We start from the raw sequence: 56,615 nt of genomic DNA, 5'->3' as shown, positions 1-56,615 counted from the left end.
TTCGGCTTTTGCCAGCGCCATGCCGTGCGCCGCGGCATCGTCGTAGGAATCGCCGTGCAGCACCGCGCGCGCGCCCAGCGCTTCGACCGTGTCGGACTTGATGCGCGGCGTGGTGGCCGGCATCACGATCACCGCGTCGATGCCGAGTTTGCGCGCGCCCAGCGCCACGCCCTGCGCATGGTTGCCGGCGGACACCGCCAGCACGCCGCGCGCGCGTTCCTCGGGCGTGAGCCGCGCCAGGCGGGTGTAGGCACCGCGCAGCTTGAAGGAGAACACCGGCTGTTCGTCCTCGCGCTTGAGCAGCACGGTGTTGTTGAGGCGCGCGGAAAGGCGGCGCGCGAGGTCGAGCGGCGTGCGCTCGGCCACGTCGTAGACCGGCGCGGTGAGGATGGCGCGCAGCCAGGCGGTGTCGTCGTCGGAAGCGGGGTGCGGACGGTTCATGGGGTGGTGCTCATGCAGCTTCGCGCACGCGTGCTGCGACGTATTCGCCGGCCTGCGAGGTGGATACCGCGCCTTCGGCGGTGAGATCGCGCGTGAGCACACCGGCATCGAGCGCCTGCGACACCGCGCTTTCCACCGCGCGCGCTTCGGCGTCCAGTCCGAGCGAATGGCGCAGCAGCAGCGCGACCGAGAGCAGCGTCGCGTAGGGATTGGCGATGCCCTGCCCGGCGATGTCCGGGGCCGAGCCGTGGATCGGTTCGTACAGTCCCGCCCTGCCATCGCCGATCGAGGCGCTGGGCAAGAGGCCCATGGAACCGGCCAGCACCGAGGCTTCGTCGGTGAGGATGTCGCCGAACAGGTTTTCGGTGAGGATCACGTCGAAGCTGGCGGGGCGGTGCAGCAGGTGCATGGTCATCGCATCGACCAGCACGTGCTCGAATTCGATGTCCGGGAACTCGTCGCCGAACACGCGCGTGACCACGCTGCGCCACAGGCGCGAGGTTTCCAGCACGTTGGCCTTGTCGACGTGGGTGATCTTCTTGCGACGCCCGCGCGCGAGTTGTGCGGCGCGGCGGGTGACGCGCTCGATTTCCTCCACCGAATAGCGCGCCACGTCGAAGGCCACGCGGCCGTTGTCCTCGCGGCCCTTTTCGCCGAAGTAGGCGCCGCCCGTAAGCTCGCGCACGAACAGCAGGTCCACGCCCTCCAGCAGCTCCGGCTTGAGCGGCGCGAATTTGGCCGCCGCCGGATGCGGTGCGACCGGACGCAGGTTGGCATAGACGCCGAGGGTGGCGCGCAGTTTCAGCAAACCTTGTTCGGGACGCACGGGAGCGTTGGGATCGGACCACTTCGGCCCGCCGACCGCACCCAGCAGCACAGCATCAGCGCGCTCGCACAGCGCGACGGTTTCCGGCGGCAGCGGATCGCCGGTTTCATCGATGGCAATGCCGCCGATCAGGCCTTCCTCAATAGTGAAGGTGTGGCCGAAGCGGGCGGCGATGGCGTCGAGGAGGATGCGCGCCTGGGCAACGACTTCGGGGCCGATGCCGTCACCGGGGAGGAGGGCGATGGTTGCTTTCATGAGTGCGTCTTGTATGGAAGAAGGGTCAGTGGTTGGACGGCGGATCGACAAAATCCTGCAGCGACTTCGGCACACACGCCAGCAGGCTTTCGCGGGCGTCGTTGATCAAATCGAGGATGGGATTGTCGTAATCGCTGTAATAGGAAATGGAATGGCGTTGGCCGCTGTTGCCACGCACCTGCAAGCGGTAGGTGTTGCCGTGCAGGGTGATGCGATCCAGTTCTGCGGCATGGCCTTTGCCGACCGGGATGCTCAGTTGCTCCACGGCATTGGCGACATCGGCAATGGCCGGGCAATCGTCAACCGTCAGCTCCCATCGACAAGCGCGCGTGGGGCGTACCAGTTCGATGGTGGCGGTGCTGCGCTTTGCGATGGTGGCGACGAAGTTGCCGGGCGTGCGGGCGGAATCCGGCAGCACTTCCAGGCGGAATGCGCTGTAGGGCAGTTCGGCGTTGGTGTCTTCCCAGACAGGCCTGAACTCGGTGGTCTGGCACGCGGCATCCACGACCGAATCCGCCTGCGCAGGCGTACTGGCCGCGAAGCCGGCAGCGAGAAGGATGCGCAGCGTGTTGGAGACGTTTTCCATGGGAAGCCCCGCAGGTCGTGGGAGAGCCATGCAACGCACCGCGCCGTGAGGCGGGGTTACGCCGCCCGTGCTTGCTCGAACGCGCTGATTGCACCCTCTTGCAGCAACAGATACCCGAGCTGGTCCACACCCTTGAGCAGGCACTCGCGGGCAAAGGCTTCGATTTCGAAGGCGATGGTGGAGCCATCGGGCAGTTCGATGCACAGGGCCTCCAGATCGACAACGATCTTGCGGCCTTCGAAGCCGGCGATGCGCTGCCAGTCGGCGTCGGAGACGACGATGGGCAGCACGCCGTTTTTCAGCGCGTTGTTGCGGAAGATGTCGGCGATGCGGGTGGAGATCACCGCGCGGATGCCGTAGTCGTACAGCGCCCAGGGCGCGTGCTCGCGCGAGGAGCCGCAGCCGAAGTTGCGGCCGGCGGCGAGGATGCCGGCGCCGCGCAGTTCGGGGCGGTGCAGCGGGAAATCCGGGCGCTCGTTGCCGTCGGCATCGAAGCGCCAGTCGGCGAAGCAGCCCTGGCCGATGCCGGCGCGCTGCGTGGTGGTGAGGAAACGCGCCGGGATGATCTGGTCGGTGTCGATGTTTTCCTGCGGCAGCACGGCAACCACGGATTCGAAGCGGGTGAAGGGTTCCATCAGGCGGCCTCCTCGACAAGCGGCGGGTACTGGCGCGGATCGGCGATGACGCCGGCGACGGCGCAGGCGGCGGCGGTGGCGGGGCTCGCCAGCACGGTGCGCGCGCCCTTGCCCTGGCGGCCCTCGAAGTTGCGATTGGAGGTGGAGACGCAGAGTTCGCCTGCGCCGACCTCGTCGCCGTTCATCGCCAGACACATCGAGCAGCCTGGCTCGCGCCACTGCGCGCCAGCGGCGAGGATGACCGTGTGGATGCCTTCGGCCTCGGCCTGGCGCTTGACCGCTTCGGAGCCGGGCACCACCAGCATGCGCACGTGGCTGGCGACCTTGCGACCGCGCAGCACGCCGGCGACGGCGCGCAGGTCTTCGATGCGGCCGTTGGTGCAGGAGCCCACGAACACCACGTCCACCTTGCGCCCGAGCAGCGGCGCGTCGCCGTCGAATCCCATGTAGGACAGGCTGCGCGCGGCGGCGGCGGTGCGCTGCGCGGGAACGTGCTGGTCCACCGCGATCACCTGGCCGGGATTGGTGCCCCAGGTGACGGTGGGGCGCACGTCGGCGGCGTCGATCACGACCTCGCGGTCATAGCGTGCGTCGGGATCGCTGACGAGCTGCTTCCAGCACGCCACCGCGGCGTCGAAATCGGCGCCCTGCGGCGCGTTCGGGCGGCCGCGCAGGTAGGCGAAGGTGACCTCGTCGGGCGCGATCAGGCCGGCGCGCGCGCCGGCTTCGATGCTCATGTTGCACACCGTCATGCGCCCTTCCATCGAGAGCGCACGGATTGCCTCGCCGCGATACTCGATGACGTGGCCGGTGCCGCCGTCCATGCCCAGCACGCCGATGATGTGCAGGATCAGATCCTTGGCCGTGGCCTCCGGCGGCAAGGTGCCGTTGACCGTGACCGCGAGGGTTTTCGGGCGGCGCTGCAGCAGGCATTGGGTCGCCAGCACGTGGCCCACTTCCGTGGTGCCGATGCCGAACGCGAGCGCGCCGAACGCGCCGTGGGTGGCGGTGTGCGAGTCGCCGCAGACAATCGTCATGCCCGGCTGGGTCGCGCCCAGCTCCGGCCCCATCACGTGCACGATGCCGCGCTGGCCCGAATCGAAGCCGTGCAGGGTGATGCCGAACTCGCGGCAGTTGGCCAGCATGGTGTCGACCTGGTTCCTCGTGGCCGCGTCCTTGTACGGCAGCGTGCCGTCCGGATTGGCCGGCAGGGTGGGCGTCGAATGATCGAGCGTGGCCAGGGTGCGCTCCGGGCGGCGCACCGCGAGCCCGCGCGCGCGCAGCTCATCGAAGGCCTGCGGCGTGGTGACCTCATGGACCAGGTGCAGGTCCACGTAGAGCACCGCCGGCGCGTCGTCGGATTCCGGGCGCACACAGTGCGCGTCCCAGATTTTGTCGATGATGGTTTTCATTGGCGGGAATCGGAATCGGAATCGGGAATCGGGATTGAGGACCGGCGGCTGTGTGCTCCCTCTCTCCGATCCCATCGGGGGAGAGGGCTGGGGTGAGGGGGGCTTCCGGTCTGGAAAAGCAGAAGCACTCGCGCCTGCGGCGCTCGCCTCCTCACCCTGCCCCCTCTCCCCCGCAAGCGGGGGAGAGGGAACCGAAAATCAGGCCGCCTCGCTCTGCGCGACCAGCGCGCGCCGCCGCTCGAAGCGGTTGACCACTTCCAGATAGGCCAGGGCGCTGGCTTCGAGCACGTCGGTGGAGACGGCGCGGCCGTGGTAGTCGCGGCCGTCGGCGTGGACGGTGACGCGCGCCTCGCCCTGGGCGTCCTCGCCCACGGACAGCGAGCGCACCTGGTAGTCCTTGAGCCCGTAGTGGAAGCCGGTGGCGAATTCGATGGCCGAGAACATCGCATGCACCGGCCCATCGCCGAGCGCAGCCTGGCGCAGCTTGCGGCCATCGGCGTGCTCCAGCTCGATCAGCGCCTCGGGATTGCCACCCTGCCCGATGCGGCCGGCGATCTGCAGGCGCGTGAGGCACCACGGGCCGGTCTCTTCGCCGCTGGAACCCAGCGCGATGGCTTCCAGATCCGCGTCGAACACTTCTTTCTTGCGGTCCGCCAGTGCCTTGAACGCGGCGAAGGCGCGGTTCAGCGCCTCTTCGTCCAGGCTATGGCCCAGCGCCTTGAAGCGGTCGGCCAGCGCGGCGCGACCCGAGTGCTTGCCCAGCACCAGCGAGGACCGCGGCACGCCGACGTCTTCGGGCGACATGATTTCGTAGGTGGCGCGGTTGCGCAGCATGCCATGCTGGTGGATGCCCGATTCGTGCGCGAAGGCGTTCTCGCCGACGATGGCCTTGTTGCGCGCGATCTGCGAGCCGGTGAGCGAAACCAGCTGGCGCGAAACCGCGTACAGGCGCGGCGTGTTGATGCGTGTTTCCAGGCCGTAATACGGCTTGCGGGTGCGCAGCGCCATCACGATCTCTTCCATCGCGGCATTGCCGGCGCGTTCGCCGATGCCGTTGATGGTGCACTCGATCTGGCGCGCGCCGTTCTCGACGGCGGCCAGCGAGTTGGCGACAGCCAGGCCGAGATCGTCGTGGCAGTGCGAGGAAAAGACGACCTGATCGGCACCGCGCACGTTCGCCCGCAGCCAGGCGAACAGCTCGCCGTACTCCGCCGGCACCGCGTAGCCCACGGTGTCGGGAATGTTGAGCGTGGTGGCTCCCGCATCGATTGCCACCTCCAGCGCGCGGGCGAGGAACTGGCGATCCGAGCGCGAGCCGTCCTCGGCCGAAAACTCCACGTCCGCACAGTACGAGCGCGCCAGCGCGACGTGGGTGGCGATGGACTCGAGCACTTCCTCGCGGCGCATCCGCAGCTTGTGCTCCATGTGCAGGTCCGAGGTGGCGATGAAGACATGGATGCGTGACTTTTCCGCCGGCTCCACCGCCGCCGCCGCGCGCTCGATGTCCTCGCGCTGGCAGCGTGCCAGTGCGGCCACGGTGCTGCCTCTGACCAGCTTGGCGATGGACTTCACCGCGTTGAAGTCATCCGGACTGGCCGCCGCGAAGCCGGCCTCGATGATGTCCACCCCGAGGTCCGCGAGCTGCTGCGCAAGGAGAAGTTTCTGAGGCGTGGTCATGGAGCAGCCGGGCGACTGCTCGCCGTCGCGCAGGGTGGTATCGAAGATGCGTACGTGATCGCTCATGGCGTGCCTCGTTGCGGTGGTTCGGGAAACGCGGTGTTTCGGGGATTCCTGAAAAGCCCGGGAAACCCCTCGATCCGTCATCCCGGCGAAGGCTGGGATGACGTGGTTTGGGGGCTTCGCAAACACAGGCGAAGCCTCCGGTTACCTGGATCAGGCAGCAGCCTTCTTCGCCGATGCCGAATCCTTCAGCCAGCTCATCGAGGCGCGCAGCCGGCGGCCCACCTCCTCGATCGGGTGGTCCAGATCCTTCTGCTTGAGGGCCTGGTAGTTGGCGCGGCCGGCCTTGTGCTCGGCGATCCACTCGCGTGCGAAGGTGCCGTCCCGGATTTCCTTGAGCACCTGGCGCATCTGCGTGCGCGCGTGCTCGTCGACCACGCGCGGGCCGCGCGTGAGGTCGCCGTACTGCGCGGTTTCGGAGATGAACTGGTGCATGCGCGCCAATCCGCCCTCGTTGAGCAGGTCGACGATCAGCTTCAACTCGTGCAGTACTTCGTAATAGGCGATCTCGGGCTGGTAGCCGGCTTCCACCAGGGTCTCGAAACCCATCACCACCAGCTCGGTCGCGCCACCGCACAGCACCGCCTGCTCGCCGAACAGATCGGTTTCGGTTTCCTCCGGGAAGGTCGTCTCGATGACGCCGCCGCGGGTGCCGCCGATGCCGTCGGCGTAGGCCAGCGAGAGCTCCCTGGCCTTGCCGGTGGCGTCCTGATGGATCGCGAACAGCGAGGGCACGCCGCGGCCTTCCTCGTACTGGCTGCGCACCAGCGCGCCGGGGCCCTTGGGCGCGACCAGGATCACGTCCAGATCCTGGCGCGGGGTGATGGCACCGAAATGCACGTTGAAGCCGTGCGCGAACAGCAGCGCCGCGCCCGGTTTGGCGAGCGGCGCAACGATCTGTTCATACAGTTCGGCCTGCACCATGTCGGGCGTCAGCAGCGCGATCAGGTCGGCCTTCGGAATCGCGTTCTCCGGCGTATCCACCGCCAGACCATCCTCCTGCGCCTGCTTGAAACTGGCACCATCGGGGCGTGCGGCCACCAGCACGTTGAACCCCGAATCACGCAGGTTGCGCGCATGCGCCCTGCCCTGGCTGCCGTAGCCGTAGATGACGGTGAGCTTGTCGCGCAGCGCGGCGGGATTGGCGTCGGCGGTGGTGTAGGTTTTCATGAGGCAACTCCGTTGCGGGAAGGGTGAATGGAGAATGGAGAATGGTTAGAAGCGGGGATTCGTGGGCTGTGGGTTGGCGGTACAGGTGGGGATGGAGCGGAAGTTCGGGGTTGCGATGAGCCCTCCCCCGATTCCCCGTTCCCCATTCCCTATTCCCGCCTGGGCGGAAACGCCGTCACGGCACCCTCCGACGCCGGAGAAACCAGCGCCGCAAACTTGGCCAGCGCGCCGGATTCTTCGACCCGGTGCGGCTGCCAGGACACCGGGCGGGCATCGAGGTCGGCGTCGGTGGAGATGGTGCGGGCATCGACATCGATCACGATGCGGTCGCCGTCGACGAGCCTGCCGATGGGGCCGCCGAGCGCGGCTTCCGGGCAGATGTGGCCGACCATGAAGCCGTAGGTCGCGCCGGAGAACCGCCCGTCGGTGATGAGCGCGACTTCGCCGCCCAGGCCCTGGCCGATCAGTGCGGCGGTGACGGCCAGCATCTCGCGCATGCCGGGGCCGCCGACCGGGCCTTCGCCGCGGATCACGACCACGTCGCCGGCGACGATCCGGCGGTGCTGCACGGCCCGGAAGGCGGCGTCTTCGCCGTCGAACACGCGCGCCGTGCCTTCGAAGCGCAGCGCCTCGTGTCCGGCGAGCTTCACCACGCAGCCGTCGGGCGCGATGTTGCCGTAAACGATGCCGTAGCCGCCGCGCGCCTTGACCGGCTTCTCGATGGTCAGCAGCACTTCCTGGCCCGGGGTTTCCTGCGCGCTGGCGAATTCCTCGAACAGGGTCTTGCCGCTGACCGTGGGCTGGTCGGTGATCAGGCCCGCTTCCATCAGACGCTGGCCCAGCAGGCGCGAGCCGCCCGCGGCGTGCATGTCGGGAGCCATGAAGCGACCGCCGGGTTTCAGATCGGCGATGACCGGGGTGCGGCGGGAGATTTCGTCGAAGGCGTCCAGCTCGAAGTGAAACCCGGCCTCGCGCGCGATGGCCAGCATGTGCAGCACGGTGTTGGTCGAGCCTGCGGTGGCATTGGCGGCCACGGTGGCGTTGCGCACCGATTCGGGGGTGACGAAAGAGCGCGCGGAAATACCTTGGCGCACCAGCTCCATCACCCGCAGGCCGCAGGCGTGGGCGGCGGCGTGCTTGGCCGGATCGGGCGCGGGGATGTCGTTGAAGCCCACCGGCGCGAGCCCCAGGAAGGTGGTCGCCAGCGCCATGGTATTGGCGGTGAACTGGCCGCCGCAGGCACCGGCACCGGGGCAGGCCTCGCCTTCGATTTCCTCCAGCTCCCTGTCGTCGATGGTGCCGGCCGCGTGCGCGCCGACCGCCTCGAACACGTCCTGGATGGTGATCGCCTGGTCCTTGTGGCAGCCGGGCATGATGCTGCCGCCGTAAAGCATCAGGCCGGGAAGATCGAGGCGCGCCAGCGCCATCGCCGCGGCCGGAATGGTCTTGTCGCAGCCGCACAGCACCACCACGCCGTCCAGGCAGTGGCCGCGCACCGCCAGCTCGATGGAATCGGCAATGACCTCGCGCGAAGGCAGGGACGCGCACATGCCCGGACTGCCCATCGCGATGCCGTCGGTGACGGCAATGGTGTTGAACTCGAACGGGGTGCCGCCGGCTTCGATCACCCCGCGCTTCACGTCCTGCGCCAGGTCGCGCAGGTTGAGATTGCAGGGCGACACGTCCGTCCAAGTGTGAACCACCGCGATCAGCGGCTTTCTGATGTCCTCGCCGCTCAATCCGGTGGCGCGCAGCATGGCGCGCGCGGCGGCGTGGTCGGGTCCGGTCTTGATGGCGTCGCTGTGCATGGCGGGTTCCGTTGCTTTTCGTCAGGCCCAGAAACAGGAAACCCCGCATCCGGCGGCCGGTGCGGGGTTTCGGTATCTTGGGAGGTTCTGCTTCGTCAGGCCCAAGCCGCCGTTCCGCACGGGTATCGGCTAATGAGTCCAAGACCAAGAAGGAGCGCACCGTGGGCGGGCTGCGGCTTCCGGGACGACTCGCGTTGGGACTGGCTGGAAGACATGGCCCGATGCTGTACCGCAACATCCGGCCTTGTCAAGCCCTGAACGAAAAATCAAGCTGCAGTGCAGCGAAAACCGCGCACCGATGCGCAAAACCGCACGACGATGCCGGTTCGGCCTCACGCCGGGGAACGGGCGGAGGCGAAAAAGTGAACCGGGGTTCAGAGCGAGGACGGCGGACAGGCCGGCTACAATGCACGTTTCCGGCGGCGACTTTCGGGGCTGGACACGAACTCGGCGCGCCGCAGCCCGCCGACCGGGTGCATCGGACCCGGGCCGGCTGCCGCGATCGGTTCCATGCCGCGCCGCCGGAAAGCCCACTGGCCGATGCCGTGCAATCGGCTTCACGAGGATGACACCATGACCCAACCACGCTCCGCCGGTGCTGCCTTCCGCGCCGCCCTTGCCGCCGAATCGCCGCTGCAGGTGATCGGTGCCATCAACGCCAACCACGCCCTGCTGGCCAGGCGCGCCGGCTTCAAGGCGATCTATCTCTCCGGCGGCGGCGTGGCCGCAGGCTCGCTGGGCCTGCCGGACCTGGGCATCAACACGCTGGAAGACGTGCTGATCGACGTGCGCCGCATCACCGACGTGTGCGACCTGCCGCTGCTGGTGGACATCGACACGGGCTTTGGCCCCAGCGCCTTCAACATCGCGCGCACGGTCAAGAGCCTGATCAAGGCCGGCGCCGCCGCCTGCCACATCGAGGACCAGGTCGGGGCCAAGCGCTGCGGTCATCGGCCCGGCAAGGAAATCGTCCCGCAGGGCGAGATGGCGGATCGCGTGAAGGCCGCCGCCGATGCCAGGACCGATCCGGATTTCTTCCTGATCGCGCGCACCGATGCGATCCAGGTCGACGGCGTGGACGCCGCGATCGAGCGCGCCATCGCCTGCGTCGAGGCCGGTGCCGACGGCATCTTCGCCGAGGCGGCGTACGACCTTGCCACCTATCGCCGCTTCGTCGATGCGGTGAAGGTGCCGGTGCTGGCCAACATCACCGAGTTCGGTGCCACCCCGCTGTTCTCGCGTGACGAACTGGCGTCGGCGGGCGTGGCGATCCAGCTGTTCCCGCTGTCGGCCTTCCGCGCCATGAACAAGGCCGCGGAAAACGTCTACACCGCGGTGCGCCGCGACGGCCACCAGCGCAGCGTGGTCGACACCATGCAGACCCGCGAGGAACTGTACGACCGGATCGGCTACCACGCCTTCGAACAACAGCTCGACGCACTGTTTGCGGCGAAGAAATGATCCCGCAGGTCGAGGCTGCGCCTCCGACGTGCCGGGTTGAATCCGATCAGAAGCCGTCGGGGATGCAACCCCGACCCACCTTGGAGAAACCCCATGAGCGAATCCACCACCGTCCCCGGCTTCAAGCCCAAGAAATCCGTCGCCCTGTCCGGCACAGCCGCCGGCAACACCGCGCTGTGCACCGTGGGCCGCTCCGGCAACGACCTGCACTACCGCGGCTATGACATCCTCGACCTGGCGCAGACCTGCGAATTCGAGGAAATCGCGCACCTGCTGGTGCACGGCAAGCTGCCCAACCGCGCCGAACTGGCCGCCTACAAGGCCAAGCTGCGCGCGCTGCGCGGCATTCCCGCCGCGGTGAAGTCGGCGCTGGAAGAACTGCCGCCCTCGGCGCATCCGATGGACGTGATGCGCACCGGCGTCTCGGTGCTCGGCTGCGTGCTGCCGGAGAAGGACGACCACAACCATCCCGGCGCGCGCGACATCGCCGACAAGCTGATGGCCAGTTTCGGCTCGATGCTGCTGTACTGGTACCACTACAGCCACAACGGCCGGATCATCGACGTGGAGACCGACGACGACTCCATCGGCGGCCACTTCCTGCACCTTTTGCACGGTGAGAAGCCGCGCGACTCCTGGGTGCGCGCCATGCACACCTCGCTGATCCTCTACGCCGAGCACGAGTTCAACGCCAGCACCTTCACCTGCCGCGTCATCGCCGGCACCGGAAGCGACATGCATTCGTGCATCACCGGCGGCATCGGCGCGCTGCGCGGGCCCAAGCACGGCGGTGCCAACGAGGTCGCGTTCGAGATCCAGAAGCGCTACGAGAATCCAGATGACGCCGAGGCCGACATCCGCGCCCGCGTGGAGAAGAAGGAAGTCATCATCGGCTTCGGGCATCCGGTCTATACCGTTTCCGATCCGCGCAACAAGGTCATCAAGGAGGTCGCGCGCGAGCTTTCCGCCGAGCAGGACAACATGAAGATGTACGACATCGCCGAGCGGCTGGAATCGGTGATGTGGGACATCAAGAAGATGTTCCCCAACCTCGACTGGTTCAGCGCGGTGAGCTACCACATGATGGGCGTGCCCACGGCGATGTTCACCCCGCTGTTCGTGCTGGCACGCACCGCCGGCTGGAGCGCCCATGTGATCGAACAGCGCATCGACGGCAAGATCATCCGCCCCAGCGCCAATTACACCGGGCCGGAAGATCGCACGTTCGTGCCGCTGGCCGAGCGCGCCTGATCCGCTTTGAGCCCCTCTCCCGCCGGGAGAGGGGTTGGACTGTAGGAGCGGCCTTGGCCGCGATACACCTCGTGGCGAAGCGTGTGCGCTGTAGGAGCGAGCTTGCTCGCGACCCTGGCGCCGAGGCAGCGCGGAACGCCTCGGTTCTCCCGAGGCCCGATCGCGGCCAAGGCCGCTCCTACAGACGCGCGCGGCGCCAGCCCTTCAAATCCCGAATCCCCAATCCCGAATCCCGGTCCAAGCCATGAACTCCCAGCACCGCAAACCCCTTCCCGGCACTTCCCTCGACTACTTCGACGCCCGCGCGGCGGTGGACGCGATCCGGCCCGGGGCCTGGGCGGGGCTGCCGTACACGGCGCGGGTGCACGCCGAGAACCTCGTGCGCATGGCCGATCCGGCGCATGTTCCCGCGTATCTGGGCCAGCTGATCGAGCGCCGGCGCGATCTCGATTTCCCGTGGTTCCCCACCCGCGTGGTCACGCACGACATCCTCGGCCTCACCGCGCTGGTGGATCTCGCCGGCCTGCGCGAGGCGATCGCCAGGGAAGGCGGCGATCCGGCACAGGTGAACCCGGTGGTGCCGGTACAACTCATCGTGGACCACTCGCTGGCGGTGGAAGCGCCGGGTTTCGATCCGGACGCCTTCGCCAAAAACCGCGCCATCGAGGACCGCCGCAACGCCGACCGCTTCCACTTCATCGAGTGGTGCAAGGGCGCGTTCGACAACGTCGACGTGATCCCGGCGGGCAACGGGATCATGCACCAGATCAACCTGGAGAAGATGTCGCCGGTGGTCTACGTGAAGGACGGCGTGGCCTTCCCCGACACCTGCGTGGGCACCGATTCGCACACCCCGCACGTCGATTCGCTGGGTGTGATCGCGGTGGGCGTCGGCGGGCTGGAGGCCGAAAGCGTGATGCTCGGGCGCGCTTCGATGATGCGCCTGCCCGACATCGTGGCGGTGGAGCTTGCCGGCCGCCCCGGCCCCGGCATCACCGCCACCGACGTGGTGCTGGCGCTGACCGAGTTCCTGCGCAAGGAGCGCGTGGTCGGTGCCTACCTGGAGTTCCGCGGCCCCGGTGCGGCGGCGTTGACCATCGGCGATCGCGCCACGATTTCCAACATGGCACCCGAGTACGGGGCCACGGCGGCGATGTTCTTCATCGACGACAACACCATCGATTACCTGAAGCTCACCGGCCGCAGCGACGCGCAGGTGGCGCTGGTGGAAACCTATGCCAAGCACTGCGGCTTCTGGGCCGACGCGCTGGCCGAAGCGCAGTACGAGCGCAGCCTGCATTTCAATCTTTCCAACGTCACCCGCACCCTCGCCGGCCCCAGCAATCCGCACCGCCGCCTGCCGGTGAGCGATCTTTCCGAGCGCGGCATCGCGGACGAGTCCAAGCTCGCCGCGGCGCGCCGCGACGAAGCCGAGGGGCGGATCCCGGACGGCGCGGTGATCATCGCCGCCATCACCTCGTGCACCAACACCTCCAACCCGCGCAACGTGATCGCCGCGGGACTTCTGGCGCGCAACGCCAACGCCCGCGGCCTCAGCCGCAAACCCTGGGTCAAAAGTTCGCTCGCGCCCGGCTCGAAGGCGGTGCAGCTGTACCTGGAGGAATCCGGCCTCCTGCCCGAGCTGGAGCAGTTGGGCTTCGGCATCGTCGGCTTCGCCTGCACCACCTGCAACGGCATGAGCGGCGCGCTCGATCCCGCGATCCAGAAGGAAGTGCTGGAGCGCGACCTCTACGTGACCGCGGTGCTGTCGGGCAACCGCAACTTCGACGGGCGCATCCACCCCTACGCCAAGCAAGCCTTCCTCGCCTCGCCGCCGCTGGTGATCGCCTACGCGCTCGCCGGCACGGTGCGCTTCGACATCGAGAAGGACGCGCTGGGCACCGATGCCGACGGCAGGCCCGTCACGCTCAAGGACCTCTGGCCTTCCGATGCGGAGATCGACGCGGTCGTGAAGGCGCACGTGAAGCCCGAGCAGTTCCGCCGCATCTACGAGCCGATGTTCGCGCGCCGCGCCGCCGGGACGGCGTCACACGATCCGCTCTACCCGTGGCGCGAGATGAGCACCTACGTGCGCTGCCCGCCCTACTGGGACGGCGCGCTGGCGGGTGCACGCAGCCTCACCGGCATGCGCCCGCTCGCGGTGCTGCCCGACAACATCACGACCGACCACATTTCACCCTCCAACGCCATCCTCGCGTCCAGCGCGGCGGGCGAATACCTGGCGAAAATGGGCCTGCCGGAGGAGGACTTCAATTCCTACGCCACCCACCGCGGCGACCATCTCACCGCACAGCGCGCCACCTTCGCCAACCCCAAGCTGGTCAACGAAATGGCGGTGGTGGACGGCGAAGTGAAGCAGGGCTCGCTGGCCCGCGTTGAACCCGACGGCACGGTAATGCGCATGTGGGAGGCGATCGAAACCTACATGCAGCGCAAGCAGCCGCTGATCATCATCGCCGGTGCCGACTACGGCCAGGGTTCGAGCCGCGACTGGGCCGCCAAGGGCGTGCGCCTGGCCGGCGTGGAGGCCATCGCCGCCGAAGGCTTCGAGCGCATCCACCGCACCAATCTCGTCGGCATGGGCGTGCTGCCGCTGCAGTTCCAGCCCGGCACCACCCGCAAGACGCTCGCCATCGACGGCACCGAAACCTATGACGTGCGCGGCGACATCGCCCCCGGCGCAACGCTCACCCTCGTCATTCGCCGCAGGAGCGGCGAAACCGCGGACGTTCCCGTCACCTGCCGCCTCGACTCGGACGAAGACGTGCACATCTACCGCGCCGGCGGCGTCCTGCAGCGCTTCGCCCAGGACTTCATCGAAGCCAACCGCGGAACGGCGTCGGCCACGTAGAGCCTGCCCCGGACATGATCCGGGGCCGGTCTGCGGCAGCGCGGCTCCGAACGGACCGCACGGCGTTTTCCGGACCGATGCCGCACGGCAGGCGGACGCACCCGGGAACAACGCGCCGAACCAGGCATCCGGAGACAAAAAGCACGCCGGGAGCAGCGTTTCGGCACCGGATGACCGGCGGGGCGAGGCGCGGGAGTAGAATTGCGGGACTGAACGCGAATAAGGATCAGTCGCAATGAGCAGTTTCAACGACAACACCCGGCCGGACTGGGATGAGGTGCTGGTGCGCATCGCCGACTATGTGCGCGACTTCCGGCCCGAATCGGCGCTGGCCTGGACCACGGCGCGGCACATCCTGATCGACTCGCTCGGCTGCGCCTTCGAGGCGCTCGACTATCCGGCCTGCACCAAGCTGCTGGGGCCGGTGGTGCCGGGCGCGACGCTGGCCAACGGGGCGCGGGTGCCGGGCACGGCGCACCAGCTCGATCCGGTGAAGGCAGCGTTCGACATCGGCGCGACGATCCGCTGGCTGGACTACAACGACACCTGGCTCGCGGCCGAGTGGGGGCACCCTTCCGACAACCTCGGCGCGATCCTGGCGCTGGCCGACTGGCGCAGCCGCAGCGGCGATCCGGTGACGATGCGCGAGGTGCTCGAGTGCGTGATCAAGGCGCATGAAGTGCAGGGCGTGATGGCGCTGAAGAACTCCTTCAACCAGGTCGGCCTCGACCACGTGGCGCTGGTGAAGCTGGCCTCGACCGCGGTGGCGTGCCGGCTGCTGGGGCTGGATCGCGAGCAATCCCTGGCCGCCCTGTCGCAGGTGTTCGTGGACGGGCAGAGCCTGCGCACCTACCGCCACGCGCCCAATACCGGCTCGCGCAAGAGCTGGGCGGCGGGCGATGCGACCAGCCGCGCGGTGCGCCTGGCGCTGATTTCACAGCGCGGGGAAATGGGCTATCCGGGCGCGCTGACCGCGCCGGCCTGGGGGTTCTACGACGTCTCTTTCCAGGGCCGGGAATTCCGCTTCGAGCGCGATTTCGGCAGCTATGTGGCCGAGAACGTGCTGTTCAAGATCAGCTATCCGGCCGAGTTCCACGCCCAGAGCGCGGTGGAGGCGGCGATGATCCTGCACCAGAAGCTGAAGGCGACCGGCCGCCGCGTCGAGGACATCGACAAGATCGTGATCCGGACCCAGGCCGCCTGCGTGCGCATCATCGACAAGCAGGGCCCGCTCGACAATCCCGCCGACCGCGACCACTGCATCCAGTACATGGTGGCGGTGCCGCTGATCTTCGGGCGGCTGACCGCGGCCGACTACGAGGATGCCGTCGCCGCCGATCCGCGCATCGACACGCTGCGCGCGAAGATCCGCTGCGTGGAAGACCCGCAGTTCACCGCCGACTACCACGATCCGGAGAAGCGCTCGATCGCCAACGGACTGTCCGTGAGCTTCACCGACGGCACGGTGATGGACGAGGTGCTGGTCGAATACCCGATCGGCCATCGCCGCCGCCGCGCCGAGGGCATTCCCCTGCTGGAAGCCAAGTTCCGACGCAACCTGGCGCGACGCTTTTCGCCGGCGCGACAGGCGCAGATCCTGGCGGTGGCGCTGGATCAGGCGGCGCTGGAGAAGATGCCGGTGCGCGAGTTCATGGATCTACTCGTGCCAGGCTGATCGCGGCAGCGCCGATCGCGCTGCCGCTCTAGATCGCCCGGCTCGCGCGCCTCGCCAGAAGCTCCTCCGGCACCGCGAAGCGATCGGGCGTGGCCTCGGTCCAGAAGCGCTGGAACACCGCGTGTCCGGGCGTGCCGGAAAGAAGTTCGCCGGGCTTGAGCCAGGCGTGCAGCGCGGCGAGCGAGCGCACTTCGCTGCCCGAAACGCGACGCATGATGTGCTCGGGTCCCAGCTGATCGGGATGGGTGAGGCCGGCCGCCGCCAGCAGATCGCCCAGCGCGCGCAGCGTGGCCTTGTGGAAGCGCGCCACGCGCTCGGACTTGTCGGGTACATCCAGCGCCCGCTGCCGCTTCGGGTCCTGGGTGGTGATCCCGGTCGGGCACTGGCCGGTGTGGCATTTGAGCGCCTGGATGCAGCCGAGCGCGAACATGAAGCCGCGCGCCGCATTGCCCCAGTCCGCGCCCAGCGCCAGCACGCAGGCCAGATCGAACCCGGTGGTGATCTTGCCGGCCGCACCGATGCGGATCCGGTCGCGCAGGTCGAGGCCGACCAGGGTGTTGTGCACCAGCATGAGCCCCTCGCGCATCGGCACGCCGACGTGGTCGATGAACTCCAGCGGCGCCGCGCCCGTGCCGCCTTCGCCGCCGTCCACCACGATGAAATCGGGCAGGATGCCGGTGGCACGCATCGCCTTGGCGATCTCGAACCATTCCCAGGGATGGCCGATGGCGAGCTTGAATCCCACCGGCTTGCCGCCGCTGGCCTCGCGCAGGGTCTGGAGGAATTCCAGCAGCCCGGTCGGCCCTTCGAACGCGCTGTGGCGCGCCGGCGACAGGCAGTCCTCACCCATCGGCACGCCGCGCGCCTCGGCGATCTCGGCTGAAACCTTCGGCGCAGGCAGGATGCCGCCCTGCCCCGGCTTGGCCCCCTGGCTGAGCTTGATCTCGATCATCTTCACCTGCGGGTCGATCGCGTTGGCGCGGAAGCGTTCCAGGTCGAAGCGCCCCTGCGCATCGCGACAGCCGAAGTAGCCCGAGCCGATTTCCCAGACCAGATCCCCGCCGTTCTTGCGGTGCCAGCGCGAAATCGAACCTTCGCCGGTGTCGTGATAGAAGCCGCCGCGGCGGGCGCCCTCGTTGAGCGCGAGGATGGCGTTGGCGGAGAGCGCGCCGAAGCTCATCGCCGAGATGTTGAACACGCTGGCCGAGTACGGCTGCGCGCACTGCGGCCCGCCGATGTCGACGCGAAAATCATGCGAGGTGATTTCGGCCGGCTCCAGCGAGTGGTTCATCCACTCGTAGCCGGGCTTGTAAAAAGCGTTCTGGCTGCCAAAGGGGCGGGTTTCGAGCACGCCCTTGGCGCGCTGGTAGACGATGGAGCGCTGCACCCGCGAGAACGGCACCTCGTCATCGTCGCCCTCGATCAGGTACTGGCGGATCTCCGGCCGGAACGACTCCACCAGGAACCGCACATAGGACGCCACCGGGTAGTTGCGCCGCAGCGTGCTGCGCCGCTGCAGCAGGTCGACGATGCCGGACAGGGTCAGCGCGCCCAGGATGCCCAGCGGCCAGTACCAGCCCGCGCCACCGCCGCGCCAGAGCATCAGCGCGCAAAGCACGCTGCCGACCAGGCAGCACCAGAACACCAGATAGCGCGAGGCGAACATGCGCAGGGTCTCCCAAAGCCAAGGTCCGCAGCATAGCGATGCGGCATCGCGCCCGCCCGCGCGGCGGTCGCGTCGCGGTACGCGGATCCGGGCCACCGGTCTTGCGCACGACGCGGCCGGGTGTATCGCGCCGGCGGGATCCGCAACATGGGGTTGCACAATGGTTCGATGATTGATGTATCATTGAACGATGAACGAAGCCGACGCCGTTTCCGCCCTGAGCGCCCTGGCCCATGCCCAGCGGCTGCGCGTGTTCCGCACCCTGGTCGTGGCCGGCCCGGATGGGCTCATCCCCAGCGCGCTGTCCGACCGGCTCGACGTGGCCCGCAACACCTTGTCTTTCCACCTCAAGGGGCTGGCCCACGCCGGTCTGGTCACGATCGAACCGCAGGGCCGCAACCTGATCTACCGCGCGAACTTCGCGCAGATGAACACGCTGCTCGGCTACCTGACCGAGCATTGTTGCCAGGGCGGCACCTGCGAAGCCAACGACACCCTTGCACCGGCCTGTGCGTGCCCATGAGCGTCGCCTCCGAACCCGTCACTCGCACCTCTTCGGCTTCCGCCATGAGCGTGTTCGAGCGTTATCTGACCGCGTGGGTGCTGCTTTGCATCGTCGCCGGCATCGCGCTGGGCCATTTCGCACCGGGCGTGTTCCAGGCCATCGGCCGCATGCAGGTCGCGCAGGTCAACCTGCCGGTGGGCCTGCTGATCTGGGTCATGGTGATCCCGATGCTGCTCAAGGTGGATTTCGGCGCGCTCGGCCAGGTGCGCCGGCACTGGCGCGGCATGAGCGTCACGCTGTTCGTCAACTGGGCGGTCAAGCCATTCTCGATGGCGCTGCTGGCGTGGCTCTTCGTTCGCCAGGTCTTCGCCCAGTGGCTGCCCGCCGAACAGCTCGACGGCTATGTGGCCGGCCTGATCCTGCTGGCTGCCGCACCCTGCACCGCGATGGTGTTCGTCTGGAGCCGGCTGACCGACGGCGATCCCATGTTCACCCTGTCGCAGGTGGCGTTGAACGACACGATCATGGTATTTGCGTTTGCGCCCATCGTCGGGCTGCTGCTGGGCCTGTCGGCGATCACGGTGCCGTGGGACACCCTGCTGCTTTCGGTCGTGCTCTACATCGTCATTCCGGTCATTCTCGCGCAGGTGTGGCGCCGCGCCCTGCTGCGGCAAGGCCAGGCCGCGTTCGATGCCACGCTGGCACGCCTCGGTCCGCTGTCCATCGCGGCACTGCTGCTGACGCTCGTGCTGCTGTTTGCTTTCCAGGGCGAGGCGATCATGCGCCAGCCGCTGGTGATCGCCCTGCTGGCGGTGCCGATCCTGATCCAGGTGCTCTTCACCTCGAGCCTGGCCTACTGGCTCAATCGCAAGGTCGGCGAAAAGCACGGCATCGCCGGCCCTTCGGCCCTGATCGGTGCCAGCAACTTCTTCGAACTGGCCGTGGCCGCGGCCATCAGCCTGTTCGGCTTCCAGTCCGGCGCGGCGCTTGCCACCGTGGTCGGCGTACTGATCGAAGTGCCGGTGATGCTGCTGGTCGTGCGCGTGGTCAACCGCTCGCGCGACTGGTACGAGCGCCCGGCCCGCGACGCGGTGAGCCGCGCATGAGCCTCGCCGAGCAGCTCAATCTCTCGTGCGCGTGCAGCACGCTCGATGCGCAGCGACTGTGGCAGGACCTGCCCGCATCGTTGGCCCGCAGCCATCCGCACCTGTTCTCGGAAACGACGGTATTCATCGACACGCCGACCTGCGATGCCATCACCCGCGCCGTGGCCGTGCTCGAGCGCGCAACTCGCCTTCCGGCATGGCAACAGGCGGTGGCCGAACGCACGCACGGCGCGCTGCCACCCGATTTCGGACCGTCGGGCGCGTTCATGGGGTATGACTTCCACCTGCGCGCCGACGGCCCGCGCCTGATCGAGATCAACACCAACGCGGGTGGCGCGCTGCTCAATGCCGCCCTGGCCCGGGCGCAGCATTCGTGCTGCGCGGCGATGGACGCACCGCTGGGCCAGGCCGATCTGGCGCACGGCTTCATCGAGATGTTCCGTACCGAGTGGCAGTCACAGCGCGGTGATCAACCGTGGCGCACGGCGGCGGTGGTCGATGATGATCCGGCGCACCAGTATCTGGCCGCCGAATTCGATCTGGCCCGATCCCTGTTCGAGCGGCACGGCATCCGCACCGTCGTGACCGATCCACGCGAGCTGCAATGGCGCGACGGCGCGCTGTGGCACCCGTCGCTGGCGTCGAACCAGCCGATCGACCTGGTCTACAACCGCCTCACCGATTTCGACCTGTCGGAGCCGCGGCACGAGGCGCTGCGCCGCGCCTATCTGGCCGGCGCGGTGGTGCTGACGCCGCATCCCCGCGCCCATGCGATGCAGGCCGACAAGCGCAACCTGATCTGGCTTGGCGATGACGAACAGCTGGCCCGCTGGGACGTGGAGGCCGCTGATCGTGAGGTACTGCGCCGCGCGGTGCCGAGTACCCGGGCCGTATCGGCCGAGACCGCCGATACCCTCTGGCGCGAACGCAGCCAGTGGTTCTTCAAGCCCATCACCGGCCATGGGAGCCGGGCCGCCTACCGCGGCGACAAGCTGACCCGACGAACCTGGGAGCACATCACCGCCGGCGGATTCGTGGCCCAGTCGCTGGTGCCGCCGAGTGAGCGCACGGTCGCGGTCGATGGCGTGCCGACCCGACTCAAGGTCGACCTGCGGGCCTATGCCTACCGCGGACGCGTGCTGCTGCTGGCAGCGCGCACCTACGCCGGCCAGACCACCAACATGCGCACACCCGGCGGCGGATTCGCCCCCGTGCTGGTCCTGCCGGTCAACCACATCGCAGGAACGAACGACATCTCCTTCCGTGCGGGCCTTGCATGAGCGACATCTCGATCCTCCACAATCCCGCTTGCGGCACCTCACGCAACGTACTGGCGGCGATCCGCGCCAGCGGCAGCGAGCCGCGGGTCATCGAGTACCTCGAGCATCCGCCCGGGCGCGAATCCCTGAAGGCGCTCATCGCGCGCATGGGCATGACGGTGCGCGACGTGTTGCGCATCAAGGGCACGCCGTACGCGGAACTGGGGCTGGACGCCACGCATTGGAGCGATGACGAACTCATCGACCAGATGCTGGCGCATCCGATCCTCATCAATCGCCCCATCGTGGCGTCGCCCCTGGGCGTTTGCCTGTGCCGCCCGTCGGACCGGGTGATCGAACTGCTGCCGCAGCCGCCAACGCGCGATATGCACAAGGAAGACGGTACGCCATGGCTGGTGGACGCGCCCGTCGCAGGGGACGATGCCGACCTCATCGAAGCACTGCAAAACGCCGGTTTGCCCACGGACGATCTGTCGGAGACGGCGGGCCGCTTTTTCGCCTATGCCACGCTGGGCGGAGAGCATGTGGGCTATGGCGGCTTCGAACGTGCGGGCACGGCGATGCTGGTGCGCTCGCTGCTGGTTCGACCGAGCGCGCGCCATCGGGGCGTCGGCGGCGGCATGCTGGCGCTGCTGCTGCGTCGCGCCTTCGATGATGGCGGCCGCGAAGCCTGGGCGCTGACCACGACCGCCGTGTCGTTCTTCGAGCGATCCGGCTTCAAGCCCACGCCGCGCGCCGCCGCACCGGCCGCCATCCTTGCCACGCGGCAAGCCGCGCGCCTGTGCCCGGCAAGCGCGGTCCTGCTGACGCGCTCGATTCGACCCTAGGCATCGGGCGAGCCCGCCGCCGTCCACCTGTCGCGCATTCCGGGACGGATCGCGCGCCCGGGCCCGCGGACGCTGCGTCGGCGTGCTGCCGGCGGAACCGTGCAAACGCAGGACGATGCCGGCGCGCGCGCCGCACGCAAGCCTCTATGCTATGCACCGCCCACCGCCCGGGTGGCGAAACCGGTAGACGCAAGGGACTTAAAATCCCTCGGCCGCAAGGCCATGCGGGTTCGACCCCCGCCCCGGGCACCACCGTCCCGTTGCGCCCATCTACGGAGCCGCCTTGATCTCGTCCCTGCGCATCGCCTTCGCCGCCACGCTGGTCGGCCTCAACACCCTGATCCACGCGCTGCCGCTGCTGGGGCTGGCGGTGGTGAAGCTCGCGCTGCCGGTGGCGCGCTGGCGCGACGCGATCTCGAGCCTGCTCACGCGCATGGCCGAGTCGTGGATCGGGGTGAACAGCGCGGCCATCCGCGCCTTCACGCCGACGCGGATCGTGCTGATCGGCGAATTCGCGCCCGATCCGCGCGGGCGCTACCTGGTGCTGTGCAACCACCGCAGCTGGTGCGACATCCCGATGCTGCAGGCCGCGTTCAACCGGCGGATTCCGCTGCTGCGGTTTTTTCTCAAGCAGGAGCTGATCTGGGTGCCGGTGCTGGGGCTGGCGTGGTGGGCGCTGGATTTTCCCTTCATGCGCCGTCATTCGCGCGCCAAGCTGCAGCGTGACCCGAATCTTCGCGGCAAGGATCTGGAAGCCACGCGCCGCGCCTGCGCCAAGTTCGCGGCGCGTCCGGTTTCGATCATGAACTTCGTGGAAGGCACGCGCTTCACCGCGGCCAAGCACGCCGCGCGCGCTTCGCCCTATCGCCACCTGCTGCGCCCGCGCGCGGGCGGAACGGCGGCGGTGCTCGATGCCATGGCCGGCAAACTCGATGCGGTGCTGGACGTGACGCTGGTGTACAGCGACGCCGAACCTTCGATAGCCGCACTGCTGGCCGGCCGCCTGGGTCGGGTGGAGGTACACCTGCGCGAACGGACGATCCCGGCGGATCTGGCGCAGGGCGGCGACTACGAGTCCGACGCCGGCTACCGCATCGCCTGTCAGCGCTGGCTCAACGCGCTCTGGGTGGAGAAGGACGCCCTGCTCGGCACGCGGCTCGCGGACACCGGCGCGGCCCCGGAGTGAGCACGACGACGTGCGTGACGACGAGGCGCGCCGGGGAATGCGCGCGTTGTCACCATGCACCGCAAACGCGTCGCCGCATTCGCGTGCGTCCCGGTTCGCGGACCGCAAACGCTTGCATCGCCGTGCCGGGTACGCGATCCTGAGCAAACGCTCTAGCCGGTGGTCGACAACCACGGGCCAAGGCCAAGGAAACCGTACAAGGATCGTCATGGCAGACAAGCGCGTCATCAAGAAGTATCCGAACCGGCGCCTCTACGACACCGAGATTTCCAGCTACATCACGCTGGAGGATGTTCGACAACTGATCTGCGATGGCGAGAGCTTCGAAGTCATCGATGCCAAGACCGGCGAAGACCTGACCCGCACGGTGCTGCTGCAGATCATCGCCGAGCACGAGGAGAAGGGGCAGCCGATCTTTTCCACCGAGCTGCTCACCCAGATCATCCGTTTCTACGGCGACGCGCTGCAGGGCTTCATGGGCAACTACCTGGAGCGCTCGATGCAGCTGTTCCTCGATCAGCAGTCGCAGTTCCGCAGCCAGCTCACCGACCTCATGGGCCAGACGCCCTGGAGCATGTTGAACCAGCTCACCGAGCGCAACTTGGACATCTGGAAGAACTTCCAGCAGGGGCTGATCGGTTCGATTCCGGCCGATGCCTCGCGCCGGCCCGCAGCGCGCGCATCGGACAAGAAATCCTGACGTCCGCGCTTTGCCGGCCAATGGAAACGGGGCCTCGCGGCCCCGTTTTCCGTTGCGGCCCGCTTCGGCTCAGCGCCGCGACAGCCAGTCGCAGATCGCCGTCGGCACCTCGTGCTGGGCGCGGCTGGAAACGTAAAGGCCGATGTGACCGCCGCGGAAGGCCAGTTCGCTGTAATCCTTGGTGCCCACCAGGCCCTTGAGCGCGCGCGAGGCATCGGGCGGCACCAGGTGATCCTGCAGTGCGTAGATGTTGAGCACCGGCATCGTCACATCGGCAAGCGTTGGTGCCTGCGTGCCCACGCGGATGCCGCCGTTGATGAAACCGTTGCCCTTGTAGAACTGGTTGACGAACTGGCGCAGCATCTCGCCGGCCTGATCGGGCGAATCGAAGATCCATTTCTCCATGCGCAGGAAGTCCTCGACCTGATCGGCGTCCTCCAGCGTGTCGACGAATCCGACGTACTTCTGGAAGTTGAGCCGGAACGGCTTGAGCATGAGGTAGCTCACGTTCATCTGGTCGGCCGGCACGTTGCCCAGGGTGTCGATCATGAGGTCCATGTCGATGTCCCGGATCCAGCGCGAGAGCAGGTTGTCGGGAGTGTGGAAATCCACCGGCGTCACCGTGGTGACGAGGTTGCGGATCTTGTCCGGATGCAGGGCCGCATAGCACAGCGAGAGCACGCCGCCCTGGCAGATGCCCATGAGGTTGATCGCCTCGATGCCGTGGCTGGCGCGCAGGAAATCCACGCAGCCGCCCAGGAAGCGCTCGACGTAATCCTCCATGTCGAGGTAGCGATCGGCCTGGTCGGGATAGCCCCAGTCGATGATGTAGACATCCTCGCCGCGTGAAAGGAGGCCGCGCACCAGCGAGCGGTTCTCCTGCAGGTCCACCATGTAGGGCCGGTTGACCAGGGCGTAGCTGATCAAGAGCGGCACCGCACCCTTGCGGCGGTTCGGGTTGGCGTAGCGGTAAAGGGTGAGCTTGTCGTCGCGGTACACCGCGTCCTTGGGCGAGCAGCCGAAATCCACATCGCCCACGGCGCGCAGGGTGCGCGGCCCCGCCGCCAGGCGCCGCTGCGCGTCGAACAGCTCGCGCGCCCAGGTCGTCGGATCGATCATCATCGGGGTCATCACTTGCCGGCCCTCCGCCGCTGCGCGGCTTCATCGAGTTTCCTGCCGCGCGTGCCCAGCGCGCGCGGCGCATCCACCAGTGGCAGCATCGAGACCGACGCCTTGCTGCGCCGCGCGGCGGCGGGCGGCGGCTTCACCGGGGCGTTCGATGACGCTTTGGCAGGTGCCCGAGCCGGCGACGAACGCGCGGCCTTCCCCCTCGCCCGCGGCGTTTTTTTCGCGGCGGGCGCTTTCGCGGCGGCCTCCGGCGCAGACGCAGGCGCAGGTGCGGCTGCCGGCCGGGCCGGCGGCTGCGGCTTCTTCACCGCGGCGCGCGGTGCCGCGGCGGGCGGCACCGCAGGCGCGGCGGCCGCGGCGTCGCGCAGGCCGGCCACTTCGCCACGCAGGCGCCGCAGCTCGCGTTCGAGCTGGGCGATGCGGCGGTGGTCGGCGTCCACTTCGCCGCGCGTGGGCAGGCCCAGGCTTTCGGCCAGGCGGTTGATCTGGTCGGCCTTCGCCGCGCGCACCTTCATCTCGGCATTGGTGAAACGCCCCAGCGCCGCGACGAAGGCGTCGCTGCCGGCGCGCTCGGCCCAGGCCTGTTCGCCGGCTTCCACCCACTCGTCGAACAGGGCGCGCGAGGTGGTCAGTGGCTCGTTCTTCGCCGCGCGCTCGGCCAGGCGCTCGCGCAGGTGGGCCTGCGCCAGCCGCATCGTTTCGCCAAGCTGCGCGGAGAACTCGCGCGCCGCCTCCTGGTAATCGAGCTGGGCCAGCATCGCACCCTGCCAGCGCTCGATGTGTTCTCGCATCGGGCCGACGGCGGGCGTGGAGAGGGCCTCGCGCAGCGCCGAGGTATCGAGCGCCGGCAGCGGCCCCAGCTCGAACGGACCGGCGGCGGAGGCCAGCTTGGCACCGACCGATTCCACCAGCGCGCGCCAGTTGGCCAGCGCACCCGATTCGCTGTCGATGCCGGTGCCGGCCTGCAAGGCGAGCTGCTGCCACTGCGCCTGCGCCAGTTCGGAAAGCTGCTGCAGGAAGCGGGTGAAGGCACCCGCCGCCGGTCCCGCGCCCGCACCCTGGGGCCAGCCGGGCATGGTTGGCGCAGCCTGGCCACCGAACCAGCCGGCCATGTTCGAAAAAGGCGCAGCGCCGCCCATGCCCGGGAAGGCACCGGGAAAGGATCCGGGGAACGCACCGGGAAAACCGCCCGGGAACGCGGATCCCTGGAACGCCGTCATCGCCTCGCGAAATGGCTGCATCCAGGCCTCCAGCCCGAAGTCCTGCCCCGTCGTGGCCGTCGTCATGTGCCGTCCTCCGTGTGCAATTGACATAGTATGCCGCGCACCGCCGCGCATCTCACGAAACGCCCGATGTCCGAGTCAGCCGATCCTCACCCGTCCGGTCGCGATCCACTGCCCGGCCGCACCACGCCGACCTGGGAAATGGAGCTGCTGATCTCCGGTGCCACGGTCTTCTCGCTGCTGCAGGCGCCCGGGCTCATGGACGAGGTGTACTACGCGATCGCGCCGGGGCTTTCCTCCGAGTACCGCACGCTTGCGACGCTGCCCTACCTGTACCTGATGACGGCCTGTCTGGCGCTGATCGCGACCTTTCTGGCGCACCTGTGCGTGCGCGGCTACTGGGTGGCGCTGGTGGGGCTGGGCTCGGTCTACCCCAAGGGCGTGGACTGGGAGCGCCTGCGCTGGGGACCGGGCTTCGTCGCCGCGCTGCGCCGCCGCACGCCGGCGCTGGCGGACACCATCGAGCGCTACGACAACCGCGCCAGCCAGGTCTTCGGTTTCGGGGTCGGGCTGACCTTCCTCTCCATCGGCATCACGCTGGCCGTGGTCATCGCGGCGAGCGTGGCGGTGGCGATCCACGAACTCAGCGGGGACGCGGTGCACGCCGACACGATCCTGCTCGCGCTGATCGGCCTCATCTTCGGCCCCTACCTGCTGCTCTACTTTGCGGACGCGCTGATGCGGAACCATCCCGAGCGCCATCCGCGCCTGCAGCGCTGGATCGAGGGTGCGTTGACCCGGCTGCTGCGCGTGCCCTTCATCAGCGGCTCGAACTATCCGCTGCTGCTGTTCGCGAGCCACGTCGGCGGGCGTCGCGGCAGCGCCCTCATGACGATCGCGCTGATCGCGTTGATCGGCGTTTCCGCGCTGCGCATGGAATCCGGGCGCGACCCGTGGCAGCCGGACGGCTACGCCCTCCTGCCGCGCGATGACAAGGACGGCCACACGCTCGATCCGCGCCGCTATGCCGATCAGCGCGAACGCCTCGGCAGCCTGCTGCCCGCCGTGCACATTGCCTCCGAACGCATCGGGGGCGACTGGCTGCGCGTGTACATTCCGTTCCACCCATCCCCCGACAGCGAGGCGCTGCTGCGGCTGTGCCCGGCGCTGTCCGAGTCCGATCCGCCCGCGCCCGATGCCGTGCTCGCCTGCCTGCCGCAACGCTTCCGGCTCACCCTCGACGGCCAGCCGCCCGCGACCGTGCCGGACTTCGTCTTCGCGCGCGATCCGGGAAGCCGGCTGCGCGGCGTCGTCGCGATGATCGACATCCGCGACCTGCCGCGCGGACGGCACGAGCTGGGACTGATCCATGGCGACGTGCGCGAGGACGGCGGCGAACCGGCGTCGCCCCCGCTGCGGATTCCGTTCTGGCGCTGACGCGCGCCGCACCGCGCACGAGTTCGGCGCGCGATGCGCGACAAGCCGGGCGCGGCCCGTGATAATCCGGCCCATGCCGCTCATCCTGATCGCCGACGACCACCCGCTGTTCCGCGCCGCCCTCAGCCAGGCGGCGCGCGCCGCGGCGGTGAAGTGCGAGGTGCTGGAGGCCGAAGACCTGGACGCCGCGATCGCCACGCTGGAGCGCAACGAGGGCGTGGATCTGGTGCTGCTGGATCTGCACATGCCGGGAAACCACGGCCTCGCCGGCCTGGCGGCGCTGCGCGCGCAGTTCCCGCAGGTGGCGGTGGCCGTGTGTTCGGGCAACGACGATCCGCGCGTGGTGCAGCGCGCGCTGGCGCACGGCGCGGCGGGCTTCATTCCCAAGCGCGTGGGCATGGACGATATCCGTCGCGCCATCGCGGCCATGCTCGACTGCGACACCTGGCTGCCCGACGACCTGTACCGCGCGCTGGCCGACGTCGCGCCCAACCCGGAGGAGGACGCGCTCGCCGCGCGCCTGTCGCGCCTCACGCCGCAGCAGTTCCGCGTTCTCACCCTGCTGGCCGAGGGCCTGCTGAACAAGCAGATCGCGGACCGGCTCGACGTGCAGGAGCGCACCGTCAAGGCGCACATCACCGCGATCTTCGAAAAGCTCGGTGTACGCAACCGTACCCAGGCGAGCGTGCTGCTGCGCGAACTGGCGATCGCGGAGCCGGGCGCGCTCGACGCCGCGGGTTCCTAGCCCCCAGGTGTTTGACGCCCGGCAACGTCGGCCACGTAGGGCCGACCTACGGCGGTGACGCACCACGCATGACGGCTCGCCCGAACGCCGAGGCGGTTGTAGGTCGGGGCTACGTCCCCGACGCGGTGTTCCGCAGACGCCGCGAGCAACGTCGGCCACGCAGGGCCGACCTACGGAAGCGGTGAGGGTGCCAGTAGGTCGGGGCTGCGTCCCCGACGCGGTGTTCTAGCCCGCCAGCGCGCGCAGGGTCTGCGCCGGCGGCATGCGCGCGATGCGGCGGGTGGCCCAGAGCCCGGCGATGACGACGATCACCACGCCCAGGCCTGCGCCCATCGCGGCCAGATGCCAGTCCGGTGCCCAGGGCTGTTCGAACACCTTGACCGCGATGGCGCCGGAAATCGCGCTGGCCGCGATCGCCGCCACCACGCCCGCGATCGCGCCGATGGCGATGAACTCCGAGGCGTGCGCCAGCCGCAGCTGCGCGGTGCGCGCACCCAGCACGCGCATCACGCCGCCCTCGAGCAGGCGCTCGTCCTGACTGGCGCTGATCGAAGCCAGCAGCACCAGCACGCCGGCCAGAAGGGTGAAGTAGAAGACGTATTCGACCGCCGCGGCGACCTGGTCGGCGGTGCTGCGCACCTGGTCGATCACCGCGTCGATGTCGATCACCGAGAGGTTCGGATAAGCCTCCACCAGCGCCCGCGTCAGCGCCGGATCGCCGCGCGCCACCCGCGCCGAGGTGATGTAGCTTGCGGTATGCGCATCGAGCGGCCCAAGCGGGGTTTCGACGAAGAAGTTGGGCCGGAAGCTCTCCCAATCGACCCGCCGCAGGCTGGTGATCGGTGCCTCGAACGCGCTGCCGGCGATGTCGAAGCCGACCACATCGCCGATCTGCCAGCCGAAGGATTCGGCCATGCCCTGCTCCACCGAGAGCTGCGGAGTGGCGTCCTCGGGCGACCAGAACGCGCCGGCGACGATGGCGTTGTCGCTTTCGCGCAGGCGCGCGACCGAGCTCAGGTTGAACTCGCGCTCGGCCAGGCGCCGCGCGCGCTCGCCGCGCGCGGCATAGGTTTCACCCGACACCGGCACGCCGTTCAGGCTGGCCAGGCGGGCGCGCACCATTGGATACAGCTCGGGCACCTGTTCGCCGTGCTGCTCCAGGATCGCGCGCACGCCGTCGAGCTGGTCGGGCTGCACGTTGATGATGAAGCGGTTCGGCGCATCCTCGGGGAAGGATTCCTGCCAGCGCCCGAGCAGGTCGCTGCGCACCAGGGTCAGCAGCAGGATCGCCATCAATCCCAGACCCAGCGAGGCGATCTGCGCCACGCTGGCGGCGCGGCGGCGGCTGACGTTGGCCAGGCCATAGCGCCACGGTCCGCGCATCCGCGTGCGCAGCCGGGTGAGCGCGGCGACCAGCCCCAGGGCCAGCACCGCCAGCACCGCGAAGGTGCCGGCGATGCCGCCGAGCATCGTCAGCGCCAGCGTCGGCGAGCCCGCCTTCCACCACAGCAGCGCCGAGACGCCCGCCAGCCCGGCCAGCGTCACCAGGATCGCGCCCGGCTCCACCGCGCCGATGTCGCGCCGCAATACGCGCAGCGCCGGCACCCGGCGCAGCGCCAGCACCGGCGGCACCGCGAAGGCGAGCAGCACCACGAAGCCCACGACAAAGCCCTGCACCACCGGCAACCAGCCCGCTGCCGGCACCGCGATGTTCATCACCTGCGCCAGCCAGCCGCCGAGCAGCATCTGCGCCGCCCAGCCGCCGAGCACGCCCAGGCCGCAGCCGATCAGGCCGAGCATCAGCAATTCGCCGATGTGGATGATGGAAATCGTGCGCTGGCTCGCGCCCAGGCAGCGCAGCACGGCGCAGCCGTCCAGGTGCCGGGCGCTGTGGCGGCGCGCCGCCATCGCCACCGCGATCGCCGCCAGGATCACCGCAACCAGTGAAGCCAGCCCGAGGAAGCGGTCGGCGCGATCCAGCGCGCTGCGCATCTCCGGCCGCGCATCGGCGACGGTTTCAAGGCGCTGGCCGCGCTCCAGCCGATCCTGCATCGCATCCACGAAGCGCTGCGTCGCGCCGTCGTCGGAGGCGACGATGAAGCGGTGGGTGATGCGGCTGCCTTCCTGCACCAGGCCGGTGGCGTGGATTTCGTCCAGCCGCACGAACACGCGCGGCGCGACGTTGAAATAATCCATCGCCGCATCCGGCTCCTGCGCCACCAGTGCGGCGATACGCAGTTCGGACTGCCCCAGCCGTACCGTATCGCCGACCGCGACATCGAGAATCTGCGCACCGGCGCGGGTCAGCCAGGCGCTGCCCGGCGCAGGCAGGCCGGCGGCATCGTGCTCGCCATCGCCTGCGTCGATGCGGTAGCGCCCGCGCAGCGGAAAACCCTCGCCCAGCGCACGCACTTCCGACAGGCTCAGGCTGTCGCCGGCGCGCAGCATGCTGCGGAACGACCAGGTTTCGGTCTGGCGCAGGTCCAGCTCGCGCGCCAGTTTGCGCGGCAGCTTGCCGATGGCTTCATCGGCGCGCAGCACCGCGTCGCCGCCGAGCAGGCGGTTGGCTTCCAGCGCCAGCGCCCGTTCGGCACGCTCGGTGATGAAGGACACCGCGGTCACCGCCATCACCGCGAGCGCCAAGGCTGCCAGCAGCACCCGCACCTCGCCGGCACGCAGGTCGCGGCGCAGGAAGCGCCAGGCCAGGTGCCAGCCGATCACGCCGCCACCAGCCGGCCGGCATCGATATGCAGCGTGCGATCGCAGCGCGCGGCCAGGGCCGGATCGTGGGTGACCAGCACCAGGGTGGTGCCCGATTCGGCGTTCATGCGGAACAGCAGGTCGATCACCGCCTCGCCGGTGTGGGTGTCGAGGTTGCCGGTCGGTTCATCGGCGAACAGTACCTGCGGCCGCGTCACGAAGGCGCGCGCCAGCGCCACGCGCTGCTGCTCGCCGCCGGAAAGCTGGCGCGGATAGTGGTTCAGGCGCTCGCCCAGGCCGACGGCCTCCAGCACCGCCCTGGCCGGGGTGCGCGCGTCGCGCTCACCGCGCAGCTCCAGCGGCAGCATCGCGTTTTCCAGCGCGGTCAGCGAGGGCAGCAGCTGGAAGGCCTGGAACACGAAGCCGACGCACTCGCCGCGCAGCTTCGCGCGGCCATCCTCGTCCAGCCCGGCCAGCGAGGCACCAACCAGTTCGACATCGCCATCGCTGGGCGTATCCAGTCCTGCCAGCAGCGACAGCAGGGTGGACTTGCCCGAACCCGAGGCACCGACAATGGCCACGCGCTCGCCAGCGCGGAGCGCGAAATCCACCCCTTCCAGTATCGTTAACGGGCCTGAGGGCAGACTCACGCGCTTGCCCAGTTGGCGGGCGCGCACCACGACGGCGTCGGTTTCTGCGGCGGTTTTCGCGGAGACGGGCGAACGGGTGGCGGCGGCGGGATCCGTCATGGGCACTTCCACGTCAAACAAGGGAATATCCGACAATGCGGCCTGGAACCTTCTGGCGCAAGGCGCGCGTGCTGCTGTTCGCACTCGGCTTCATCGCCCAGACATCCGCGCTGGCGGCGGCACCGCAACGCACCGTGCTGGTGATGGGCGATTCGCTGTCGGCCGCCTACGGCCTTGCGCCCGAACAGGGCTGGGTGGCGCTGCTGGGCGAACGCCTGGCGCAGTCGCATCCGGGCTGGCGCGTGGTCAACGCCAGCGTCAGCGGCGAGACCACCGGCGGCGGCGCGGCGCGCTTTCCCCGTGCGCTGGAGGAACACTCGCCGGACGTCGTGATCCTGGAGCTGGGCGCCAACGACGCGCTGCGCGGCCTGCCGCTGGAACCTGCGCAGGCCAACCTGCAGCGCATCATCGACGCGGCCCGCGCCGCCGGCACGCGGGTGCTGCTGACCGGCGTCGAGATCCCGCCCAACTACGGCCCGGAATACGCCGGCGCGTTCCGCGCGATGTTCGCCACCCTCGCGCGGGACAACGACCTGGCCTTCGTTCCCTTCCTGCTGGCACCCATCGCGACCGATCTTTCCCAGTTCCAGGCCGACACCATCCACCCCGTCGCCGAAGCGCAGCCGAAGGTGCTCGATCACGTGTGGCCGGCGCTGGTGCCGCTGCTGGACTGAAGGCAGGGTGCCGCGAAAGCGCGTTCGCGCGAAGCCGCCGAGGGTGATTCCTGCGCGCGCTTGAAGGATCATCGCACCGTGAAGATGCAGACGCCGCCGGAGATTCCGATCCGCCTGTTCCTGACGCAGCCGCACGAGTGCGGCTACTACCCGGAACGGCAGGCGCGCAGCCTGGTGCTCGATCCGGCGTCTCCGCATCTGGCGCACGCCTATCCGAACGCGATCAACCTGGGCTTTCGCCGCTCCAGCCACCAGATCTACCGCCCCCACTGCGCCGGCTGCAACGCCTGCACGCCAACGCGCATCGTGGTGGAGCGCTTCCGTCCCGACCGCAGCCAGCGGCGCTGCGCGGCGCGCAATGCCGACCTCGACGTTCACGTCGCGCCGGCCGCCTTCAGCGAGGAGCGCTTCGCGCTCTACGTGCGCTATCTCGCCGCGCGCCACGGTGACAGCCCGATGGCCAACCCCGCGCGCGAGGACTTCGAGAGCTTCCTGGTGGGAAGCTGGAACCGGACGATCTTCATCGAGCTGCGCGAGGCCGCACGGCTGGTGGCGGTGGCGGTGACCGATGTGCTGCCGCAGGGCTGTTCGGCGATGTACACCTTCTTCGATCCCGAGCTGGCTGCCCGCGGCCTGGGCACCTGCGCCATCCTGCAGCAGATCGCGTTTGCCGCGCGCAGCGGGCTGCCCTTCGTCTATCTCGGCTACTGGATCGACGGGCATCCGAAGATGGACTACAAGCGCCGCTTCGCCGCCATGCAGGTGCTGCGCAACGGAAGCTGGCAGGATCTTGCGTGAGCGCGTTCGAGCACACCCTGGCGCTGCGGCTCGCCGCGCTGCCGGCAGGGAACCTGTGGGTCGGCTTCAGCGGCGGGCTGGATTCCACCGTGCTGCTGCACGCCCTGGCGCGCATCCCCGCCGCGCGCGCGCGCGGCCTGACCGCGCTGCACGTCGATCACGACAGCTCGGCGCTTTCGGCGCAATGGGTCGCGCATTGCCGCGAAGCCGCCGCCCGGCTCGGCGTGGCGTTCGCCACCCGGCGTCCGGTGATCGAAGGAATCGATGCGCTCGGACTGGAAGCGGCCTGGCGGCGCGCGCGCCACGCGGTGTTTTCAGAGCTGCTGCCTTCGCCCGGCGTGCTGGCGCTGGCGCATCACCGCGACGACCAGGCGGAAACCCTGCTGCTGCGCCTCCTGCACGGGGCCGGCAGCGAAGGGCTGGCCGGAATGCGCGTACTGCGACCGCTGCGCTCGGGTGAAAGCGTGCGCTGGCTGTGGCGGCCGCTGCTCGATATTCCGCGCGCGGTGCTGGAGGCATATGCCCGCGACCGCGGCCTGTCTTTCGTGGACGATCCCGCCAACGCCGACCCGCGCCACGCGCGCACCCGCCTGCGCGCGGCGGTGCTGCCTGCGCTGCGCAGCGCGTTTCCCGATGTGGACGCCCGCATCGCGGATGCGGCGGCTCGGCTGCGCGCCGAATCCGATGCGCTTGACGACGCGGCGCGCGCCCTGCTCGATGAGGCGCTGGATACGCACGATGCCAGCCTCGCCTGCGCGCCGCTGCGCGCGGCCCCGGCCGCGACCCTGCGACGCGGCGTCGGGCGCTGGCTCGACGACCTCGGCCTGCCGCGCCCGCCGCCCGGCGTCTGGAGCACAGTGCGCGACGAGCTGATCGATGCGCGCCCGGACGCGGCTCCCGAACTGCGCTGGCGCGGTGCCCGCGTGCGCCGCCATCGCGATCGCCTGCACGCCGATCCGGGCAACGGCCAGCGCGTGCCGGAAGCGGTGGCCTGGCAGGGCACGGCACCGCTGGCCTGGGCGGGTCAAACACTCGCGTTCGATCCGCCGCTGCGCGAGCCGCACGCCTTTGTCGTGCGCCCGCGCGCCGGCGGGGAAACGATCCTGCAGCGCGGCCATCATCGAAGCGTCAAGAAACTGCTGCACGCTTGCGGCCTGCCGGGCTGCGAGCGCGCGCGGCTGCCGCTGGTGTTCGATGACGCGGGCGCGCTGTGCGCGGTGGGCGCAGGCTGGCTGTCCGACGATTTCGCGCATTGGGCGCAGGCGCGCGGCGTGAGGCTTTGCCTTTCGCCCGGCTGAGCGAGGCTGGCAGCGACCGTCCCTCGCACGCGGGGCCATGCGTCGGGCGATGTGAACCCGCACCCGGTACGATCCTGTCCGGATTGACCCTCCCGATACCCTGTCGCACACTTCCGCCGCCATGCCGAAAACCCCAGAAAACCCGGAACCGAACGCCCCCAACGCCGTGGCGCAGTTCGAACAGTCGCTCGACGAGCTGGAGTCGCTGGTGCAGCGCATGGAGAAGGGCGACCTCTCGCTCGACGAATCGCTCGCCGCCTACGAACGCGGCGTCGGCCTTTACCGCCGCTGCCAGACCGCGCTGGAACAGGCCGAACTGCGCGTGCGCCTGCTCACCGATCCGCTCGACCCGGACAGCGCCGAGCCGTTCGATGTCCCCGAGTGAGTCGCCGGCGCGCTGGCACCGCTGGGCGCAACGCTGCGAGAATCTCCTTGCCGATGCGCTGCGGGCGCGCGGAAATGTCGATGCGCGCCTCGCGCAGGCCATGGCCTACGCCGCGCTTGGCGGCGGCAAGCGGATGCGCCCGCTGCTGGTGTACGCCACCGGCACCGCGCTGGGCGCGGACGAATCCGTGCTGGACGCTCCCGCTGCCGCGATCGAGTTGATCCACGCCTATTCGCTGGTGCACGACGACCTGCCGGCGATGGACGACGACCGCCTGCGGCGCGGCAGACCCACCGTGCACGTCGCCTTCGACGAGGCCAGCGCGATCCTCGCCGGCGACGGCCTGCTGACGCTCGCCTTCGAGCTGCTCGCCGACGCGCCCACCGCTCCGACCACGGCGCTGGCGATGGTACGCACGCTGGCAAAAGCGGCGGGAATGCAGGGCATGGTCGCAGGCCAGGCCATCGACCTGGCCTCGGTCGGAACCGCACTCGACGCCGACGCGCTGCGCCGCATGCACGGGGCCAAGACCGGCGCGCTGATCCGCGCGGCCGTCGCGCTGGGTGCGCTGGCCGCCGATGCCGATGCCGCCGCGCGCGCCGCGCTGGACGACTTCGCCGACGCGCTCGGCCTGGCCTTCCAGATCCGCGACGACATCCTCGATGTGGAAGGCGATCCGGCGCTGACCGGCAAGACCGCCGGCAAGGATGCCGCCAGCGACAAGCCGACCTATCCGGCCATCCTGGGTCTGGACGCCTCGCGCGCGCTGCTGGCGCAGCTGGCGCAGCGCATGGACGGCGCGCTGGCGACGCTGGCATGCGACACCGCGGAACTGGCGGCGCTGGCGCGGTTTGCGGCCGCGCGCGGGCACTGACGACCGCCGCGGGGTCGCGGCCGCGAACGTCCCCGCGTTCGACAGCTAGCCGACCGGCAGCGCGCCCAGTACCCCGTCCAGCTTCTCCAGGAACTCCTCCGCGTTGGCGCGGCTGAAAACGATGGGCGGCTTGATCTTGAGCACGTTGTCATCCGGGCCATCGGTGGACAGGAGGACGTGACGGGCCTTCATCGCCTCCACCACGACGCGGGCGCGGGCCGGATCGGGGCTGCGTGCGGCGGCATCGGAAACAAACTCGGCACCGATGAAGAGCCCGCGCCCGCGCACGTCGCCGATGCCCGGGTGCCGCGCCTGGATCTCACGCAGGCCGGCCGTCAGGAACTCACCGACGCGGACGGCGTTGTCCATCAGGTTTTCCTCTTCGATCACGTCGAGCACGGCCAGGCCGATGGCGCAGGACACGGGATTTCCGCCGAAGGTGTTGAAGTACTCCATGCCGGTGACGAAGCTGGTGGCAACCTCGGGCGTGGTGACCACCGCGCCCATCGGGTGGCCGTTGCCGATGGGTTTCCCCAAGGTGAGGATGTCGGGCACGACACCCTGTTGCTCGAAGGCCCACATCGCATCGCCGACGCGGCCGAAGCCCACCTGCACCTCGTCGGAAAGGCACAGGCCGCCGGCGGCGCGCACCTGCGCGAAGGCTTGCCGTAGATAGCCGTCGGGCAGGATGACCTGACCGCCGCAGCCGAGCAGGGATTCGCAATAGAACGCGGCGGGCCGATGGCCGCGCGCGCGCAGCTCGTCGATGGCCCCCGCGAGCATCCGTCCGTAGCGCGGGCCGGCGTCGGCGGCATCGCGAACCGCGCCGCGGTACGCATCGGGCATCGGCACCACGGCGACGTGATCCGCCTGCCCTTCCCCGCCGCGGCCGTTGAACTTGTACGGGCTCAGTTCGACCATCGAGGGCGAATGGCCGTGGTAGGCGTGGTCCACCACGATCGTCCCGCGCGCGCCGGTGTGGGCGCGCGCGAGGCGCAGGGCAAGGTCGTTGGCCTCGGTGCCCGAGTTGGTGAGGAACACCACCGACAGCGGTGCCGGCAAGGTGGCCGTCAGGCGCAGCGCGTATTCCACCAGGGCGTCGTGCAGGTAGCGGGTGTTGGTATTGAGCCGCGCCATCTGCTCGGCCCCGGCGCGCACCACGCGCGGGTGGCAGTGGCCGACGTGGCAGACGTTGTTGACCATGTCGAGATAGCCCTGGCCCTGCGCGTCGTACAGCCAGACACCCTCGCCGCGCACGATCTTCAGCGGCTCGCGATAGGCCACGCTGAGCGTGGGATTCAGATGCGCACGGCGCAGGCGCAGAAGCTCCTCGCGGCTGCGTTCGGGAACGGCGTGGCGCGTGTCAGTCACGGGCGGATTCCAGGAAGGGTTCGACCAGGGTGGTGCCGTCCACGTCGGACAGCCGCTGCAGCAGTCGGCGCACGCCGGCCTGCGAGACGAAGGCGAAGTCATTGCCGGGCTGCTCGCGCGCGGCGCGCGTGGCCATCAGGATGCTCTGGCACAGGCGCGCGAGGATGAACGCATGCAGCGCCGCCAGCTCGCGCCGCAGCAGCGGCTGTTCGGCCAGATAGCCAGCCACGATGCGCCGCGCGCAGGCGAGCGGGTCGTCCTCGTACTGCAGCGCATAGGCGCAGGCGATGGCGAGATCGGCGAGGCGGAAGCTGGTGCAGGTGTCGCCGAAGTCGATGATGGCGCTGACGCGCGGGGTGTCGCCGGCGGCATCGACGATCACGTTGCGGTCGTTGGCATCGTTGTGCAGCACCTGGATCGGGAGGCTCACACGCCACGCCGGGATCTGCGGGCAAAAGGCTTCGGCGTGCCGGCGCACAAGGGCGCGCAGTTCGGCGTCGGCGAGGTGTTCGAGCTCCCTCAGCGCCTCCGACAGGCGCATCAGATTCCAGTCGTGCTCGCGCGCGGCGGCCGGATGGGTGAATCCGGCCAGCCCGCGGGTGAGTCGGCCTACCGCCCGACCGAGGCTGTCGTGCAGCGCGGCGCGCCGACGGGAACCCAGCGTACCGATCACCTCGGCATAGGTTTCGCCCGGCACGAAATCGAGCAGGCGCACCAGGCGTGTTTCGCCCGCGACCGGCAGGGCCAGCAGGTACGCGCCGTCGCGCGCCGGATGCACCCGCGGACAACCAAGCGCCGGCTCGCGCGCCGCCAGCGCCAGCATCGCCTGGTTTTCCAGATCGATGTCCGCGAACGACCATGACGGATGCGCAAGCTTGAGCACGAAGCGCGCTCCGTCCTCGCCGCGCAGCAGGAAGTTGCGGTCCGAGTGCGAGGGCAAGGCGCGCGCCCGCGCGCGCAGACCCCAGTGCTGCTGGGCGATTGCTTCGGCGGTGGCTTCGGTCAGCGCATCCATCGCGGCCAGTCCAAGGGTGCGACAGGATAGCGCCACCGCCCGCGGATTCATCCACCCAGGGCAGCATCCACCACGCCGAATCCTCCCGTGCGCCCGCGCTCCCGATCTTTCCGGCCGCATCGCCCTGCGCCGCGCAATGCAGCGCGGCCAGCAGGATGAAACCGCCGTCAGCCACGCCCTGCACACGTGCAATCCACCGATCGAATCGCCCGTGACAGCGAGGCATCAGCGACGCCATATGTCGCATGGTTCCGGATACTGGCCTCGCCTGCCGAGGAGTGAAGCCATGCAACACCGCATCCGTCGCCACCAATGCCATCCCATCGAAAACGAACTCGATACCGTGCGCGAAGCGCCGGTGTTCCAGACCCTGCCGCTGAGCTCGGGCATCGAGCGCCTGGCCGCGCTGTACGCGCTGCGGATGATCGAAGGCGCGCGCCTGCAGTCGAAACTGTACGCCCAACGGGTACGGCACCACGACTTCGATGTGCTGAACCTGACCGGGCTGGCGCTGAAGGATCATCGCCCCGACGGCATGACCCTGGGCGAAGTGCCGGTGGAAGGGGACAAGCGCGAACCGGTACCCGGACCGGAACGCTTCCGCGCGTTTTCGCTGGCACAGGCACTGCTGGCACGCGAACCCGGCCAGCCGCTGCTGTTCGACGAGGTCGAAGGCGTGTTTGGCAACGGATTCTCTGCGTTCATGCGCGAACTGTTTGGCCGCGGCCGCAATGCCCCGACCACCAAGGGCTGGATCAACGAAACCCTGGAAACCAACCCCGTGCCGACGCCCTGGGTCTGCAACGACATCACCGCGATGGACCCGGCCTATCTGCGCCGCTTCGACCTGGTGGCCGAATTCCGCGCCTCGACCGAGCGCGTGCGCCGCCGCATCGTGCAGCGCTGCTTTCCCGAAGGCACGCTTTCACGCGATGGCATCCAGGCGCTGACCGCGATGGAATCACTCCACTTGGCGGTGAAGTGGCTCAGATCAGGTCGCCTGAGCCTCCCCACAACCGGGTGTTGCGAATCAGAGTTGAATCCGCCCGCGAGTACTTCCCGCGCAAGCGCAACTTTTCGACCATCCTCCCGGAGGAAATACAGTGCGTCCAGGACGCGCTCAACAACCGACCCCGAAAACGTCACCGATTCCTTACCCCGTCCGAGGTATTCTTTCACCACTCACGCGTTGCACTTCGCGGTTGAATCCGCCGTCGACATCGATCCGTTGGTGCGCAACGGTGACTTCAACGGCGACCTGCGCTACTGGACCGGCGGCAGCGGCATCAGCTACGACAGCAGCCACAATCCCTCCGGCCCGGCCAGCGGTTCCGGCGTGCTGAAGATCACCCGTGCAGTCTCGGTCGGTGGGCGCGTGGTCTCGACCCAATGCGTACCGTTGCCCGGGCCGGCGGTCTACCACCTCAGCGCCTGGGCGCGGACGGCCGGCACCGGCGTGGGTGCCGACCAGGCGCTGGTGGGCTGGAGTCTGGTGCCCGATGACGCCACCGGCACCTGCGTGGGGAGCATCACCCGCAACGGCGAGAAGTTTGTTGCCCAAGGCAACACCTGGCGGGAAATGCAGCCGCTGGCCATCGAGGTGAGCCCGGCGGAATGGAGTGGCCGCTCCAGCCTGGCCGTCCACCTGATCGCGCAGGACAGCGGGATCGCGACCGGCGGCACGCCCACTGTGGTGGGCTATTTCGACGGCATCCGGTTGAGTGTGGCCGGCGCAGGCGGGGATAGCATCTTCGCGGACGGATTCGAACCTTGAGGCGTGGTCGGCAAGGAGTCTCCCCCGGAACACTGGGGAGACTTCGAGAGGGGGTGGAAAGCCGGGAAGCTCGTGGTTAAAAGACGCGACTGCCTTCGGGCTTTGGCCGTTCCGGCCAGCCAGGGCGTGTCCGGTCTTTTGTGTGTGAGCCTGCTACCCCACCAGCCCTCGCCGCGCGGCCTCCAGCGCAGCCTCGGCACGGCTGCCGACGTTCAGCTTGCGGTAGATGTCCTTGAGATAACCGGCCACGGTGTGGGCGGAAATCGCGAGGAGCTGGGCGACTTCCTGCCGGGTCATGCCCTTTGCGATGAGGCGCAGCACCTCGGTTTCACGCGGGGTCAGGGCGTTTTCCGCGGCGACGGCGGGCGCGCCGGCCGGACCATGCTGCGGGGCGAAATGGCGCAGCAGGCGACGTGCGATGGACGGCGAGAGCGGCGGCTGGCCGGCCGCGATCCCGCGCAGCATCTCGGCCAGCGATTCGTGGCCCTGATCCTTGAGCACATAGCCTTCGGCACCCGCGTGCAGGGCCGGGAACAGGTGCGCGTCATCGTCGAACACCGTGGCCACCACGCACATCGAGCGCCCGCGCAGCCGTTCGATCAGGCTCACGCCCGGACCATCCGGCAGGCCCAGATCGACCAGCGCCAGCGGTGGCGGCGGATCAATACTGCGCACGGCCTCGGCCAGGCTGCCCGCCTCGACGATGGCGATGCCGGGAAAGGCGAGCACCAGCGCCTGCGCCAGCCAGGCGCGGCTGGAGGCGAGGTCATCGACGACCAGCGCACGATCGAACGGGCCGCTCATTGCCCCCCGTCGCTCTGCAGCGGCATCGACAAAAGCACCTTGGTGCCGCCCTCGGTGCCGGGCGTCCAGCGGATCTCGCCGGCCAGTTCGGCGGCGCGATCACGCATCGATCGCATGCCGCTGCCGGTGCGCGCCGCGGTCGCTTCCATGCCCTCGCCGTCGTCGGTCAACTCCAGGCCAAGCTGGCCGCCGGAAAAACGCAGCCGCACGCGCAGACGGCGCGCCTGGGCGTGGCGAATGGTGTTGCTGATCGCTTCGCGCACGATGCGGTGCAGGTGCAGGGCGCGCTCGGTGTCGAGCGGCGGATCGGGCAGCACGTCGATTTCCTGCCAGACAAGGCCGATGTCGACTGCGGCAAGGCGCTGGACGGCCTCGCTGCGGATGTCGGCAAGCACATCGCCCAGCGTGCCGGGCGTCCCGCGCGAGCGCGTCACCACGTCGCGCAGGTCCTGCAGAATGGCGCGCGCCTGGTCGGCCTGCTGCGGCGTGGGCGCATCGTGGATCAAACCGAGCAGCCGCGCGCCCAGGTCATCGTGCAGGTCGCTGTAGATGCGTTCGCGCTCGAACGCGGTCGCCTCGGCGCGCAATGCGGCCTCGCGCGTGGCGCGTTCGTCTTCCGCATGCGCCTGCGCCCGGCGAACGCGCGCGCGCGTTCGCCAAAGCGCCAAGGCCAGCGCCACGGCGACCAGTGACATCGCCAGGAATGCAGGAAATAGGAGGCGTTGCATCGCTTCGGCGTGCGACCGGGCTGCGAATCGGACAGCCGCGCGGGCCGCTGGTCCTCAGGCATCGCCCCCCAGCTTGCTCTGCTGGTACAGCGCCAGGCCCAGGCTGCGGATCAGGCGCAGCTGCTTTTCCAGCCAGTAGGCGTGGTCTTCCTCGGTGTCCTTGAGCTGGACCAGGAGCAGGTCGCGGGTGACGTAGTCGCCGTGGCGTTCGCACAGCGCGATGCCTTCGGCCAGATGCGCGCGCACCGCGTATTCGGTGGCGAGATCCTTGGCCAGCATCTCTTCCACCTCGCGCCCCGGCTCGAACGCCTCCGCGCGCATGTCCGGCGTGCCTTCCAGGAACAGGATGCGCCGCACCAGCGCGTCGGCGTGCTGGGTTTCCTCTTCCATCTCGTGGTTCAGGCGTGCGTACAGGGCGTGCAGACCGAGATCCTCGTAGCGGCGCGAATGGATGAAGTACTGGTCACGCGCCGCCAGCTCACCGCGCAGCAGGAAGTTGAGGAAGGTGATGACTTCGGGATGACCTTGCATCGACAGGCTCCGGCCGGGAAAGACCGACAGTATGCCAAGTCCGCCGCGCGATCGCGTGCGTGCGCGACGGGCCGATCAGGACGGTGCCGGCGCATCCGGCACCGGCACGACAGGGTGCAGCGACCGCAGCGCCCCGGGCACGTCGCCGGGAGCCAGCGCCGCCCGGAGGGCGCCGAGGATATGGACGACATAGCCCAGATCGTTCATCAGCGAACCCATCCGCAGCCCGTCCAGCTCGTCGCGCCGCGCCATGAGGAACAGGCGCTGCCGGAATCCGGTCTGGAACTGGTCGACCTCCGAGGCCAGCGCCGCCAGGCGTTCGGGCGTGGCCTGCGCCGGATGCTGCGACAGCGCGTACAGCGCGTGCAACTGCTCCAGCAGGTAGCGCCACAGGCTCAGGTAGCTGTCGCGCATCGCCGAGGGCGGCTCGCGCAGCCGCGCCGTCATGTTCTTCTGCAGGTGCTTGGCGTCCTTGACCGCGTTCACGAAGCCCAGCGCGCGCAGCTGACACTGGCTCCAGTAGTGCTGGTGCGGTTCGTCCAGCGCCACGTCGAGCCGGCCCATGAAGCTCAGCAGGTCGGCATAAACGCCCTTGACGTAATGCTGGTACAGCGCGTCGGCGTTCTCGTCGGGCGTCTGCGGATCGAGTTCGAGGGTGGCGGCCTCCGGCTGCGGCCAGGTCAGCCGCTCGGGCGGCAGCAGCAGGGTGCGGCAGATCACCTCCATGCAGAGCTGGCCCAGGTGCTGCAGCTCGCGCGTCACCGCCGCCGCCGCCGCGTCGGGTGATTCCAGCGCCTGTGGCGAGAGGTAGTGCGCGCGGATCCGCTCCGGCGTCTGCGGCTCCATGGCGTGCGCGGGCGGCGGATCGGGCAGCCAGCGCTCCAGCGCGCGCGCCAGGCTCGCCTGCCACGGCCAGAACACCAGCACCCCGCCGGCGTTGAACAGGGTGTGGAACAGGGCCAGCTGCAGCAGCGGATTGTCGCCGAATCCCAGCGCCCGGGAAATCCATCCCACCGCCCAGGCCAGCGGTACCAGCAGCACCAGCGCGAGCGTCGCGGTCGTGACGTTGAACGCGACGTGCGCCAGCGCCAGCCGCTGCCCGCTGCGGTTGCCGCCCAGCATGCCCACGACCGCAGTGCTGACGCTGCTGCCGACGTTCGCGCCGATCGCGATCGCCAGCGCCTGGCCGAGCGAGAGATAGCCGTTGGAAAGCGCGGTCAGCGTCAGGATCAGGGTGGCGTGGCTGGACTGCAGCACCACCGTGGCCGCGAGGCCGGCACCGACGAACAACAGGGTTCCGACAAGACCCGTGGCACGCACGCCGTTGAGGTCCAAATTTCCGCCCAGGGCACCGAAGCCCTGCTGCAGCCCGTCGATACCCAGGAAGATCAGCGCCACGCCCAGCACCACGCGCCCCGCGGCCCGGCCGCGTGCGCCCAGGAAGCTGCCCAGGACGCCGAACACCAGCAGCGGCAGCGCCAGCGGCGAGAGGCTGAAGCCGTGTCCGGCCAGCGCCAGCAGCCAGATGCCGCTGGTGGCACCGAGGTTTGCGCCGAACACCACGGCGATACCGGCGGCCAGGTGGATCAGGCCGGAGCTGACGAAGGCGATGGTGAGCAGCGACACCAGGGTGCTCGACTGCAGCAGCATCGTGCCGCCGATGCCGAACAGCAGTCCCTTGCGCGGGGTCGCCGTGCTGCGCGCCAGCCACTGCTCCAGCCGGCCGCCGGCCAGCTGCCGCAGGCCTTCCTCCAGAAGCTGCATGCCGAGCAGGAACATCGCCAGACCGGCGCACAGCTGCAGCCAGCCGGCGCTGCGCCAGAACGACCACGCCAGCAGCGCCGCCAGCACGACCACGACGAGGCCGCGACCCTTCATTCCACGCTCCATCAACGCTCCAAACCGGGCATTATCGGCTCAACGCCGGATCGCCTGTGAACCCGGCGCCCGTTTGCCGGGGCGGTCCCACGCCCCCACCATCCACCCACCTCACGGAGCACACCAATGAACGCGTCGCCGAAGTGGTTCAAGGGGCTCGCCGTCGCCGGCCTGCTCTGGAATCTCCTGGGCTGCCTGGCCTTTGCGGCCGATCTTCGCCTCACGCCGGAAGACGTGGCCAGGCTGCCCGAGGCGCACCAGGCGCTGTACGCCGCCCGCCCGACGTGGGCCCTTGCCGCCACCGCCATCGCGGTGATCGGCGGCGCGCTAGGCTGCACCGGCATGCTTTTCGGAAAGCGATGGGCCTTTCCGCTTCTCGTCCTGTCCCTGCTCGGCATTCTGGTGCAGGACTACGCCATGTTCATCATGGTGGACGGGCTGGGTCTCGCAGGGAGCGTCGCCGCGCTGCTGCAGGGGATGGTGCTGCTCGTCGGGGTCGCGCTGGTGGCGCTGGCGCGCAAGGGCGTCACGCGCGGCTGGCTGACCCACTGATCCGGCCCATGAATAGTCGAATGGCCACTGTGGGGTGGAACCCTGCGGAGCGCGACCATCTGCGGGCTGGATCAATGGGAGCCGCCGTCCTGCATGCGGCCGAATCTGCCGCTGTTGAAGTCCTCGATGGCCTGGCGGATCTCGGCCTGCGAGTTCATCACGAAGGGACCATAGCCCACCACCGGCTCGTTGATCGGTTCGCCGGCCAGCCACAGCACGACGGCCTCGTTGTTGGCCTCGATCACTGCACCTTCGCCCTCGCGCGAGAGCACCACGAGCTGCCCGGCGCGGGCGACCGCGTCACCGTTGACCTGCACCGTGCCGCGCAGCACCGCGAGCGCCAGGGTGTGGCCGGGCGGGGTTGCGAGCGTCGCGCTGCCGCCGGCGCTGAGGCGCAGGTCCCATACGTCCATCCGGGTGAAGGTGCGCGCCGGCCCGGTGTGTCCGTCCAGCGTGCCGGCGATCACGCGCGCCGTGCCTGCGCCCTCGGGAAGATCCAGCACCGGGATCTGCGCCGCCGTGATGTTCTGGTAACCGGGCGGATCGGCCTTGTGACGCGCCGGCAGATTGACCCAGAGCTGGGCCATTTCCACCGTGCCGCCGCTGCGGCTGAGGGCCGGCGAGTGGAACTCCTCGTGCAGGATGCCGCCGGCCGCAGTCATCCACTGCACGTCCCCCGGCCCGATCACCCCGCCCGCGCCGGTGGAGTCGCGATGCGCCACCTCGCCCTGGTAGACGATGGTGACGGTCTCGAAACCGCGGTGCGGGTGCCAGCCCACGCCGCGCGGGCGCGGCGACGGCGGGAAGTCCATCGGGGCGGCGTGGTCGAGCAGCAGGAAGGGACTGAGCCGCTGGCCCAGGCCGTCGTAGCTGAACATCGAACGCACCGGGAAGCCGTCGCCGACCCAGTGCATGGGCGGGGCGTCGTGGACACCGAGAACCTTCTTCATCACTGCTCCTGATTGGCCGCGGGCAGGATCACCCGCCATGTGCCCATGATGGGTCCGCCGGGCGCTGTGGATAAGGCCGCTTCCGGCGATCCCGGCGTTGCCCCGGATGCAACGGTGCCCGGCGGCGCGGGCGATCAGCGGTTCCGATGCGGCGTCGCTTCGAGCGCGCAGTCGGCCACATCCTCCCAGACCACCTCCACCGTGCTGTGGCCGATGCCCCAGGTCTCGGCCAGCGCCCGCTTGATGGCGGCCGTCACCGCGCGCGGGTCGCCGCCCGGCGCGAGGCGCGCTTCGAGGGTGGCGGACGGCCGACCCGAGGTGATCGACCAGACGTGCACGTGCTCGACGCCGGCCAGGCCCTCCACGCGCGCCTTCAGATCGTCCGCCAGGCGCGCGATGTCGATGCCCGGCGGGGTGCCTTCCAGCAGGATGTGCAGGGTGTCGCCCAGGAGCCGCCAGGCGCTGCGCAGGATCAGGCCCAGGATCAGCACCGAGAGGATCGGGTCGATCGGCGTCCAACCGGTGAAATGGATCACCACCGCCGCCGCGATCGCCGCCACCGATCCCAGCAGATCGCCCAGCACGTGCAGCATCGCGCCATGGATGTTGACGTGACCGGTGTCGGCGCGCCGCAGGATGAAGAACACCGCGATGTTCACGCCCAGCCCGGCGCAGGCCACCGCCAGCATCGGCCCGGCCAGCACCGGTGCCGGCGCGCGCAGGCGTCCGATCGCCTCCCATCCGATCCACAGCACCAGCGCCAACAGCGCCACCGCGTTGATGAAGCCGGCCAGCACCTCCAGCCGCTGGTAGCCGAAGGTCTTGCGCGCGTCGGCACCGCGCCGGCCGAAGTGGAATCCCGCCCAGGCCAGCATCAGGGCGGCGACATCGGTGAGCATGTGGCCGGCGTCGGCGATCAGCGCCAGCGAGCCGGAAAGCAGCCCGCCCACCGCTTCCACGCCCATGAACAGCGCGGTGAGCAGCAGCGCGAACAGCACCGCGCGGCGGTTGCCCCGCGTTACCGCCGGCGCATGGTCGTGGTGCTCGTGCGGCGCGTGCGCGTGTCCGTCGCCGTGCTCGTGTGCCTGCGCCATCGCGCCCGATTCCCTTGCCGTGTGCCATCACTTTGCCACGTTGCGCGCGCTGGCTATAGTGCTGCCAGCTTCGCCGCCTGTCGGGATCGCGGTGACCCCGGCCAACCGAAGGAATCCCGACATGCCTGCGACTGCGTTCGCCCGCATCGCACCCGCCCGCCCCCGCCGCTGGCTGCTCGCCGCTGGCCTGACGCTGCTGGCCGCCTGCACCGGCCACCCGCAGCGCTCCGCCGTCCCGGACGTACCCGCAGGCGATGGCCTGGCCGCGACCGTGATCGCCGAAGCCTTCGTCAGCGCCCTGATTCCCGACGTGGAGGTGGACTCGCTCGCCACCTGGCTCAGCCCCGAGGGCGAAATCCGCGTGATCGCCAGCGCCAAGCACGCCGGCGTCCTGCTGGCGTTCGACGGCGAGGACGGACGCCTCCTGCAGGAACTGGGCGAACGCGGCGGCCTGCAGTATCCCAACGGCGTGGCCAGCTTCGGCGACTGGCTGTTCGTGGTGGAACGCGACGCCGCACGCGTCAGCGTCTTCGAACTCCCCGATCTCGCGCCGCTCGGCCACTTCGGCGAAGGCGTGCTGAAAACGCCCTACGGGCTGTGGGTCCGGGAATCGGCCCCCGGCGAAGTCGAGGTGTTCGTCACCGACAGCTACCGGATCGACGACCTGCCGAATCCGCTCGCCCGGCTCGATGCGCGCGTCAAGCGCTTCCGGGTGCACCTGGACGAGGATCCGATCCAAAGCGATACGCTCGATGCGTTCGGCGGCACCGATGAGGACAGCGCGCTGCGCTGGGTCGAATCGATCGCCGGCGATCCGCTCTTCGACCGCCTCGCCATCGCCGAGGAGCATCCCGACTACCGCAACCGCGGTCCGCTGATCTACCGCCTCGACGGGCGCTACACCGGCAAGCACCTGGGCGAAGGCCTGTTTCGCGGCGACCCGGAAGGCATCGCGCTGTACGAGTGCCAGAGCGGCAACGGCTACTGGATCGCGGCCGAGCAGGATCGCGAGGACAATCGCTTCCACGTCTTCGACCGCGCCAGCCTCGCGCATCTGGGCAGCTTCAGCGGCGCGGCCACGCGCTTCACCGACGGCATCGCGCTGCACCCGGGTGCCAGCCCGCGCTTCCCGCACGGCGCGCTTTACGTGGTCAATGACGACGCCGGCATTGCCGCCTTCGACTGGCGCGACATCGCCTCCGCGCTCAACCTCTGGCTCGATTGCCCCGAGTAGAGCGGAGCCTGCTCCGCCGGCCTGCCGCCTGCGTTGCCCGAGCCTTCAGCCGAGCAAGCCCGGCGCTACGGCGGCATCCTGCGCATCCAGACCGGCAAGGGCGTCCAGCTCGGCATCGTCGAAGCCGGCCGCGCGGCGCGCGGGGCGGTTGAAGGGGCCGCGCAGCACGTCGCGGGCGTGGCGGCGCAGGAGTTCGATGAAGGTCGGCTGCGGCGTCAGGCCGCGCTGCGCGCAGAGGTGGTGGAACCAGCGCGTGCCGGCGGCGACGTGCGCCACTTCCTCGCGCAGGATCACTTCGAGGATCGCCACCGTGGCACCGTCGCCGAGTTGGGTGAGCCTGCCGATCATCGCCGGCGTCACGTCCAGACCGCGCGCCTCCAGCACGCGCGGCACCAGGGCCATGCGTTCGAGGCAGTCGCCCGCCGTCTTTTCGGCCATTTCCCACAGCCCGTTGTGCGCATCGAAGTCGCCGTAGGCGTGGCCGAAATCCGCCAGGCGTGCGGCGAGCAGTTCGAAGTGGCGGGCCTCGTCGTCGGCGCAGGCAGCCCAGTCGGCATAGTACGCCGCGGGCATGCCGGGAAAGCGCAACACCGCATCCCAGGCCAGGTTGATGGCGTTGAACTCGATGTGGGCGATGGCGTGCAGGAAGGCGGCGCGGCCTTCCGGCGAGCCCAGCCCGCGCGACGCCAGCTGGCGCGGCGCGACCAGGCGCGGGCACCCGGGCCGGCCCACGTCCGCGGCGTCCGGGATCGACGGCCAGTTCGACGCATCCGCCAGCGGCAGTGCACCGCGCGAGAACAGGGCGAAGGCCGCGTGCGTATCGCCCGCCTTGGCGGCCGGATCACGCAGCGCCCGGCAGTGGGCCGCCGCGTGCTGCAGCGTCGGCCAGTCGCGGTAGGGAGCGGCGCGCGTGGCGGGCATCAGCCGGCCCGGCGCTTGCGCCGCCCTTCCTCGCCGCGCTCATGGCTCAGGCGCTCGAAGTAGCCCGGCTCCAGTCCGGTGACGTAGTGCCCGGTAAAGCAGGAGGAGTCGAAGCCGGTAAGCGCGTCGTTGCCCTCGGCCACGGCCCACTCCAGATCCACCAGGTCCTGGTAGATCAGCCAGTCGCAGCCGAGCGCGGCCTGCACTTCGCCCTCGCTGCGATCATGCGCGATCAGCTCCTCCGCGGCGGGCATGTCGATGCCGTAGACGTTGGGGTGGCGGATCGCCGGCGCGGCCGAAGCCAGATACACCTTGCGCGCGCCGGCATCGCGCGCCATCTGCACGATCTGGCGGCTGGTGGTGCCGCGCACGATGGAGTCGTCCACCAGCAGCACCACGCGGTTGCGGAACTCCAGCGGGATCGGGTTGAGCTTGCGCCGCACCGATTTCACCCGCTCGCTCTGGCCCGGCATGATGAAGGTGCGTCCGACGTAGCGGTTCTTGGTGAAGCCTTCGCGGTACTTCACGCCCAGCACGCTGGCCACTTCCAGCGCCGAATCGCGCGCCGAGTCGGGAATCGGGATCACCGTGTCGATGTCGTGGTCCGGACGCAGGCGCAGGATTTTTTCACCCAGCTTGACGCCCATGCGCATCCGCGCCTTGTGCACCGAGACGTTCTCGATCATCGAGTCGGGGCGGGCGAAGTAGACGTATTCGAAGATGCAGGGCGCGTGCTCGGCCTTGTCCGAACAGCGGCGCGCGTGCAGTTCGCCCTGCGGGGTGACGATCACCGCCTCGCCCGGCTGCAGGTCGCGCAGGCGGGTGAAGCCGGTCAGGTCCAGCGCCACGCTTTCCGAGGCCACCGCGTATTCCACCCCGGCCGCGCTCTCGCGCCGGCCCAGCACCAGCGGGCGGATGCCGTTGGGATCGCGGAAGGCCAGCAGGCCCAACCCCAACACCACGCTGACGATGGCATAGCCGCCGCGGCAGCGCCGGTGCACGTCGGCAACCGCATCGAACACGGCGTCGGGAGAGAGTGAATCGTGCCGGTCCAGCTCGTGCGCCAGCACGTTGAGCAGCACCTCCGAGTCGGACTGGGTGTTGACGTGGCGGCGGTCCTGCTCGAACACCTCGCGGCGCAGGGCCTCGGTGTTGACCAGGTTGCCGTTGTGCCCGAGCGCGATGCCGTAGGGCGAATTGACGTAGAAGGGCTGCGCCTCTTCGGAGCCTTCCGAACCGGCGGTCGGGTAGCGGCAGTGGCCGATGCCGATGCGCCCGCCCAGCAGGCGGATATCGTCCTCGTCGAACACGTCGCGCACCAGCCCACGCCCCTTGTGGACGCGAATGCGGGTGCCGTCCATCACCGCCATGCCGGCCGCATCCTGACCGCGGTGCTGCAGCACGGTCAGTCCGTCGTACAGGGCCGAGGCCACCGGTTCGGTGCCCACGATGCCGATGATTCCGCACATGTCCCAGGTTCCTCGTCAGGAATCGCGCGGCGGATCGGGCCGCGGGGTGGCATCGGCGGGGGCCGATGCGGCCGGCTCCGGCGCAGTGCCGGAAGCGTCATTTTCGCCCGGAACGGGCAGTGCGGGCAGCCACGCGGCGGCGCGCTCGAAGGAAAGGTGCTCGGCCAGCGCCTCGGGCAGCCACTGGCCCATCCACGCCGCGCCGCGGGAAAAGCCCGGCAGCAGCGGCGAGGCGCGCCACGCCGCCTCCTGCGGCAGCGGCGTGAAGCCGGCCACCAGCACCAGCAGGCAGCCGATGAAGGCACCACGCGCCAGCCCGAATCCCAGGCCGAGCAGCCGGTCCGTGCCCGACAGCCCGGTGCCCTTGACCAGCCGCTGGATCAGCCAGACCAGCAGCGCGCCGACCATCAGTGCAGCGAGGAACACGCTGGCGTAACCCAGCGCCCAGCGCGCGGTCGGTGAGCCGATGTGCGGCTCGAACATCGCCGCAACCGCCGGCCCGGCGGCAAAGGCGAGCCAGCCGGCACCGATCCATACCGCCAGCGACATCACCTCGGTGACCAGGCCGCGCCACAGCCCCATGACGGCCGACAGGCCGAGGATCCCCAGCAGCGTGATGTCGATCCAGGTGAGCACGCGGCGCGATCAGGGATGCGGCACGACGTTGCCATCCAGGCCGAGCCTGCCCTGGGCGTCGACCTTGAGCTTTTCAGCGCGCTCGCGCTGCAGTTCCGGCCCCAGGCGCACGCGCCAGAGCGTGCCGCTGGCGGTGCCGACGCGCTCGACGTAGCTGGAAAATCCCGCCGCGCGCGCGCGATCACGCAGCGCGTTGGCGTCGGCTTCGCCGCGGAACGCGCCGACCTGTACCGCGAAGCCTTCGGCCACGCCGGGGCGTGCGGCAGCCGGCGGATTGTCCTCGCCTTCCAGTGCCACGATCGCGGTCGGCACATCCGAGCGGATCTTCAGCACCGTCAGGCGCGCGGATTCCGCCTCCGAACGCTGCGCATAGGGCCCCACGCGCACCCGCTGCACCGGCTTGCCATCGAGGTTGAGCGACTCGGCGTAGGCTGGCAACCGCCGCCCGCGAAGCTGGGTCACCAGGCTCGACGCATTGGCGGTGTTGGCATAGCTGCCGAGGTTGACCGCCCAGCGGCCTGCGGTGGCGGCGGGCGCGGCTTCAGCCGGCACGGCCGCGGGCCGGCTCGCGGGGGCTGGCGCGGGCGCGACGGGCGTTGGCGCGACGGGCGGCGCGCTCGGTTGCGGCGTGGATTCGGGTGCCGGTGCCGCCGTACCCACGGGCGCGCCGGACACCGCATCGAGACGCGTCGGCGCGTCGGTCGTGTCCACGGTGACGATGCGGTCCGGGTCGGCCGCCTCGGCCGGCACCGGCCGCTGCGGTGCGGGCGGCGCCAGGGTCAGGTCGCGCGTCTCGAAGCTGCGGCTGTCGCGCTCGGGCACGCCCAGCGGCACCGCGGTGGAGCCCGGCTCCGGCTCCGGCCCTCCGATCAGCATCGGCAGGAAGATCACGGCCAGCGCCACGAGCACCGCGGCACCGATGAGTCGCTGTTTCACGGCTGCGTCTCTGCAAGGAATCCGGACTGGATCGTTCGATTATAGCGGCGGCGGCGCGGCGCTTCGGCGCGCGGCGAGGCGCCCGTACAGGTTCAGGCCGAGGACGGCAGCGCCGCGAGCGCCTCGCCCACGGTGTGAAAGGAACCGAACACCACGATGCGATCGCCAGGGCGTGCGGCCTTGCGCGCCGCCGCCAGGGCCTGCTCGACGGTGGCGTGGCGCGTCGCGAGCGAGCGCGAGAGCAGCGCCCCGACCTTCTGCCAGAGCCGCTCCACCGGCTGGCCGCGCCCACCCACGTCCGCCAGGCCTGCCAGGTACCACAGGTCGATGCTCGACATGAGCGCCGCGACTTCATTGGCCACGTCCTTGTCGGCCAGCGCGGCGAATACCGCCAGGGTCGCGCCGCGCGGGCGATTGGCCTGCAGCCAGGCGGCCAGCTGCTGCGCGGCCTGCGGGTTGTGGGCCACGTCCAGCACGATTTCCACCGCGCCGGGCAGCACCTGCATGCGCCCGGCCAGCCGCACCGCCGAAACGCCCTGCGCGATGGCGGCGTCGGATACGGTCACGGCCGGCACCAGGGCGCGCAGCGCGGCGATGGCGGCGGCGGCGTTGCCCGGCTGCGCGGGCGCGCGCAGCCCCGGGCGCGGCAGCGCCAGCGCGCCGCGGTCGTCCTCGAAGACCCAGCCGTCGCCCCTGGTGTGGAAACGGAAGCTGCGCCCGGCGCGCAGCACCGGCGCGCCGAGGCGATCGGCTTCGCGCAGGAGGCTGTCGGGCGGATCCAGTTCGGCCAGCACCGCGGGCTTGCCGGCGCGCATCACGCCGGCCTTCTCGCGCGCGATGGCCTCACGGTCCGGCCCCAGGTACTCGGTGTGGTCGAGCGCGATCGTGGTGATCACCGCGACGTCCGCATCGACCAGGTTCACCGCATCCAGCCGGCCGCCCAGGCCCACTTCCAGCACCGCCAGATCGAGCGGCTCGCGCGCGAACAGCCACAGCGCCGCCAGCGTGCCGAACTCGAACCAGGTCAGCGGGGTTTCGCCGCGCGCCGCTTCCACCGCCTCGAAGGCGACGATGAGCGCGGCATCTTCGGCCTCGCGCCCGTCGATGCGGACCCGCTCGTTGTAGCGGACCAGGTGTGGCGAGATGTAGGTGCCCACGCGCAGGCCCGCCGCGCGCGCGATCGCCTCGATGAAGGCCACGGTGGAACCCTTGCCGTTGGTGCCGGCGACGGTGATCACGCGGCGCGCCGGCCTGCCCGTGCCGAGCCGCGCGGCCACCTCGCGCACGCGGTCGAGTCCCAGCGCGATGGGCTGGGCATGGAGGCGTTGCTGGTGTTCCAGCCACTGCGCAAGGTTCATGGATCGTTCCGACGTGAAGAAGGGTTCACTGTACGCAGTCCGGCCGCCGAACCCCTCATCGGCACCCGGACCGCAGGCGTGGCGCTATGATCCGCCGCTTGCCGGAAATTATCCCATGACCCCGCCCGTTTCCCCGCCGCCATCCGCACCCGCATCGACCGCTGACCAGACGGTGCCGTTCGCCAACGTGGTCGAGCGCTCCAGCGTCGATCACCTGTTCCGGCTGATGCAGCAGCACCACGTGCAGCTTTCGATGATGGCCGACACCAAGGCCAACATCATCATCACCGTGTCTTCGATCGTGCTGACCCTCGTGCTCGGGCGCGTGGGCAGCCCGGATTACCGGTACTCCATGGCCGTCCTGGGCGTGTTCACCCTGGTCGCGCTGCTGCTGGCGATCCTCGCGGTGCTGCCCAAGTACCAGCGCGTGTCGCGGGTCGAGGATCCGCTGCCCGACACCTTCAACATCGCCTTCTTCGGCCACTTCGCCGGCATGGACCAGGCGCGCTTCCTGCGCGAGCTGGCGGCGCGCCTGCAGCCGGGCCGGACCTACGAAACCATCGCGCGCGACGTGTACGGACTGGGCACCTATCTGGCCGTCCGCAAATACCCGTTCCTGCGCCTGAGCTACCTCTTCTTCCTCGCCGGATTCCTGCTCGCCTGCCTGATCCAGGCGGTGCGCGTGATCTTCTACTGAGCGCGCCGGCGCAGACCCAGCTCTTCCCAGGCCACGAGATAGCCGGCGGTCGCCAGCGGCAGGGTCAGCGCCAGCAGCGGAGCCGAGGCCAGCTGTCCCCACACCAGCCAGCCCGGCCGCAGCAGGGCGTCGGGGCCATCGAGCCAGAACGCGATCATGCCGGCCCCGACCAGGGGAAACGCGCCCACGGTGCCGAAAATGCCGAAGAACGCGAGCAGCAGCAGCGACACCAGCCCGGCGGCGAGCACCCAGCGCCCGCGCACGCGGCGCAAGCTCTCGCGCAGCGCGTCCATCGCGCCCCTGCCATCCAGCACGATCGCCGGATAGAAGAATCCCGCCGCCACCGACACCCAGGCCAGCGGCACGGCGGCCAGCAGCAGCCCCACGAGCAGCGCCAGCAGCAGCGCGAGGGCATCGTCCTGCGCCACGCCCCAGAACCAGGCGACGACCACCGGCGCCAGCGCGAGGAAGTTGAGCGCGAGGTAGCCCAGCGTCGCCAGCAGCGCCGCCGGCAGCGCGCGCGCGGCGTTTCCCAACCCCGCGCCGGGCGCGAGGCCGCGCGCCATCCGGCCCTGGCGCTCCAGCAGCATCAGCAGGAACAAAAGGCTCGCGAGCGTGGCGGCCACGCCGAACGCCAAGGTGAACGCATCGGGGCGGAACAGCCCCGGCGCGATCCACGCGCGCAGCGGCTCCTGCTCGAACCGCGCGCGCGTCGCCCACCACCACGGCAGCCACGGCAGCTGCGAGGCGATCGAATACGCCAGCGCCGGCCACAGCACCGGCCGCAGGCTGGCGAACCACAGCGCGAAGCTCGCCTGCACCAGCGCGCCGAAGCCGCGCGGTGAATCGGAGGGGTGATAGGCGAAGGCGGGGTTGGATACCATCGGCGCATGATGCCCGACTTTCGCAGCGATCCACCCACCGTTTCCGCGCTGGTGCGCGCCGGTGCCGCGCGCCTTTGCGGCGACGCGGCGCGCCGCGAAGCCGAACTGCTGGCCGAATTCGCGCTCGGCGTGGACCGCGCCTGGCTGTTCGCCCACGCCGACGATGCGGTGAAGCCCGAAGAATGCGCGCGCTACCTCGCCCTGCTCGCGCGCCGCGCCGGCGGCGAGCCGCTGGCCTACCTCCTCGGGCACGTCGGCTTCTGGACGCTGGACCTCGAAGTCACGCCCGACACCCTCATCCCGCGCCCGGAAACCGAGCTGCTGGTGGACGCCGCGCTCGCGCGCCTGCCCGAAGGCACCGCGCCGCGCGTCGCGGACCTGGGCACCGGCAGCGGCGCCATCGCGCTGGCGCTGGCGAGCGAGCGCCCGCTGGCCCGCGTGCTGGCAACCGACGCCAGCGCGGCCGCGCTCGACGTCGCCCGCCGCAACGCCGCGCGCAACGAGGTCGGCAACGTCGCGTTCCGGCGGGGCGACTGGCTGGCGCCACTGGCCGGCGAGCGCTTCGATCTCATCGCCAGCAATCCGCCCTACGTCGCCCTGGGCGATCCGCACCTCGCCCAGGGCGACCTGCGCTTCGAGCCGGAGACGGCCCTGGCCAGCGGCGCCGACGGCCTCGACGCCCTCCGCACCCTTGCGCGCGGCGCGCCGGGCCACCTCGCGCCGGGCGGCTGGCTGCTGCTCGAACACGGGCTGGACCAGGGCGAAGCCGTGCGCGGCCTGCTGCGCGACGCCGGATTCCACCGGATCGAGACGCTGCGCGACCTGGAAGGCCGCGAGCGCGTCACGCTCGGCTGCCGCGCGCCGGCCTGACGCGCGGCCCCGCGCCGCGATCGGCTACTGGATCAGGTTGGCCTGGGTGACCGCGGTGCCGGTCAGGAGGCCGAAGTGGCCGGTGGCGAACGTGTAGCTGGCGTTCTCGCCCGGGATGGTCGAGGAGTGCACGCCGCCGACGGTGCACACGCCGGTCGAGCACACGATCTGGTCGATGTTGGACTTGATCGAATAGGCGCGTGCGCCCGGCTTCTTGCCCGCCAGCCCGTTGAGCAGCGGGCTGCCGATGGACAGCCCCTGCGCGCCGCAGGTCGAGGTCCACCCGTTCCACGGGTAGCTGCCGCACGACCACAGGCCGCGATAGGCCCCGGCGATGCCCACGAAGCTGTCGACGTAGGACTTCAGGCCCCAGACGTCGATCTGGCGCGCCGCCAGGGTCACGCCCATCGAATGCCCGATCACGTCGATCCTGCCGGTGCACGAGCTGGCGATCGCATCGACCAGGGCGTTCCTGACCGGGGTTTCCTCGGTCCCGCTGTGGTCGTTGCAGGCCGGGCAGAGCCGGTTGCCCCAGCCCGGCCGGAAGATCTGCGACGCCGCATAGCCCCGTGCGCGCAGTTCGGTGTAGGTGTTGTCGAAATCCGACGGGCTGCCGGCGTTGCCGTGCACCAGCACCACGTTGTCGACGCAGGCCGCCTGCGCCAGCGCCGCCCAGAACAGCATCGCGCCAGCCAGCGCGACGGCAATGATTGCACGCATGGTGTTTCCCCTCCCAAGGATCGCGCCGGGGCGAATCGCCCGGTCACGCAACGACCCTAGCGCGGAACGTCACGGAAGGAATCTGTACGAAGGTACGAGGCGGCGGCCTGCCGTCCGATCACCCGAACCGGGGTACGGGACCGAAATGAGGAACCTCTGGGCACCTCAAAAAACTGGCGTCATTCCGGTTTGGCAAGCCTTTCAGTTTTTGTAGAGCGCCGCGCCAGAATGACGGCAGCTGAATTCCGGGGCATCGAGCTGAGATTCGAGGCCGATCAAGCCCCCCCACCCCATCCGGGTAATGGACGAGCCGGCGCGCATGGGCTAGGCTGCGGGAACGGGGGAGTTTCTTTGCCGCTTGCGGAGGTATTTCCCCATGGCCCCGATTCTTTCGTCCCGACTGCCGCTGCGCAGCATTTTCGCCCGCTTTTCCCCGGCCGGAGCTGGTCAGGATAACTTGTAGTGTTGACAGCTCGTTAGAGGCTGGGTAGATTAAGCTCCACAGGGGATTCAATTAATTAATTGATTGGGGATAAGTAGATGGTTAGAATAGTTTTCGCAGTTCTTTTTTTGCTCTTCGCTTCTGCTCCGGCATATTCGCAAGGTATATCCATTGACGCAAGGAATTCACCGTATAATCAAGTTGCCCCGGCTCAGGGGATTGGTATAGGTGATATGAACGATCTTCGCATAGCAGCCGGGCTAGGGAAGGTCTGAACAAGCCCTCCCGCTTCGCGTCCGCATCGCCTTCGGAACGCGGCTGAAGCAGTCTTTCGCGAT

50 protein-coding genes, 1 tRNA gene and 2 pseudogenes (1 of these 53 running past the window's edge) are annotated in these 56,615 nt (G+C 69.5%); 25 read left to right on the top strand and 28 right to left on the bottom strand.

The window, feature by feature from the left end; all coding sequences use genetic code 11:
* The 8 genes from ilvA to ilvD form a co-directional block, all read right to left on the bottom strand.
* On the bottom strand, positions 1-441 hold the 5' portion of the coding sequence (gene ilvA, locus WB794_RS12425) for a threonine ammonia-lyase, biosynthetic (protein ID WP_337336176.1). Its footprint begins 1,122 nt before the window's first position; 441 of the gene's 1,563 nt are visible here — the first part of the coding sequence; the start codon lies at positions 439-441; its stop codon lies beyond the left edge, outside the window.
* A 10-nt stretch (positions 442-451) separates the two neighbouring features.
* Positions 452-1,522 carry a 3-isopropylmalate dehydrogenase gene (gene leuB / locus WB794_RS12420; RefSeq protein ID WP_337336175.1) on the bottom strand — a complete coding sequence of 357 codons (1,071 nt, stop codon included), beginning with the start codon at positions 1,520-1,522 and terminating at the stop codon, positions 452-454.
* A gap of 25 nt (positions 1,523-1,547) precedes the next feature.
* Positions 1,548-2,108: a hypothetical protein gene (locus WB794_RS12415; RefSeq protein ID WP_337336174.1), complete on the bottom strand. Its 561-nt coding sequence runs from the start codon at positions 2,106-2,108 to the stop codon at positions 1,548-1,550.
* Positions 2,109-2,164: 56 nt separating this feature from the next.
* The gene (leuD, locus tag WB794_RS12410) at positions 2,165-2,743 is read right to left on the bottom strand and encodes a 3-isopropylmalate dehydratase small subunit (protein WP_337336173.1); all 579 of its coding nucleotides are present in this window, start codon (positions 2,741-2,743) and stop codon (positions 2,165-2,167) included.
* Positions 2,743-4,155: a 3-isopropylmalate dehydratase large subunit gene (gene leuC, locus WB794_RS12405; RefSeq protein WP_337336172.1), complete on the bottom strand. Its 1,413-nt coding sequence runs from the start codon at positions 4,153-4,155 to the stop codon at positions 2,743-2,745. The genes leuD and leuC overlap by 1 nt, the downstream gene beginning before the upstream one ends.
* 198 nt (positions 4,156-4,353) lie before the next feature.
* Complete coding sequence (locus WB794_RS12400) at positions 4,354-5,898, bottom strand: 2-isopropylmalate synthase (RefSeq protein ID WP_337336171.1); 1,545 nt, start codon at positions 5,896-5,898, stop codon at positions 4,354-4,356.
* A gap of 150 nt (positions 5,899-6,048) precedes the next feature.
* A complete protein-coding gene (ilvC, locus tag WB794_RS12395) occupies positions 6,049-7,065 on the bottom strand; it encodes a ketol-acid reductoisomerase (protein ID WP_337336170.1) in 1,017 nt (338 codons plus the stop codon).
* A gap of 149 nt (positions 7,066-7,214) precedes the next feature.
* Positions 7,215-8,873 (bottom strand): dihydroxy-acid dehydratase, encoded by a 1,659-nt coding sequence (gene ilvD / locus WB794_RS12390; RefSeq protein WP_337336169.1) that lies wholly within the window; start codon positions 8,871-8,873, stop codon positions 7,215-7,217.
* A gap of 573 nt (positions 8,874-9,446) precedes the next feature.
* Here ilvD and prpB point away from each other — a divergent pair.
* From prpB to WB794_RS12370, 4 genes are all read left to right on the top strand, one after another.
* A complete protein-coding gene (gene prpB, locus WB794_RS12385) occupies positions 9,447-10,334 on the top strand; it encodes a methylisocitrate lyase (RefSeq protein ID WP_337336168.1) in 888 nt (295 codons plus the stop codon).
* Positions 10,335-10,427: 93 nt separating this feature from the next.
* Complete coding sequence (gene prpC, locus WB794_RS12380; RefSeq protein WP_337336167.1) at positions 10,428-11,585, top strand: bifunctional 2-methylcitrate synthase/citrate synthase; 1,158 nt, start codon at positions 10,428-10,430, stop codon at positions 11,583-11,585.
* A gap of 244 nt (positions 11,586-11,829) precedes the next feature.
* Positions 11,830-14,457 (top strand): Fe/S-dependent 2-methylisocitrate dehydratase AcnD, encoded by a 2,628-nt coding sequence (gene acnD, locus WB794_RS12375; protein ID WP_337336166.1) that lies wholly within the window; start codon positions 11,830-11,832, stop codon positions 14,455-14,457.
* Positions 14,458-14,692: 235 nt separating this feature from the next.
* Positions 14,693-16,132, top strand: coding sequence for a bifunctional 2-methylcitrate dehydratase/aconitate hydratase (locus WB794_RS12370; protein WP_337336165.1), 1,440 nt, complete (start codon positions 14,693-14,695; stop codon positions 16,130-16,132).
* Between the two features lie 28 nt (positions 16,133-16,160).
* Here WB794_RS12370 and WB794_RS12365 read toward each other — a convergent pair whose 3' ends face one another.
* The gene (locus WB794_RS12365; protein ID WP_415926692.1) at positions 16,161-17,798 is read right to left on the bottom strand and encodes an FMN-binding glutamate synthase family protein; all 1,638 of its coding nucleotides are present in this window, start codon (positions 17,796-17,798) and stop codon (positions 16,161-16,163) included.
* A 190-nt stretch (positions 17,799-17,988) separates the two neighbouring features.
* On the opposite strand from WB794_RS12365, the gene WB794_RS12360 reads away from it, so the two are divergent.
* From WB794_RS12360 to phaR, 8 genes and pseudogenes are all read left to right on the top strand, one after another.
* Positions 17,989-18,321 carry an ArsR/SmtB family transcription factor gene (locus WB794_RS12360; protein ID WP_337336164.1) on the top strand — a complete coding sequence of 111 codons (333 nt, stop codon included), beginning with the start codon at positions 17,989-17,991 and terminating at the stop codon, positions 18,319-18,321.
* Positions 18,322-18,365: 44 nt separating this feature from the next.
* The gene (arsB, locus tag WB794_RS12355; protein WP_479686627.1) at positions 18,366-19,409 is read left to right on the top strand and encodes an ACR3 family arsenite efflux transporter; all 1,044 of its coding nucleotides are present in this window, start codon (positions 18,366-18,368) and stop codon (positions 19,407-19,409) included.
* A complete protein-coding gene (locus tag WB794_RS12350; RefSeq protein ID WP_337336162.1) occupies positions 19,406-20,689 on the top strand; it encodes a hypothetical protein in 1,284 nt (427 codons plus the stop codon). The genes arsB and WB794_RS12350 overlap by 4 nt, the downstream gene beginning before the upstream one ends.
* Positions 20,686-21,093: pseudogene (gene arsC / locus WB794_RS12345) on the top strand (arsenate reductase (glutaredoxin)); the annotation flags it as partial. The gene WB794_RS12350 and the pseudogene arsC, both read left to right, overlap by 4 nt.
* Entirely contained in the window at positions 21,085-21,516 is a 432-nt protein-coding gene (gene arsN2, locus WB794_RS12340; RefSeq protein ID WP_337336179.1) for an arsenic resistance N-acetyltransferase ArsN2, read from the top strand. The pseudogene arsC and the gene arsN2, both read left to right, overlap by 9 nt.
* Before the next feature lie 165 nt (positions 21,517-21,681).
* Positions 21,682-21,768, top strand: a tRNA-Leu gene (locus WB794_RS12335).
* Positions 21,769-21,799: 31 nt separating this feature from the next.
* Positions 21,800-22,702 carry an acyltransferase gene (locus WB794_RS12330; protein WP_337336161.1) on the top strand — a complete coding sequence of 301 codons (903 nt, stop codon included), beginning with the start codon at positions 21,800-21,802 and terminating at the stop codon, positions 22,700-22,702.
* Between the two features lie 208 nt (positions 22,703-22,910).
* Positions 22,911-23,402, top strand: coding sequence for a polyhydroxyalkanoate synthesis repressor PhaR (phaR, locus tag WB794_RS12325; RefSeq protein ID WP_337336160.1), 492 nt, complete (start codon positions 22,911-22,913; stop codon positions 23,400-23,402).
* A 69-nt stretch (positions 23,403-23,471) separates the two neighbouring features.
* On the opposite strand, the gene phaC is transcribed toward phaR, so the two are convergent.
* Both phaC and WB794_RS12315 read right to left on the bottom strand, forming a co-directional pair.
* On the bottom strand, positions 23,472-24,536 hold the full coding sequence (phaC, locus tag WB794_RS12320; RefSeq protein ID WP_415926691.1) for a class III poly(R)-hydroxyalkanoic acid synthase subunit PhaC: 1,065 nt from the start codon (positions 24,534-24,536) through the stop codon (positions 23,472-23,474).
* A complete protein-coding gene (locus WB794_RS12315) occupies positions 24,533-25,816 on the bottom strand; it encodes a poly(R)-hydroxyalkanoic acid synthase subunit PhaE (protein WP_337336159.1) in 1,284 nt (427 codons plus the stop codon). The genes phaC and WB794_RS12315 overlap by 4 nt, the downstream gene beginning before the upstream one ends.
* 66 nt (positions 25,817-25,882) lie before the next feature.
* Here WB794_RS12315 and WB794_RS12310 point away from each other — a divergent pair, with 66 nt between their 5' ends.
* Positions 25,883-27,190: a hypothetical protein gene (locus WB794_RS12310; RefSeq protein WP_337336158.1), complete on the top strand. Its 1,308-nt coding sequence runs from the start codon at positions 25,883-25,885 to the stop codon at positions 27,188-27,190.
* A gap of 73 nt (positions 27,191-27,263) precedes the next feature.
* Entirely contained in the window at positions 27,264-27,935 is a 672-nt protein-coding gene (locus WB794_RS12305) for a response regulator (RefSeq protein WP_337336157.1), read from the top strand.
* 225 nt (positions 27,936-28,160) lie between these two features.
* Here the strand turns inward: WB794_RS12305 and WB794_RS12300 are convergent, their stop codons facing one another.
* Both WB794_RS12300 and WB794_RS12295 read right to left on the bottom strand, forming a co-directional pair.
* Positions 28,161-30,656, bottom strand: coding sequence for an ABC transporter permease (locus WB794_RS12300; RefSeq protein WP_337336156.1), 2,496 nt, complete (start codon positions 30,654-30,656; stop codon positions 28,161-28,163).
* Complete coding sequence (locus WB794_RS12295) at positions 30,653-31,384, bottom strand: ABC transporter ATP-binding protein (RefSeq protein ID WP_337336155.1); 732 nt, start codon at positions 31,382-31,384, stop codon at positions 30,653-30,655. Before WB794_RS12295 ends, WB794_RS12300 begins: the two co-directional genes overlap by 4 nt.
* Before the next feature lie 35 nt (positions 31,385-31,419).
* On the opposite strand from WB794_RS12295, the gene WB794_RS12290 reads away from it, so the two are divergent.
* The 5 genes from WB794_RS12290 (at position 31,420) to WB794_RS12270 (ending at position 35,413) form a co-directional block, all read left to right on the top strand.
* A complete protein-coding gene (locus WB794_RS12290) occupies positions 31,420-32,058 on the top strand; it encodes an arylesterase (RefSeq protein WP_337336154.1) in 639 nt (212 codons plus the stop codon).
* Between the two features lie 84 nt (positions 32,059-32,142).
* Positions 32,143-32,856 carry an arginyltransferase gene (locus WB794_RS12285; RefSeq protein WP_337336177.1) on the top strand — a complete coding sequence of 238 codons (714 nt, stop codon included), beginning with the start codon at positions 32,143-32,145 and terminating at the stop codon, positions 32,854-32,856.
* The gene (gene tilS, locus WB794_RS12280) at positions 32,853-34,154 is read left to right on the top strand and encodes a tRNA lysidine(34) synthetase TilS (protein WP_337336153.1); all 1,302 of its coding nucleotides are present in this window, start codon (positions 32,853-32,855) and stop codon (positions 34,152-34,154) included. Before WB794_RS12285 ends, tilS begins: the two co-directional genes overlap by 4 nt.
* A 121-nt stretch (positions 34,155-34,275) precedes the next feature.
* A complete protein-coding gene (locus WB794_RS12275) occupies positions 34,276-34,539 on the top strand; it encodes an exodeoxyribonuclease VII small subunit (RefSeq protein ID WP_337336152.1) in 264 nt (87 codons plus the stop codon).
* Entirely contained in the window at positions 34,526-35,413 is an 888-nt protein-coding gene (locus tag WB794_RS12270) for a polyprenyl synthetase family protein (protein WP_337336151.1), read from the top strand. The genes WB794_RS12275 and WB794_RS12270 overlap by 14 nt, the downstream gene beginning before the upstream one ends.
* A gap of 45 nt (positions 35,414-35,458) precedes the next feature.
* Here WB794_RS12270 and WB794_RS12265 read toward each other — a convergent pair whose 3' ends face one another.
* Positions 35,459-36,784, bottom strand: coding sequence for an aminotransferase class III-fold pyridoxal phosphate-dependent enzyme (locus WB794_RS12265; protein ID WP_337336150.1), 1,326 nt, complete (start codon positions 36,782-36,784; stop codon positions 35,459-35,461).
* Complete coding sequence (locus tag WB794_RS12260) at positions 36,777-37,799, bottom strand: phosphotransferase (RefSeq protein WP_337336149.1); 1,023 nt, start codon at positions 37,797-37,799, stop codon at positions 36,777-36,779. The genes WB794_RS12265 and WB794_RS12260 overlap by 8 nt, the downstream gene beginning before the upstream one ends.
* Before the next feature lie 1,044 nt (positions 37,800-38,843).
* Here WB794_RS12260 and WB794_RS13570 point away from each other — a divergent pair.
* A pseudogene (locus tag WB794_RS13570) lies at positions 38,844-39,005 on the top strand (IS30 family transposase); the annotation flags it as partial.
* Positions 39,006-39,030: 25 nt separating this feature from the next.
* Entirely contained in the window at positions 39,031-39,573 is a 543-nt protein-coding gene (locus WB794_RS13565) for a hypothetical protein (protein WP_422653346.1), read from the top strand.
* Positions 39,574-39,726: 153 nt separating this feature from the next.
* On the opposite strand, the gene WB794_RS12250 is transcribed toward WB794_RS13565, so the two are convergent.
* From WB794_RS12250 to WB794_RS12235, 4 genes are all read right to left on the bottom strand, one after another.
* Positions 39,727-40,377 carry a LuxR C-terminal-related transcriptional regulator gene (locus WB794_RS12250; RefSeq protein WP_337336147.1) on the bottom strand — a complete coding sequence of 217 codons (651 nt, stop codon included), beginning with the start codon at positions 40,375-40,377 and terminating at the stop codon, positions 39,727-39,729.
* A complete protein-coding gene (locus WB794_RS12245) occupies positions 40,374-41,072 on the bottom strand; it encodes a sensor histidine kinase (RefSeq protein ID WP_337336146.1) in 699 nt (232 codons plus the stop codon). The genes WB794_RS12250 and WB794_RS12245 overlap by 4 nt, the downstream gene beginning before the upstream one ends.
* Positions 41,073-41,159: 87 nt before the next feature.
* On the bottom strand, positions 41,160-41,636 hold the full coding sequence (bfr, locus tag WB794_RS12240) for a bacterioferritin (RefSeq protein ID WP_337336145.1): 477 nt from the start codon (positions 41,634-41,636) through the stop codon (positions 41,160-41,162).
* A gap of 75 nt (positions 41,637-41,711) precedes the next feature.
* Positions 41,712-43,514, bottom strand: coding sequence for a Na/Pi cotransporter family protein (locus WB794_RS12235; RefSeq protein ID WP_337336144.1), 1,803 nt, complete (start codon positions 43,512-43,514; stop codon positions 41,712-41,714).
* A gap of 126 nt (positions 43,515-43,640) precedes the next feature.
* On the opposite strand from WB794_RS12235, the gene WB794_RS12230 reads away from it, so the two are divergent.
* Complete coding sequence (locus tag WB794_RS12230; protein ID WP_337336143.1) at positions 43,641-44,066, top strand: hypothetical protein; 426 nt, start codon at positions 43,641-43,643, stop codon at positions 44,064-44,066.
* A gap of 71 nt (positions 44,067-44,137) precedes the next feature.
* On the opposite strand, the gene WB794_RS12225 is transcribed toward WB794_RS12230, so the two are convergent.
* The gene (locus WB794_RS12225; protein WP_337336142.1) at positions 44,138-45,016 is read right to left on the bottom strand and encodes a pirin family protein; all 879 of its coding nucleotides are present in this window, start codon (positions 45,014-45,016) and stop codon (positions 44,138-44,140) included.
* 134 nt (positions 45,017-45,150) lie between these two features.
* Positions 45,151-46,110, bottom strand: coding sequence for a cation diffusion facilitator family transporter (locus WB794_RS12220; RefSeq protein WP_337336141.1), 960 nt, complete (start codon positions 46,108-46,110; stop codon positions 45,151-45,153).
* 121 nt (positions 46,111-46,231) lie between these two features.
* Here WB794_RS12220 and WB794_RS12215 point away from each other — a divergent pair, with 121 nt between their 5' ends.
* Positions 46,232-47,344, top strand: a complete 1,113-nt coding sequence (locus WB794_RS12215; protein ID WP_337336140.1) for a phytase — start codon at positions 46,232-46,234, stop codon at positions 47,342-47,344.
* Positions 47,345-47,389: 45 nt separating this feature from the next.
* Here the strand turns inward: WB794_RS12215 and WB794_RS12210 are convergent, their stop codons facing one another.
* The 5 genes from WB794_RS12210 to folC all read right to left on the bottom strand — a co-directional run bounded on the left by WB794_RS12210 (position 47,390) and on the right by folC (position 52,664).
* Entirely contained in the window at positions 47,390-48,265 is an 876-nt protein-coding gene (locus WB794_RS12210) for a ferritin-like domain-containing protein (RefSeq protein WP_337336139.1), read from the bottom strand.
* Positions 48,265-49,734 (bottom strand): amidophosphoribosyltransferase, encoded by a 1,470-nt coding sequence (gene purF, locus WB794_RS12205; RefSeq protein WP_337336138.1) that lies wholly within the window; start codon positions 49,732-49,734, stop codon positions 48,265-48,267. Before purF ends, WB794_RS12210 begins: the two co-directional genes overlap by 1 nt.
* A 15-nt stretch (positions 49,735-49,749) precedes the next feature.
* The gene (locus tag WB794_RS12200) at positions 49,750-50,370 is read right to left on the bottom strand and encodes a CvpA family protein (RefSeq protein WP_337336137.1); all 621 of its coding nucleotides are present in this window, start codon (positions 50,368-50,370) and stop codon (positions 49,750-49,752) included.
* A gap of 9 nt (positions 50,371-50,379) precedes the next feature.
* Positions 50,380-51,306, bottom strand: coding sequence for an SPOR domain-containing protein (locus WB794_RS12195; RefSeq protein ID WP_337336136.1), 927 nt, complete (start codon positions 51,304-51,306; stop codon positions 50,380-50,382).
* Between the two features lie 92 nt (positions 51,307-51,398).
* Positions 51,399-52,664: a bifunctional tetrahydrofolate synthase/dihydrofolate synthase gene (gene folC, locus WB794_RS12190; RefSeq protein ID WP_337336135.1), complete on the bottom strand. Its 1,266-nt coding sequence runs from the start codon at positions 52,662-52,664 to the stop codon at positions 51,399-51,401.
* A 115-nt stretch (positions 52,665-52,779) separates the two neighbouring features.
* On the opposite strand from folC, the gene WB794_RS12185 reads away from it, so the two are divergent.
* Positions 52,780-53,361, top strand: a complete 582-nt coding sequence (locus WB794_RS12185; protein WP_337336134.1) for a Pycsar system effector family protein — start codon at positions 52,780-52,782, stop codon at positions 53,359-53,361.
* Here WB794_RS12185 and WB794_RS12180 read toward each other — a convergent pair.
* The gene (locus WB794_RS12180; protein ID WP_337336133.1) at positions 53,355-54,245 is read right to left on the bottom strand and encodes a DUF7847 domain-containing protein; all 891 of its coding nucleotides are present in this window, start codon (positions 54,243-54,245) and stop codon (positions 53,355-53,357) included. The genes WB794_RS12185 and WB794_RS12180 overlap by 7 nt on opposite strands.
* 9 nt (positions 54,246-54,254) lie before the next feature.
* On the opposite strand from WB794_RS12180, the gene prmC reads away from it, so the two are divergent.
* Positions 54,255-55,115: a peptide chain release factor N(5)-glutamine methyltransferase gene (prmC, locus tag WB794_RS12175; protein ID WP_415926693.1), complete on the top strand. Its 861-nt coding sequence runs from the start codon at positions 54,255-54,257 to the stop codon at positions 55,113-55,115.
* Positions 55,116-55,139: 24 nt separating this feature from the next.
* On the opposite strand, the gene WB794_RS12170 is transcribed toward prmC, so the two are convergent.
* Positions 55,140-55,835 (bottom strand): alpha/beta fold hydrolase, encoded by a 696-nt coding sequence (locus WB794_RS12170; RefSeq protein ID WP_337336131.1) that lies wholly within the window; start codon positions 55,833-55,835, stop codon positions 55,140-55,142.
* Between the last annotated feature and the right edge of the window lie 780 nt (positions 55,836-56,615).

The organism is Denitratimonas tolerans, from assembly GCF_037203605.1.
Lineage (GTDB): Bacteria > Pseudomonadota > Gammaproteobacteria > Xanthomonadales > Xanthomonadaceae > Denitratimonas > Denitratimonas tolerans.
This window is presented reverse-complemented; position numbering and strand designations above follow the sequence as displayed.

What these genes read in the sequence shown, in the direction of transcription:
- WB794_RS12225 (WP_337336142.1), bottom strand. Translation starts at nt 45,016, where the DNA reads ATGAAGAAGGTTCTCGGTGTCCACGACGCCCCGCCCATGCACTGGGTC.
- WB794_RS12180 (WP_337336133.1), bottom strand. Translation starts at nt 54,245, where the DNA reads ATGGTATCCAACCCCGCCTTCGCCTATCACCCCTCCGATTCACCGCGC.
- WB794_RS12350 (WP_337336162.1), top strand. Translation starts at nt 19,406, where the DNA reads ATGAGCCTCGCCGAGCAGCTCAATCTCTCGTGCGCGTGCAGCACGCTC.
- purF (WP_337336138.1), bottom strand. Translation starts at nt 49,734, where the DNA reads ATGTGCGGAATCATCGGCATCGTGGGCACCGAACCGGTGGCCTCGGCC.
- ilvD (WP_337336169.1), bottom strand. Translation starts at nt 8,873, where the DNA reads ATGCACAGCGACGCCATCAAGACCGGACCCGACCACGCCGCCGCGCGC.
- WB794_RS12295 (WP_337336155.1), bottom strand. Translation starts at nt 31,384, where the DNA reads ATGACGGATCCCGCCGCCGCCACCCGTTCGCCCGTCTCCGCGAAAACC.
- WB794_RS12290 (WP_337336154.1), top strand. Translation starts at nt 31,420, where the DNA reads ATGCGGCCTGGAACCTTCTGGCGCAAGGCGCGCGTGCTGCTGTTCGCA.
- WB794_RS12365 (WP_415926692.1), bottom strand. Translation starts at nt 17,798, where the DNA reads ATGTTCGCCTCGCGCTATCTGGTGTTCTGGTGCTGCCTGGTCGGCAGC.
- WB794_RS12415 (WP_337336174.1), bottom strand. Translation starts at nt 2,108, where the DNA reads ATGGAAAACGTCTCCAACACGCTGCGCATCCTTCTCGCTGCCGGCTTC.
- WB794_RS12185 (WP_337336134.1), top strand. Translation starts at nt 52,780, where the DNA reads ATGACCCCGCCCGTTTCCCCGCCGCCATCCGCACCCGCATCGACCGCT.
- WB794_RS12230 (WP_337336143.1), top strand. Translation starts at nt 43,641, where the DNA reads ATGAACGCGTCGCCGAAGTGGTTCAAGGGGCTCGCCGTCGCCGGCCTG.
- ilvC (WP_337336170.1), bottom strand. Translation starts at nt 7,065, where the DNA reads ATGAAAACCTACACCACCGCCGACGCCAATCCCGCCGCGCTGCGCGAC.
- WB794_RS12210 (WP_337336139.1), bottom strand. Translation starts at nt 48,265, where the DNA reads ATGCCCGCCACGCGCGCCGCTCCCTACCGCGACTGGCCGACGCTGCAG.
- WB794_RS12315 (WP_337336159.1), bottom strand. Translation starts at nt 25,816, where the DNA reads ATGACGACGGCCACGACGGGGCAGGACTTCGGGCTGGAGGCCTGGATG.
- WB794_RS12275 (WP_337336152.1), top strand. Translation starts at nt 34,276, where the DNA reads ATGCCGAAAACCCCAGAAAACCCGGAACCGAACGCCCCCAACGCCGTG.
- WB794_RS12260 (WP_337336149.1), bottom strand. Translation starts at nt 37,799, where the DNA reads ATGGATGCGCTGACCGAAGCCACCGCCGAAGCAATCGCCCAGCAGCAC.
- WB794_RS12215 (WP_337336140.1), top strand. Translation starts at nt 46,232, where the DNA reads ATGCCTGCGACTGCGTTCGCCCGCATCGCACCCGCCCGCCCCCGCCGC.
- WB794_RS12360 (WP_337336164.1), top strand. Translation starts at nt 17,989, where the DNA reads ATGAACGAAGCCGACGCCGTTTCCGCCCTGAGCGCCCTGGCCCATGCC.
- WB794_RS12245 (WP_337336146.1), bottom strand. Translation starts at nt 41,072, where the DNA reads ATGTCACTGGTCGCCGTGGCGCTGGCCTTGGCGCTTTGGCGAACGCGC.
- prmC (WP_415926693.1), top strand. Translation starts at nt 54,255, where the DNA reads ATGCCCGACTTTCGCAGCGATCCACCCACCGTTTCCGCGCTGGTGCGC.
- WB794_RS12400 (WP_337336171.1), bottom strand. Translation starts at nt 5,898, where the DNA reads ATGAGCGATCACGTACGCATCTTCGATACCACCCTGCGCGACGGCGAG.
- WB794_RS12220 (WP_337336141.1), bottom strand. Translation starts at nt 46,110, where the DNA reads ATGGCGCAGGCACACGAGCACGGCGACGGACACGCGCACGCGCCGCAC.
- folC (WP_337336135.1), bottom strand. Translation starts at nt 52,664, where the DNA reads ATGAACCTTGCGCAGTGGCTGGAACACCAGCAACGCCTCCATGCCCAG.
- arsB (WP_479686627.1), top strand. Translation starts at nt 18,366, where the DNA reads ATGAGCGTGTTCGAGCGTTATCTGACCGCGTGGGTGCTGCTTTGCATC.
- acnD (WP_337336166.1), top strand. Translation starts at nt 11,830, where the DNA reads ATGAACTCCCAGCACCGCAAACCCCTTCCCGGCACTTCCCTCGACTAC.
- leuC (WP_337336172.1), bottom strand. Translation starts at nt 4,155, where the DNA reads ATGAAAACCATCATCGACAAAATCTGGGACGCGCACTGTGTGCGCCCG.
- WB794_RS12370 (WP_337336165.1), top strand. Translation starts at nt 14,693, where the DNA reads ATGAGCAGTTTCAACGACAACACCCGGCCGGACTGGGATGAGGTGCTG.
- WB794_RS12235 (WP_337336144.1), bottom strand. Translation starts at nt 43,514, where the DNA reads ATGAAGGGTCGCGGCCTCGTCGTGGTCGTGCTGGCGGCGCTGCTGGCG.
- phaR (WP_337336160.1), top strand. Translation starts at nt 22,911, where the DNA reads ATGGCAGACAAGCGCGTCATCAAGAAGTATCCGAACCGGCGCCTCTAC.
- WB794_RS12270 (WP_337336151.1), top strand. Translation starts at nt 34,526, where the DNA reads ATGTCCCCGAGTGAGTCGCCGGCGCGCTGGCACCGCTGGGCGCAACGC.
- WB794_RS12310 (WP_337336158.1), top strand. Translation starts at nt 25,883, where the DNA reads ATGTCCGAGTCAGCCGATCCTCACCCGTCCGGTCGCGATCCACTGCCC.
- leuB (WP_337336175.1), bottom strand. Translation starts at nt 1,522, where the DNA reads ATGAAAGCAACCATCGCCCTCCTCCCCGGTGACGGCATCGGCCCCGAA.
- WB794_RS12285 (WP_337336177.1), top strand. Translation starts at nt 32,143, where the DNA reads ATGCAGACGCCGCCGGAGATTCCGATCCGCCTGTTCCTGACGCAGCCG.
- WB794_RS12305 (WP_337336157.1), top strand. Translation starts at nt 27,264, where the DNA reads ATGCCGCTCATCCTGATCGCCGACGACCACCCGCTGTTCCGCGCCGCC.
- bfr (WP_337336145.1), bottom strand. Translation starts at nt 41,636, where the DNA reads ATGCAAGGTCATCCCGAAGTCATCACCTTCCTCAACTTCCTGCTGCGC.
- WB794_RS12250 (WP_337336147.1), bottom strand. Translation starts at nt 40,377, where the DNA reads ATGAGCGGCCCGTTCGATCGTGCGCTGGTCGTCGATGACCTCGCCTCC.
- prpC (WP_337336167.1), top strand. Translation starts at nt 10,428, where the DNA reads ATGAGCGAATCCACCACCGTCCCCGGCTTCAAGCCCAAGAAATCCGTC.
- prpB (WP_337336168.1), top strand. Translation starts at nt 9,447, where the DNA reads ATGACCCAACCACGCTCCGCCGGTGCTGCCTTCCGCGCCGCCCTTGCC.
- leuD (WP_337336173.1), bottom strand. Translation starts at nt 2,743, where the DNA reads ATGGAACCCTTCACCCGCTTCGAATCCGTGGTTGCCGTGCTGCCGCAG.
- WB794_RS12170 (WP_337336131.1), bottom strand. Translation starts at nt 55,835, where the DNA reads ATGCGTGCAATCATTGCCGTCGCGCTGGCTGGCGCGATGCTGTTCTGG.